This window comes from Knoellia flava TL1 (assembly GCF_000768675.1).
In the GTDB taxonomy this organism is placed as follows: Bacteria; Actinomycetota; Actinomycetes; order Actinomycetales; family Dermatophilaceae; genus Knoellia; species Knoellia flava.
Genome location: NZ_AVPI01000030.1, coordinates 1 through 48,036, shown reverse-complemented (window position 1 = coordinate 48,036; position 48,036 = coordinate 1). Strand labels below are relative to the sequence as shown.

General features: G+C 71.4%; 52 protein-coding genes and 1 tRNA gene. 35 read left to right on the top strand and 18 right to left on the bottom strand.

What is annotated here, in order from left to right:
- Positions 1–80: 80 nt before the first annotated feature.
- From N798_RS10865 to N798_RS10855, 3 genes are read left to right on the top strand one after another with little or no spacing between them, the layout of a single operon-like run.
- Complete coding sequence (locus N798_RS10865) at positions 81–869, top strand: sulfite exporter TauE/SafE family protein (RefSeq protein ID WP_035948392.1); 789 nt, start codon at positions 81–83, stop codon at positions 867–869.
- On the top strand, positions 866–1,588 hold the full coding sequence (locus N798_RS10860; RefSeq protein WP_035948389.1) for a sulfite exporter TauE/SafE family protein: 723 nt from the start codon (positions 866–868) through the stop codon (positions 1,586–1,588). The genes N798_RS10865 and N798_RS10860 overlap by 4 nt, the downstream gene beginning before the upstream one ends.
- Positions 1,589–1,597: 9 nt before the next feature.
- Positions 1,598–2,410 carry a TrmH family RNA methyltransferase gene (locus tag N798_RS10855; protein ID WP_035948387.1) on the top strand — a complete coding sequence of 271 codons (813 nt, stop codon included), beginning with the start codon at positions 1,598–1,600 and terminating at the stop codon, positions 2,408–2,410.
- On the opposite strand, the gene N798_RS10850 is transcribed toward N798_RS10855, so the two are convergent.
- Genes N798_RS10850 through N798_RS10835 form a run of 4 tightly spaced genes read right to left on the bottom strand, consistent with a single transcriptional unit; the run spans position 2,355 to position 4,624 of the window.
- On the bottom strand, positions 2,355–2,927 hold the full coding sequence (locus N798_RS10850) for a hypothetical protein (RefSeq protein ID WP_035948384.1): 573 nt from the start codon (positions 2,925–2,927) through the stop codon (positions 2,355–2,357). The two genes, N798_RS10855 and N798_RS10850, sit on opposite strands and share 56 nt — an antisense overlap.
- Positions 2,924–3,469, bottom strand: a complete 546-nt coding sequence (locus N798_RS10845; protein ID WP_035948382.1) for a pyridoxamine 5'-phosphate oxidase family protein — start codon at positions 3,467–3,469, stop codon at positions 2,924–2,926. Before N798_RS10845 ends, N798_RS10850 begins: the two co-directional genes overlap by 4 nt.
- Before the next feature lie 13 nt (positions 3,470–3,482).
- The gene (locus tag N798_RS10840; protein WP_035948380.1) at positions 3,483–3,863 is read right to left on the bottom strand and encodes a DUF3037 domain-containing protein; all 381 of its coding nucleotides are present in this window, start codon (positions 3,861–3,863) and stop codon (positions 3,483–3,485) included.
- Positions 3,860–4,624 (bottom strand): HipA family kinase, encoded by a 765-nt coding sequence (locus N798_RS10835; protein ID WP_035948378.1) that lies wholly within the window; start codon positions 4,622–4,624, stop codon positions 3,860–3,862. The genes N798_RS10840 and N798_RS10835 overlap by 4 nt, the downstream gene beginning before the upstream one ends.
- Positions 4,625–4,680: 56 nt before the next feature.
- Here N798_RS10835 and N798_RS17400 point away from each other — a divergent pair, with 56 nt between their 5' ends.
- Together N798_RS17400 and N798_RS10825 are read left to right on the top strand one after the other, a co-directional pair.
- Entirely contained in the window at positions 4,681–6,192 is a 1,512-nt protein-coding gene (locus N798_RS17400) for a serine/threonine-protein kinase (RefSeq protein WP_188450332.1), read from the top strand.
- Between the two features lie 30 nt (positions 6,193–6,222).
- Entirely contained in the window at positions 6,223–7,119 is an 897-nt protein-coding gene (locus N798_RS10825) for a bile acid:sodium symporter family protein (RefSeq protein WP_035948376.1), read from the top strand.
- 39 nt (positions 7,120–7,158) lie between these two features.
- Here N798_RS10825 and N798_RS10820 read toward each other — a convergent pair whose 3' ends face one another.
- Positions 7,159–7,974, bottom strand: coding sequence for a lysyl oxidase family protein (locus N798_RS10820; protein ID WP_084100529.1), 816 nt, complete (start codon positions 7,972–7,974; stop codon positions 7,159–7,161).
- Between the two features lie 175 nt (positions 7,975–8,149).
- A tRNA-Leu gene (locus N798_RS10815) sits at positions 8,150–8,237 on the bottom strand.
- A 103-nt stretch (positions 8,238–8,340) separates the two neighbouring features.
- Here N798_RS10815 and N798_RS10810 point away from each other — a divergent pair.
- Positions 8,341–9,669: a M20/M25/M40 family metallo-hydrolase gene (locus N798_RS10810; RefSeq protein ID WP_035948373.1), complete on the top strand. Its 1,329-nt coding sequence runs from the start codon at positions 8,341–8,343 to the stop codon at positions 9,667–9,669.
- Positions 9,670–9,699: 30 nt separating this feature from the next.
- Here the strand turns inward: N798_RS10810 and N798_RS10805 are convergent, their stop codons facing one another.
- Positions 9,700–9,885, bottom strand: a complete 186-nt coding sequence (locus N798_RS10805; protein ID WP_035948400.1) for a DUF5703 family protein — start codon at positions 9,883–9,885, stop codon at positions 9,700–9,702.
- A 39-nt stretch (positions 9,886–9,924) separates the two neighbouring features.
- Here N798_RS10805 and N798_RS10800 point away from each other — a divergent pair, with 39 nt between their 5' ends.
- The 3 genes from N798_RS10800 to N798_RS10790 all read left to right on the top strand — a co-directional run bounded on the left by N798_RS10800 (position 9,925) and on the right by N798_RS10790 (position 12,310).
- Positions 9,925–10,296 carry a hypothetical protein gene (locus tag N798_RS10800; protein WP_035948370.1) on the top strand — a complete coding sequence of 124 codons (372 nt, stop codon included), beginning with the start codon at positions 9,925–9,927 and terminating at the stop codon, positions 10,294–10,296.
- 65 nt (positions 10,297–10,361) lie between these two features.
- Positions 10,362–11,435 carry an LLM class F420-dependent oxidoreductase gene (locus N798_RS10795; protein ID WP_035948368.1) on the top strand — a complete coding sequence of 358 codons (1,074 nt, stop codon included), beginning with the start codon at positions 10,362–10,364 and terminating at the stop codon, positions 11,433–11,435.
- Positions 11,432–12,310: an undecaprenyl-diphosphate phosphatase gene (locus tag N798_RS10790; RefSeq protein WP_084100526.1), complete on the top strand. Its 879-nt coding sequence runs from the start codon at positions 11,432–11,434 to the stop codon at positions 12,308–12,310. Before N798_RS10795 ends, N798_RS10790 begins: the two co-directional genes overlap by 4 nt.
- Here the strand turns inward: N798_RS10790 and corA are convergent.
- Positions 12,307–13,290, bottom strand: coding sequence for a magnesium/cobalt transporter CorA (corA, locus tag N798_RS10785; protein ID WP_035948366.1), 984 nt, complete (start codon positions 13,288–13,290; stop codon positions 12,307–12,309). The genes N798_RS10790 and corA overlap by 4 nt on opposite strands.
- A gap of 29 nt (positions 13,291–13,319) precedes the next feature.
- On the opposite strand from corA, the gene N798_RS10780 reads away from it, so the two are divergent.
- The 8 genes from N798_RS10780 to mshC are packed head-to-tail and all read left to right on the top strand — an operon-like array spanning position 13,320 to position 19,141.
- Positions 13,320–14,012, top strand: a complete 693-nt coding sequence (locus tag N798_RS10780) for an MSMEG_4193 family putative phosphomutase (RefSeq protein ID WP_035948396.1) — start codon at positions 13,320–13,322, stop codon at positions 14,010–14,012.
- 40 nt (positions 14,013–14,052) lie between these two features.
- Positions 14,053–14,745 (top strand): energy-coupling factor ABC transporter permease, encoded by a 693-nt coding sequence (locus N798_RS10775; RefSeq protein WP_035948364.1) that lies wholly within the window; start codon positions 14,053–14,055, stop codon positions 14,743–14,745.
- Positions 14,742–15,068, top strand: coding sequence for a PDGLE domain-containing protein (locus N798_RS10770; protein ID WP_035948360.1), 327 nt, complete (start codon positions 14,742–14,744; stop codon positions 15,066–15,068). The genes N798_RS10775 and N798_RS10770 overlap by 4 nt, the downstream gene beginning before the upstream one ends.
- A 1-nt stretch (position 15,069) precedes the next feature.
- Entirely contained in the window at positions 15,070–15,831 is a 762-nt protein-coding gene (gene cbiQ, locus N798_RS10765; RefSeq protein ID WP_035948358.1) for a cobalt ECF transporter T component CbiQ, read from the top strand.
- Positions 15,828–16,559 (top strand): energy-coupling factor ABC transporter ATP-binding protein, encoded by a 732-nt coding sequence (locus N798_RS10760; protein ID WP_035948356.1) that lies wholly within the window; start codon positions 15,828–15,830, stop codon positions 16,557–16,559. The genes cbiQ and N798_RS10760 overlap by 4 nt, the downstream gene beginning before the upstream one ends.
- A 9-nt stretch (positions 16,560–16,568) precedes the next feature.
- Positions 16,569–17,078, top strand: coding sequence for a DUF3090 domain-containing protein (locus N798_RS10755; RefSeq protein ID WP_035948354.1), 510 nt, complete (start codon positions 16,569–16,571; stop codon positions 17,076–17,078).
- A 4-nt stretch (positions 17,079–17,082) separates the two neighbouring features.
- The gene (locus N798_RS10750) at positions 17,083–17,874 is read left to right on the top strand and encodes an SCO1664 family protein (protein ID WP_035948352.1); all 792 of its coding nucleotides are present in this window, start codon (positions 17,083–17,085) and stop codon (positions 17,872–17,874) included.
- 22 nt (positions 17,875–17,896) lie between these two features.
- Entirely contained in the window at positions 17,897–19,141 is a 1,245-nt protein-coding gene (gene mshC, locus N798_RS10745) for a cysteine--1-D-myo-inosityl 2-amino-2-deoxy-alpha-D-glucopyranoside ligase (RefSeq protein WP_035948350.1), read from the top strand.
- A gap of 39 nt (positions 19,142–19,180) precedes the next feature.
- On the opposite strand, the gene N798_RS10740 is transcribed toward mshC, so the two are convergent.
- On the bottom strand, positions 19,181–20,026 hold the full coding sequence (locus N798_RS10740; RefSeq protein ID WP_035948347.1) for a PAC2 family protein: 846 nt from the start codon (positions 20,024–20,026) through the stop codon (positions 19,181–19,183).
- A gap of 48 nt (positions 20,027–20,074) precedes the next feature.
- Between N798_RS10740 and N798_RS10735 the strand changes: the two genes are divergently transcribed.
- Entirely contained in the window at positions 20,075–20,782 is a 708-nt protein-coding gene (locus N798_RS10735; RefSeq protein WP_035948345.1) for an HAD family hydrolase, read from the top strand.
- Here N798_RS10735 and N798_RS10730 read toward each other — a convergent pair.
- On the bottom strand, positions 20,711–21,556 hold the full coding sequence (locus N798_RS10730) for a RecB family exonuclease (protein WP_035948344.1): 846 nt from the start codon (positions 21,554–21,556) through the stop codon (positions 20,711–20,713). The genes N798_RS10735 and N798_RS10730 overlap by 72 nt on opposite strands.
- Before the next feature lie 275 nt (positions 21,557–21,831).
- The gene (locus N798_RS10725; RefSeq protein WP_035948342.1) at positions 21,832–23,091 is read right to left on the bottom strand and encodes an MFS transporter; all 1,260 of its coding nucleotides are present in this window, start codon (positions 23,089–23,091) and stop codon (positions 21,832–21,834) included.
- 151 nt (positions 23,092–23,242) lie between these two features.
- Here N798_RS10725 and N798_RS10720 point away from each other — a divergent pair, with 151 nt between their 5' ends.
- Positions 23,243–23,752 carry a MarR family winged helix-turn-helix transcriptional regulator gene (locus N798_RS10720; protein WP_035948340.1) on the top strand — a complete coding sequence of 170 codons (510 nt, stop codon included), beginning with the start codon at positions 23,243–23,245 and terminating at the stop codon, positions 23,750–23,752.
- Positions 23,753–23,828: 76 nt separating this feature from the next.
- Here N798_RS10720 and metH read toward each other — a convergent pair whose 3' ends face one another.
- A complete protein-coding gene (gene metH / locus N798_RS10715; protein ID WP_229708429.1) occupies positions 23,829–27,575 on the bottom strand; it encodes a methionine synthase in 3,747 nt (1,248 codons plus the stop codon).
- Between the two features lie 116 nt (positions 27,576–27,691).
- Here metH and N798_RS10710 point away from each other — a divergent pair, with 116 nt between their 5' ends.
- From N798_RS10710 to arc, 3 genes are read left to right on the top strand one after another with little or no spacing between them, the layout of a single operon-like run.
- Positions 27,692–28,792: a site-2 protease family protein gene (locus N798_RS10710; RefSeq protein WP_035948339.1), complete on the top strand. Its 1,101-nt coding sequence runs from the start codon at positions 27,692–27,694 to the stop codon at positions 28,790–28,792.
- A gap of 11 nt (positions 28,793–28,803) precedes the next feature.
- Positions 28,804–29,805, top strand: a complete 1,002-nt coding sequence (locus tag N798_RS10705; protein WP_035948337.1) for a tRNA (adenine-N1)-methyltransferase — start codon at positions 28,804–28,806, stop codon at positions 29,803–29,805.
- Positions 29,806–29,838: 33 nt separating this feature from the next.
- Positions 29,839–31,503, top strand: coding sequence for a proteasome ATPase (gene arc / locus N798_RS10700; protein WP_035948334.1), 1,665 nt, complete (start codon positions 29,839–29,841; stop codon positions 31,501–31,503).
- 130 nt (positions 31,504–31,633) lie between these two features.
- Here the strand turns inward: arc and N798_RS10695 are convergent, their stop codons facing one another.
- From N798_RS10695 to N798_RS10685, 3 genes are read right to left on the bottom strand one after another with little or no spacing between them, the layout of a single operon-like run.
- Positions 31,634–31,981 carry a DUF3054 domain-containing protein gene (locus tag N798_RS10695; RefSeq protein ID WP_035948331.1) on the bottom strand — a complete coding sequence of 116 codons (348 nt, stop codon included), beginning with the start codon at positions 31,979–31,981 and terminating at the stop codon, positions 31,634–31,636.
- A 1-nt stretch (position 31,982) separates the two neighbouring features.
- Complete coding sequence (locus tag N798_RS10690; protein ID WP_035948329.1) at positions 31,983–32,972, bottom strand: ribose-phosphate diphosphokinase; 990 nt, start codon at positions 32,970–32,972, stop codon at positions 31,983–31,985.
- Positions 32,973–32,993: 21 nt separating this feature from the next.
- Positions 32,994–33,962 (bottom strand): alpha/beta hydrolase, encoded by a 969-nt coding sequence (locus tag N798_RS10685; protein WP_035948327.1) that lies wholly within the window; start codon positions 33,960–33,962, stop codon positions 32,994–32,996.
- A 68-nt stretch (positions 33,963–34,030) separates the two neighbouring features.
- Here N798_RS10685 and dop point away from each other — a divergent pair, with 68 nt between their 5' ends.
- Genes dop through prcA form a run of 4 tightly spaced genes read left to right on the top strand, consistent with a single transcriptional unit; the run spans position 34,031 to position 37,443 of the window.
- Entirely contained in the window at positions 34,031–35,557 is a 1,527-nt protein-coding gene (gene dop / locus N798_RS10680; RefSeq protein WP_035948325.1) for a depupylase/deamidase Dop, read from the top strand.
- Positions 35,558–35,609: 52 nt separating this feature from the next.
- Entirely contained in the window at positions 35,610–35,798 is a 189-nt protein-coding gene (locus N798_RS10675) for a ubiquitin-like protein Pup (RefSeq protein WP_035948323.1), read from the top strand.
- Complete coding sequence (gene prcB / locus N798_RS10670; protein WP_035948322.1) at positions 35,795–36,637, top strand: proteasome subunit beta; 843 nt, start codon at positions 35,795–35,797, stop codon at positions 36,635–36,637. Before N798_RS10675 ends, prcB begins: the two co-directional genes overlap by 4 nt.
- Positions 36,634–37,443, top strand: a complete 810-nt coding sequence (gene prcA / locus N798_RS10665; RefSeq protein ID WP_035948320.1) for a proteasome subunit alpha — start codon at positions 36,634–36,636, stop codon at positions 37,441–37,443. Before prcB ends, prcA begins: the two co-directional genes overlap by 4 nt.
- A gap of 68 nt (positions 37,444–37,511) precedes the next feature.
- Here prcA and N798_RS10660 read toward each other — a convergent pair whose 3' ends face one another.
- Positions 37,512–38,216 carry a dienelactone hydrolase family protein gene (locus tag N798_RS10660; RefSeq protein WP_035948318.1) on the bottom strand — a complete coding sequence of 235 codons (705 nt, stop codon included), beginning with the start codon at positions 38,214–38,216 and terminating at the stop codon, positions 37,512–37,514.
- Between the two features lie 131 nt (positions 38,217–38,347).
- Positions 38,348–38,983: a peroxiredoxin gene (locus N798_RS10655; RefSeq protein WP_035948315.1), complete on the bottom strand. Its 636-nt coding sequence runs from the start codon at positions 38,981–38,983 to the stop codon at positions 38,348–38,350.
- Positions 38,984–39,129: 146 nt separating this feature from the next.
- Here N798_RS10655 and pafA point away from each other — a divergent pair, with 146 nt between their 5' ends.
- From pafA to N798_RS10640, 3 genes are all read left to right on the top strand, one after another.
- Positions 39,130–40,491, top strand: a complete 1,362-nt coding sequence (pafA, locus tag N798_RS10650; RefSeq protein WP_035948313.1) for a Pup--protein ligase — start codon at positions 39,130–39,132, stop codon at positions 40,489–40,491.
- 59 nt (positions 40,492–40,550) lie between these two features.
- Entirely contained in the window at positions 40,551–41,498 is a 948-nt protein-coding gene (locus tag N798_RS10645; RefSeq protein ID WP_035948311.1) for an FKBP-type peptidyl-prolyl cis-trans isomerase, read from the top strand.
- Between the two features lie 75 nt (positions 41,499–41,573).
- Entirely contained in the window at positions 41,574–41,960 is a 387-nt protein-coding gene (locus N798_RS10640) for an FKBP-type peptidyl-prolyl cis-trans isomerase (protein ID WP_035948310.1), read from the top strand.
- Here N798_RS10640 and N798_RS10635 read toward each other — a convergent pair.
- On the bottom strand, positions 41,947–43,050 hold the full coding sequence (locus tag N798_RS10635; RefSeq protein WP_371870439.1) for a DUF3866 family protein: 1,104 nt from the start codon (positions 43,048–43,050) through the stop codon (positions 41,947–41,949). The genes N798_RS10640 and N798_RS10635 overlap by 14 nt on opposite strands.
- Before the next feature lie 32 nt (positions 43,051–43,082).
- Here N798_RS10635 and N798_RS10630 point away from each other — a divergent pair, with 32 nt between their 5' ends.
- The 6 genes from N798_RS10630 to N798_RS10605 form a co-directional block, all read left to right on the top strand.
- Positions 43,083–44,072: a helix-turn-helix transcriptional regulator gene (locus N798_RS10630; RefSeq protein WP_035948308.1), complete on the top strand. Its 990-nt coding sequence runs from the start codon at positions 43,083–43,085 to the stop codon at positions 44,070–44,072.
- Positions 44,072–45,040: a helix-turn-helix transcriptional regulator gene (locus N798_RS10625; protein WP_035948307.1), complete on the top strand. Its 969-nt coding sequence runs from the start codon at positions 44,072–44,074 to the stop codon at positions 45,038–45,040. Before N798_RS10630 ends, N798_RS10625 begins: the two co-directional genes overlap by 1 nt.
- A 29-nt stretch (positions 45,041–45,069) precedes the next feature.
- The gene (gene tatA, locus N798_RS10620) at positions 45,070–45,369 is read left to right on the top strand and encodes a Sec-independent protein translocase subunit TatA (protein WP_035948306.1); all 300 of its coding nucleotides are present in this window, start codon (positions 45,070–45,072) and stop codon (positions 45,367–45,369) included.
- A gap of 83 nt (positions 45,370–45,452) precedes the next feature.
- Positions 45,453–46,226: a twin-arginine translocase subunit TatC gene (gene tatC / locus N798_RS10615; protein ID WP_035948304.1), complete on the top strand. Its 774-nt coding sequence runs from the start codon at positions 45,453–45,455 to the stop codon at positions 46,224–46,226.
- Positions 46,223–47,119 (top strand): diacylglycerol/lipid kinase family protein, encoded by an 897-nt coding sequence (locus N798_RS10610; RefSeq protein ID WP_035948303.1) that lies wholly within the window; start codon positions 46,223–46,225, stop codon positions 47,117–47,119. The genes tatC and N798_RS10610 overlap by 4 nt, the downstream gene beginning before the upstream one ends.
- A gap of 9 nt (positions 47,120–47,128) precedes the next feature.
- Positions 47,129–48,036: DEAD/DEAH box helicase (locus tag N798_RS10605; RefSeq protein ID WP_035948301.1), on the top strand; the 908-nt coding region annotated here is incomplete at its 3' end.

Here is a 48,036-nt window from a genome sequence, read left to right as displayed (position 1 = left end):
GGACCACGCCACGCCGCCGGCCCGCCAGCAGCCGCCGCTGACGCCGCCGGCCGACGCGGTCCCGCCGCGCGAGAGCTGAGGTGGGCCTCGCCGAGGCCGCGCTCATCCTCCTCGCCGGCGTCGCCGCCGGCACGATCAACACGGTCGTGGGGTCGGGCACGCTCGTGACCTTCCCGACGCTGCTGTTCTTCGGCTACGCGCCGGTCACCGCCAACGTCTCCAACACCGTCGGGCTCATCGCCGGCGGCCTCACGGGCTCGTGGGGCTACCGGCACGAGCTCGGAGGCATGCGGCCGACACTCCTGCGGTGGATGCCGATGTCCCTGCTCGGCGGGGTCACCGGCGCCCTCCTGCTCCTCGTCCTCGACCCGGACGCCTTCAGGGCGATCGTGCCCGTCCTCATCGGGCTGGGCGTGCTCCTCGTCGCGCTCGGGCCGCGCATCACGGCGTGGAGCGCAGCCCGGCGGGGCGAGGAGGCCTCGACCGCGCTCGGCGAGCACTCGCGGCGGCGGGCGCTGGTCCTGTCGTTCCTCGTCCTCGCGACCGCGGTCTACGGCGGCTACTTCGGCGCCGCCCAGGGCGTCATCCTCATGGGCGTGCTCACGACCCTCACGAGCGAGTCGCTGCAGAGCCTCAACGCCATCAAGAACGTGCTCTCGACGATCGTCAACGCGGTCGCGGCCCTGACGTTCGTGCTCGTCGCCCCCGAGCAGGTCGACTGGCGCGTGGCCGGGCTCATCGCGGTCGGCTCGCTCGTCGGAGGGGTCGTCGGCAGCCGCGTCGGGCGCCGGCTGCCGCCGAACGTCCTGCGCGCGGTCATCATCGTCATCGGCGTCGTCGCGATCGCCCGCATGGTCCTCGCCCCGTGATCTCCTGGTGGGTCCTGCTGGGCCTCGGCCTGGCGGTCTTCGTCGGTGCGCTCGTCCAGTCGATGATCGGGTTCGGCATGGCCGTCGTCGCCGTGCCCTTCATCGTCGTCGCGGCGCCCGACCTCATGCCCGGCGCGGTCCTCGTCACGAGCTTCACCCTCCCGGTCGTTCAGCTCGCCCACGCGCCACTCGACATCGCCTGGCGTGAGCTGGGCTGGGCCCTCCTCGCCCGGCTGGTGACGACACCCCTGGGCGTCGTGGCCGTGGCGCTGCTGTCGACACGGGTCATCTCGGTCGCTGTCGCGGTGCTCATCCTCGTCACGGTCGCGACATCGCTCACGACCATCGAGGTCCGGATGAACGCCCGCAACGCGGTCGCCGCGGGCGCCATCGCCGGGGTGTCCGGCACGGCGACGAGCATCGGCGGGCCCTTCCTCGCGCTCGTTCTCCAGCACGAGCGGCCGGAGCGGATCCGGTCCACGCTCGCCGTCTTCTTCCTCCTCGGCGCCGTCATGGCAATCGGCTCGCTCGGGCTCGCGGGGGAGTTCACCCGTGAGCAGCTCGTCGCCGGGCTCGTGTGGCTCCCCTTCATCGGAGCCGGGTATGCCGTCGCGTCACCCCTGCGGCACCGTCTCGACGGCGAGCGGCTCCGGCGGTGGGTCCTCACCTTCTGCGTCGTCGCGGGAGTCAGCCTCCTCGTCCGCGCCCTCGTCTTCTAGCCTCTCAGGGTGCCGACCCGGATCACTGACCCCGACGACCCTCGAGTCCACGACTACGTCGGGCTCACCGACGTCGCGCTCCGGAGGCGGAGCGAGCCCGAGAGGGGGCTCTACATCGCCGAGTCCGAGAAGGTCATCCGCCGGGCGTTCGCCGCCGGTCACCGGCCCCGCTCCCTCCTCATGGCCGAGAGGTGGCTCACCGACCTCGGTGACCTCGTCTCGCAGGCGGAGGCGGACGGCATACCGGTCCTCGTCGCGGACCACGAGGTCATCGAGGGGTTCACGGGGTTCCACCTCCACCGGGGCGCGCTGGCGTCGATGCAGCGCCCGGAGCTGCGTCCGGTCGCCGAGGTCGTCGCCGATGCGCGGCGGGTGCTCGTCATCGAGGACGTCGTCGACCACACGAACGTCGGTGCCGTCTTCCGCAGCGCCGCCGCCCTCGGCATGGACGCCGTGCTCGTCACGCCGAGGTGTGCCGACCCGCTCTACCGACGGGCGATCCGGGTGTCGATGGGCACGGTGTTCCAGGTGCCGTGGACACGCATCGACCCCTGGCCCGGCGGGATGGACACGTTGCGGGAGAGCGGCTTCACCGTCGCGGCGCTGGCCCTGTCGGACGACGCGGTGGGCCTCGAGGAGCTCGCCGCCGACCCGCCTGAGCGGCTGGCCCTCGTCCTCGGCACCGAGGGTGACGGGCTGGGCCGGCGCACGGTCGAGGGTGCCGACGTCGTCGTCACGATCCCCATGGCCGGGGGAGTGGACTCGCTCAACGTGGCTGCGGCCGGCGCCGTCGCCGCCTGGGCACTGCGTCATCCTCGGTGACCGGAGCTCGAGGGATATTCGCGAGCCAGAAGCGGACGATGGTCGCCAACCGGTCGTCGGCGGGAGGCCACTCGCTGAACACCTGGCGACCCAGGTTGCCGACCGCGGACGCGGGCAGTTGTTCCCAGTCGCCGGCTCTCAGCATCGGCTTGTTCCGGTCGAGGTACCGAGGGTGCGGGTCGGTCGCCACCTCCCACGTAGCCGCGGGAACGGCAGTGGTGACGACGCCGATCACGTAGGAGATGACGCCATCCAGGAGCTGGAGCGATGCCTCGTCGAGTCTCTCGTGCTCCCCGACACCCAGCCTCGACCACGAGGGCTGCCGTCCGCTGGGTCCGAGCCGGAGCCTCGCCTTGACCCAGGCCCACAGGGGCTCGAGGCTCTCGACCGACCCGTCGAGGTCGACGGCGTCGTTCACGGTGGCCTGGAGGTGCTGCAGAGCCGGGGACCGCTCGCGCAGGAACTCCTCGAGGGCGGCTGCCGCCTGCTGCTCGTCGGGGTCGGCATACGTGGTCATGTCTGATGGATGGGCGAGGCGCCCTCCGCCAGCGGTCGCCAGGTCTGTCGTGGGCAGAAGCCGCTGCGGCGCAGCCAGTGCTCCGTGTAGAGCATGCGGTGCGGGGTGATGATCGTGAGCGGGTCCGTGGGAGGCGCGTCGAGACCGAGCCCACGCTCGACGTGGTCGGACTGCCAGCGCATCGCCTCCCAGTAGTCCCCGGCCTGGGGGTCGTCGCGCTCGAGTGTGCGTGCGGTCCCGAACACCTGCAGTCCGCGGCTGCTCGCCTGCCCGACGAGTGGAGCCACGATGCCGGCCGAGACGCGTGGGTCGCGTCGCAGGTTGCGCGACTTCGCCGACGCGTTCCAGCTCGTCCAGAAGATCTCGAAGCCGAGGCTGGAGTAGCGCACCGGTGTCGCGGCCGGACTCCCGTCAGGCATCACGGTGGCGACGACGGCAAGGTTGTGGCTCGACAGCAGGTTGAGGATGCGCTCCTCCAGCTGCTCCCGCGGCAGGACGGCATCCGGGGCAGGGCCGGTCAGCCACGGGTTCGTCAACGGCATACGACGTCGGTGGTCAGCGGACGAGTCGGTCGAGCAGGGCCTGCAGCTCGGCCTCGGGGTCCTCGGCGGTGCCACCGTGCACACCCGACGGCTGGATCACGGTGCTGCGCGGAGCGGTGAGCCACCCGAAGCGCCTCCCGGGCGTCGACAGTGTCGGACGCCCACCTCCGCCAGTGCCGGCACACACGTCGTCGACGACGGCGAGCGACGCCCGGACCGCCTCGACGTCCACGCCCGGGGCGAAGGCGAGGAGCCGGTCCTCGTCGACGTGGCACGCGGCCCGGAGGAAGCCGGCCGACTGCGAGTAGAGGACGACGCCGACGTTGAGGCACTCACCGCGGTCGACGCGAGGGACACAGCGCAGCACGACGTACTGGTAGGGGTGACCGCTCATGCCCCTGCCTCCCACCAGGCACCGGCGTTCTCGAGCCGTCGGGTGAGGTGCTCCACGTAGGCCGCGCGCACCGCGTCCGCGTCGTCGAGTCCCGGAGCGGTCTCGAGCCACTCCTCGGGGACGAGCCCGACGACGTCGGCGATCGCCTCCGGCGTCAGGGCGGCGACAGCCCTCGAGTGTGCTGCACCCGCGTCGCCGGCGACGTCGCCGAGCACGTGCTGCGACGCGTCGAACGGCTGCGCGGCGAAGCGTGCGGCGTCAGCGCCGCGGCTGGGCCACGAGTGGTGGAACCAGATCGCCGCGCCGTGGTCGATCGCCCAGACCTGCCGGTGCCACACGAGGAGGTTGGGGTTGGACCACGTGCGGTCGACGTTGGCGGTGAAGGCGTCGAGCCAGACGATGTCGGCGGCCTCCTCGGCGGACGGCGGGCGGGAGCCGTCGTAGCCGAAGGAGCCGGGCAGGAAGTCGACCGCGAGGTTCGTTCCGGGGCTCGCGTTCAGGAGATCCTGGACCTCCTCGTCGGCCTCGTAGCGCGCGATCGCCGTCGGCATGTCGATGACCGCCATCTCCGGGACGCGGATGCCGAGGCGCCGGGCGAGCTCGCCGACGACCACCTCGGCGACGAGGACCTTGAGCCCCTGGCCCGCGCCGCGGAACTTGACGACGTAGGTGCCGTCGTCCGAGCCCTCGACGATGCCGGGGAGGGACCCGCCCTCGCGCAGCGGGGTGACGAACCGCGTCGCGGTGATGTGGGGCAGCACGGACCCAGCCTATGGGAGGCACTAGTGTCGACGGAGCGCCCCACGCGAGGAGAAGGATGACCCAGACGCAGGGACGGCTGCTCGGCGGCCGTTATCGACTCGGAGCCCCTCTGGGGAGGGGTGGCATGGCCGTCGTCTGGCGTGCCCAGGACGAGATGCTCGGCCGCGAGGTCGCGGTGAAGACGCTCGACCTCACCGGTCCCGACAGCGACAACGCGGGGGAGCGGTTCCGCCGAGAGGCCCGGGCCACGGCCGCGCTCAACCACCCCCACATCGTCACGGTCTACGACACCGGGGTCGAGGAGCACACGGCATACCTCGTCATGGAGCTCCTGCCGGGGCCGACCCTCGCCGAGCAGGTGCGCGACTCCGGGCCCTTCGCGGTCGAGGAGGTCCGGATCATCGGCGAGGAGGTCGCGAGTGCGCTCCAGGCCGCCCACGACGCGGGCATCGTCCACCGCGACATCAAGCCGGGCAACATCGCCTACGCCGCCGACGGCACCGCCAAGGTTCTCGACTTCGGCATCACCCAGCTCGTCGACGAGGCGCTCGGCCACGGCCACCAGCTGACGATGACCGACACGATCGTCGGCACCGCCGAGTACCTCGCGCCCGAGCAGGCCACCGGCCAGCGGGTCGACGCCCGGGCCGACCTCTATGCCCTCGGCTGCGTCCTCACGACGCTGCTCACCGGCACGCCGCCGTTCTCGGCGCCGACGCCCGTCGCCATCCTCATGAAGCACGCCCACGAGGTCCCACCCGACGTGCGCGACCTGCGTCCCGACGCACCCCCGGATCTCGCCGGGCTCATCGCGGGCCTGCTCGCCAAGGACCCCGCCCACCGGCCCCAGTCCGGCCGGGAGGTGGCCGAGCTGCTGCGTGCCCACCGGGCGCCGGCGCTCACCGAGGTGCTCCCGGCGGCCGCCGGCGGCGTTGCGCCCCCGACCGTCGCGCCACCACCGGAGCCGACTGAGGAGAGGTGGGTCGAGCCGGCATACAGGCGGGACCTCGAGCCCGAGCGACGCGAGTCGCGAGCGTGGGTCTGGCTGCTGCTGCTCGCCCTCGCACTCGCTGCCACCGGCCTGTGGTACCTCCTGCAGGGCAGGGACGACGGCGGCGCCGAGACGCCCTCGACGACGCCGACCGTGTCCCAGACCTCCGAGGCACCGTCGGAGACGCCGACGCCGACGCCCACGCCCGAGACGCAGACCCCCAACCCGACGGTGACGATCACGACGACGCCCACGCCGTCCGCCACCCCCACGACTCCGGCCGACACGGGCGCGGCCGTGAGTGCTGCGGTCGCCGACTTCCAGTCGAGCCTGCGCGACGCGCGGCAGAGCGGCGACATCGAGGCGGACGTGGCCGGGACCATCTCGGACAAGCTGCGCGACATCGACGCCAAGGTGCGCGACGAGGACGCTCCTGCGGTGTCCTCGCTCGTGGACGACATCGAGAAGGAGCTGAGCCAGGCGGCGGAGGACGGCAAGCTCACCCAGCCGGGCGCCGCGGCCCTCGCCGAACCGTTCGACAGACTGCGCCAGGCGGCTGACGCGTACCAGCCCTGACCCGAAGCGCCGGGCGGTACCCTCCGGCGCATGGATTCCGCGCTTCTCACGATCGGGCTGCCGATCCCGCTCGCCGTCATCATGTTCGGGCTCGGCCTCTCGCTCACCACCGCCGACTTCCGGCGCGTCAAGCAGAATCCCCGGGCCGTGACGACGACGCTCGTCTGCCAGCTGCTCGTGCTCCCCGTCATCGCGTTCGGCCTCGTCGAGCTCTTCGGCCTCGCGCCGCTGCTCGCGGTCGGCTTCATGATCCTCGCGGCGTCGCCCGGCGGCACCACCGCCAACCTCTACAGCTACCTCTTCCGCGGCGACGTGGCGCTCAACATCACGCTCACCGCGATCAACTCGATCATCGCCGTCGTCTCACTCCCGCTCGTCACCAACTGGGCGATCGGCCACTTCGTCGACGAGGGGGAGCGGGTCGGCCTGCAGCTCGACAAGCTGCTGCAGGTCTTCGCGATCGTCCTGGTCCCCGTCGTCATCGGCATGCTCGTCCGCCGACGCTCACCCGAGTTCGCCGACCGCATGGACCGGCCGGTCCGCACCGCGTCGGCAGTCATGCTCGTCCTCGTCGTCCTCGCCGCCATGTGGACCGAGCGCGAGAACATCTCGGACTACCTCGCCGAGGTCGGACTCATCGCGGCGATCTTCTGCATCCTGTCGCTGTCGATCGGCTATGCCGTCCCGCGCCGCCTCGGTCTTTCCGAGGACCAGGCCGTGGCGAGCGGCTTCGAGATCGGGATCCACAACAGCACGCTCGCCATCGCCATGGCCATCACGGTCCTCGGCAACGCGCAGATGTCGATCCCGGCCGCGGTCTACGGCGTCCTCATGTTCCCGATCGCGGGCATCTTCGGGATGATCGTGCGCAACCGGAAGGTCCTCGTCGCGGAGCGGTCCCGGGATCGCGCGTCCGAGCGCGGCTGAGCGCGGCTGAGCGCGGCTGAGCGCGGCCGGACAGGGTCGTCAGGGGTTGCCGCCGAAGCCGCAGATGACCTGTGGGACGCACGGTGAGGAGTCGAGCACCGTGACCTCGGGGTTGGCTCCCTTGCGGGAGAGGCGGAACCGCACCCAAGTGAAGTTGTTGTCCTCGTTGCTCTCGAGCCAGTGGTCGTCGGGGTCGGCGAGGTGCGTGAGGTAGTACGTGCCGGCCGGCAGGCCGGTGACGTCGAGCTCCTGGAGTGGAGTCGACTGGTGGTAGCTGTCGGCCCAGCCCGAGGCCAGGCCCTGGAGGTCGCCGTTGCACTCCCAGTAGGTCCGCGGCTGCTCCTTCTTGAGCGAGCCCGTCGCGCCGGTGAACTCCACGTCGACGAAGCAGAAGGTGATCTTGGCGCCGTCGACGAGGCTCGGCCCGTCGAGGGCCGAGCGCACGGCGAACTCGGCCACGGTCGACTGGTGCCAGTGGTTGTGCTCCGGGTGGAACACGGCGACGCCGGCCGGTCGGGTCTGCACGACGTCACCCTGCGCGTCGAGGATCTCCTGCGTGGCGACGGTGCACTGCGGGTAGCTCTCGCCGTCGATCTCGCACGGCTCGACCTGGCCGCCGCCGCGGACTTGCAGGTTGCCCACGCCGATGTTGATGTGCACGGTCGTGAAACGAAGCCACTCTCGCTGCTGGGTGTTCTGGACCTGGAGGTGCGAGGGCACCTCCTCGACGACGTCGGGAAGGAGCCCGACTCCCGTCGCACCCGGTCCGTCGGCTGCGGCACCACCCGGCACACCGAGAAGAACGGCGGTCGCCGCGGCTGCCGCGGTCACCGCCAGGAGTGCTCGTCGCGCCATGGCTCCTCCTCACGGGCGGCCCCGGTCGGCAGCGACCCGGTTCGGACTCTCCCGCCGGGTGTGGTGGACGGTCAATGACCCGAACGGGCCCCGGCTCGGCGACCACAGCCGACGATGGCGACCTGCGGAACGAGGAACGCCCCGAGCTCCTGACCTGCAGGAACTCGGGGCGTCGTGGTGTCCGAGGGGGGACTTGAACCCCCACCCTCTATACGAGGACTAGCACCTCAAGCTAGCGCGTCTGCCAATTCCGCCACCCGGACGAGGTGTCTGCAAGCCCCGGTGGGGCGGTGCCTGCAACGAGCGGGAACTTTACACGGCATACCGGCCCGAGCGAAATCGACCCCTCGGCCTAGTCTGGAAACCATGACGGAGACGACGAAGAGCCGCCCCGAGGACGAGGTCGTCGGCATCTGCCGCGACCTCATCCGCATCGACACGTCGAACTACGGCGACGGCTCCGGACCGGGGGAGAGGGAGGCCGCCGAGCACGTCGACCGCCTCCTGCGCGAGGTGGGTCTCGACCCCGAGACCGTCGAGTCCCAGCCCGGGCGCACCTCGGTCGTCGTCCGGATCCCGGGTGCCGACCGGACGCGCGGCGCCCTCTGCATCCACGGCCACCTCGACGTCGTGCCGGCCAACGCCGAGGACTGGTCGGTCGACCCCTTCGCGGCCGTCGAGAAGGACGGCTGCATCTGGGGGCGCGGGGCCGTCGACATGAAGGACATGGACGCGATGATCCTCGCGTGCGTGCGCCACATCGCCCGTGAGGGCATCGTGCCGCCGCGCGACCTCGTCGTCGCGTTCTTCGCCGACGAGGAGGCCGGGGGAGTGCACGGCTCGCACCACCTCGTCGAGCACCGACCGGACCTCTTCGAGGGCGTCACCGAGGCGATCAGCGAGGTCGGCGGCTACAGCGTCACCGTCCCCACGGCGGACGGCGGCGAGAAGCGCGCCTACCTGCTCCAGACCGCGGAGAAGGGCATCGCCTGGATCCGGCTCACCGCGCACGGCCGTGCCGGCCACGGCTCGGTGCCCAACGACGAGAACCCGATCGCCCGGCTCGCCGAGGCGCTGAGCCGGCTCGCAGCCCACAAGTGGCCGCGCGAGTTCATCCCGTCGGTCCGCACCCTGCTCGACGGGCTGAGTGAGATCACCGGCGTCGCCTACTCGGACGAGGACATCGACGAGCTGCTCGACCACCTCGGCGGAGCACAGGGGTTCGTGCGAGGCACCCTCCAGGACACGAGCAACGTGACCATGCTCGACGCCGGCTACAAGCACAACGTCATCCCACAGCACGCCCACGCCAACGTCGACTGCCGCTTCCTGCCCGGGCACGAGGACGACCTCATGCGGACGATCCGCGAGCTCGTCGGCGAGCACGTCGAGGTCGAGGTTCTCCACCGCGACATCGCGCTCGACGCGCCCTTCGAGGGAGCCCTGGTCGACGCCATGGTCGAGGCCCTGCGCGCCGAGGACCCCGAGGCCGAAGTGCTGCCGTACTGCCTCTCCGGCGGCACCGACAACAAGGCACTGTCGCTGCTGGGAATCACCGGCTACGGCTTCGCGCCGCTGCGCCTGCCCGCCGACCTCGACTTCGCGCCGATGTTCCACGGCATCGACGAGCGCGTCCCGACCGAGTCGCTGCGCTTCGGCACGCGCGTGCTCCAGCGGCTCATCGAGACCTGCTGAGGGGTTCGACCGACGCCGGCCGGGCGGAGCTCAGGAGGCGCGCGGGACGCGGATGATCTTGCGCCGCAACCAGGTTCGCGTCGTCCCACCCATGTAGATGCGGGTCCGGTGCAGTTCCCAGTGGCCGTACTCGGCCTGCTCGGTGAGGGCGCGACGGATGTCGGCGCGCCTCGTCCCGCGGCCGAAGACGAGGACCCGGTACTCGTACTCCACCATCACCACATTGTGGGGCACGAGTCCGATAGCGTCTGTCACATGAGCGCCGACCCGCGTGCCGCCCTGTCCTCCCTCGTCACCGCCTTCGAGCGGCACCTCGAGGCGTGCTCGGGCCGCCGGGGTGAGGACGACCCCACCGTGGCCGCGGCGTACGACGACCTCCTCGATGCCTTCGAGGTCTACGACAACGCGCTCTACGAGGCCTTCGGCGAGATGACGCCGCTCGACGTCTACACCGGCGACGACACCGACGAGGACGAGGACGCGCGCGACGACCTCGACGACGACGAGGACCTCGACGAGGACGACGACGACGATGACGGCGTCTACGCCGGGCTCGACGACGAGGAGTACGACGAGTCCGACGATGACTCGGACGACGACTCGGACGAGGACGACGACGCCCGCTGACCCTACGGATCTCCACCGTTCCCCTCGGTGACGGCGGACGACCTCGCGCCGACTACGGTTGGCGCATGCGACTCGCGGTGAACCTCGGCTACATGGGGCTGTCCTCGAGCCAGGACATGCTCGCCCTGGCCGCCGAGGCCGATCGGCTGGGCTACGACTCCGCGTGGGTCGCCGAGGCCTACGGCAGCGACGCCGTGACGTTCCTGTCGTGGATCGGCGCCCGCACCGAGCACATCGGGCTCGGCTCCGCGGTCATGCAGATCCCCGCCCGCACCCCGGCGATGACGGCGATGACGGCCGCGACGCTCGACCACCTCTCCGGCGGACGCTTCCGCCTCGGGCTCGGTGTCTCCGGACCACAGGTGAGCGAGGGCTGGCACGGCGTCCGCTTCGGCAAGCCGCTGGCCCGCACGCGCGAGTACGTCGAGATCGTGCGTCGCGCCCTCGCGCGCGAGCGCGTGGAGTATGCCGGGGAGCACTTCACGCTGCCGCTTCCGGACGGTCCCGGCAAGGCCCTCAAGCTGACGATCGCGCCGACCCAGAAGCACGTGCCGGTCTACCTCGCAGCCGTCGGCCCCAAGAACCTCGAGCTCGCCGGCGAGATCGCCGACGGGTGGCTCGCGATCTTCTTCTCGCCCGAGCACTCCGGCGACATCCTCGGGTCGATCGCCACCGGGCGGCGTGCCGCGGGCAAGGGCACCGAGGACGACCCGATGGCCGGGTTCGACATCGTGCCGACCGTGCCGGTCGTCGTCACCGATGACGTCGAGGCGGGCGCGCAGGCCGTCGCGGCCTACTCGGCCCTCTACATCGGCGGCATGGGCTCGCGGGAGAAGAACTTCTACAACCAGCTCGCCTGCCGGATGGGCTTCGAGGAGGAGGCGGCCCGGGTCCAGGAGCTCTTCCTCGCCGGGCAGCACCGCGACGCGGCGGCCGCGGTCCCGGTCGAGTTCATCGACGCCACCGCCCTCATCGGCCCGCCCGAGCGCATCCGCAGCCGCGTCGGCCGCTACGCCGAGGCCGGCGTCACCACCCTGGGCGTCTCGCCCTTCGCCCTCACCGTCGAGGAGCGGCTCTCCACCCTGCGCGTCATGTCCGAGCTCGTCCCGTCCCACGCCGAGGAAGTCCCCACACCGTGATCGTTGCCGACCCCGCCGTCGAGCTCAGCTACTTCCAGTCCGTCGTCCTCGGCATCGTCGAGGGCCTCACCGAGTACCTCCCCGTCTCGTCCACGGGCCACCTCACGATCGCCGAGAAGCTCCTCGGCATGCCGGTCGACGCACCGGCCGTGACGGCATACACGGCACTGATCCAGATCGGGGCCATCCTCGCGACGTTCACGTACTTCGGGAAGAAGATCCTCCGTCTCTTCCTCGCCTGGGTCGCCGGCCTGCGCAGCGCGGAGGCGCGAAGGGAGCACGACTACCAGCTCGCGTGGGCGGTCATCGTCGGGTCGCTGCCCGTCGTCGTCACCGCCCTGCTGCTCAAGGACCTCATCTCGGGCCCGCTGCGCAGCCTCTGGGTCGTCGCGGCCGCGCTCATCCTCTGGAGCGCCGTGATGTGGGTCGCCGAGCGTCGCCACGACGTGCTCGAGGCCGCGGGGGACCAGCGTGGCGAGGACGCACTGACGATCAAGGACGGCCTCGTCATCGGTCTCGTCCAGTGCTTCTCGCTCGTCCCCGGCGTCTCGCGGTCCGGCGCGACGATCTCGGCGGGGCTCATGCGCGGCATCGACCGCGTCACCTCGACCGAGCTCTCCTTCTTCCTCGCGATCCCCGCCCTCACCGGCGCCGGCATCTACGAGACCCTCGACAACGTCGACGCGCTCAAGGCGCTCGGCGTCGGGCCGATCCTCACCGGCATGGTCGTCGCCTTCGTCGTCGCCTACGCCTCGATCGCGTGGCTGCTGAGGTTCGTCCAGAGCAACTCGCTCATCTCGTTCATCGCCTACCGCGTCGTGCTCGGTGCGGTGATGTTCCTCGCGCTCGGCGCGGGCTGGCTCAGCGCGACCTAGAGCCAGCTCACCTTCTTGAAGGTGGCGTAGAGCCCGACGCACACGGTGGCCATGAGGCCGAGCACGAGGAAGTAGCCGTAGTGCCAGTGCAGCTCGGGCATGTTGTCGAAGTTCATGCCGTAGATCCCGGCGATCATCGTCGGCACGGCGGCGATCGCGACCCAGGCCGAGATCCTGCGCATGTCCGCGTTCTGCTGGACCGAGATCTTTGCGAGGTTGGCGCTGAGGACGTCGCTGAGGAGTCGGTCGTAGGACTCGACGCGGTCGGCGACGAAGTGCAGGTGGTCGTCGACGTCGCGGAAGAGCAGTCGCAGCTCGTCGTGGGGGAGCGCCGTGCGCGGGCTGGTGTGGAGCATCCTCAGCGGAGCGATGAGCGGCGTGATCGCGCGGCGGAACTCGAGCACCTCCCGCTTGAGGCGGTAGATGGCATCGGAGGAGACGAGCCCCTCGGAGAAGACCGCCTCCTCGATCTCGTCGATGTCGCGGGCGAGCTCGACGTCGATCTCGCGGTACTGGTCGACGACCCGGTCCATGATCGCGTGCAGCGCCGACATCGGGCCGAGGGCGAGCTTCTCGCGGTCCGCCTCGAGCTCGCGGCGCACACCGGCCAGCGGTGACAGCTCGCCGCGGCGGATCGTGAGGACGAAGTGCTCGCCGACGTGGACCATGAGCTCGCCGGTCTCGACGTCGGAGGTGGCCTCGATGTAGCTGAGGGTCTTGAGCACGACGAACACCGCGCGACCGTAGGACTCGATCTTGGCGCGCTGGCGGCCCTTGACGGCGTCCTCGATGGCGAGAGGGTGCAGTCCGAGCCCGAGCTCCTCGTTGACCTCCTCGAGCTCGTCCATCGTCGGGTCCTTGAGGCCGATCCAGATGAAGTCGGTCTCCGAGCCGGTCTGCCGGATGGCCTCGAGCTCGTCGCTGAGGTCGCCGCACGCGTCACGGCGTCCGCTCCGATAGAGCGCCTTGTCGATGATCACGCGCGCAATTGTTGCCTACAGTGGGCGCCGTGGCTCTGCTCCTGCTCGTCCGACACGGGCACTCGACGGCGAACGCCGACGCCGTCCTCGCCGGCTGGACCGAGGGCGTCGCCCTCACGGACCGAGGACGAGACGACGTCCAGCGCGTCGCCGACCGTCTCGCCGACCTCGACGTGGCCCGGCTCGTCACGAGCCCGCTCCAACGGTGTCGCGAGACCGCCGCGCTGCTCCTGCCCGGGGCGAGGGCCGAGGTCGTCGAGGACCTGGGGGAGTGCCGCTACGGCGCGTGGACGGGACGACGGCTCGCCGACCTCACCTCCGAGCCCCTGTGGCGCACGGTCCAGGACGACCCTGCCTCGGCCCGCTTCCCTGAGAGCGACGCCTACGCCTCGGAGTCGCTCGCCGAGATGGCCGAGCGGACGGTCGCGGCGATCCGGCGGATCGACGACGAGGTCACGCAGGAGCGCGGGCCCGACGCGGTGTGGGTCGCGGTGAGCCACGGCGACCCCATCAAGGCGGTCATCGCCGACGCCGTGGGCGCCGGTCTCGGCGGCCTCCAGCGCGTGCACGTCGACCCCGCGTCGGTGTCGGTGATCCGCCGCACCGGCGACCGGACGATGGTGCTCGCGACGAACTCGTCCGGGGAGGCCATCCGGGGCGCCGCCTCCCGCCCGGCGACCGTGCCCCCGGGCGACGCCACCGTCGGCGGAGGCACCGGCTAGAGTCCTTGTTGCAAACACTTGGCAACAAGGAAGGCGCGACATGCACGTCCCCGACGGGTTCCTCGACGCCCCCACGTCGCTCGCCACGGCCGCCGTGGCCGCGGGTGCCGTGGGCCTGGCGCTCAACCGGGCCCGACGCGAGCTCGACGACCGCACCGCCCCGCTGGCCGGTCTCGTCGCCGTCTTCGTCTTCGCCGCCCAGATGCTCAACTTCCCCGTGGGCGCCGGCACGTCCGGCCACCTCCTCGGCGGCGCCCTCGCCGCGGTCCTCGTGGGTCCGTGGACGGCGACGCTCTGCCTCACCGTCGTGCTCGCCGTCCAGAGCCTTCTCTTCGCCGACGGTGGCATCACCGCGCTCGGCACCAACGTCGTCCTCATGGCGGTGGTCGGGGTCTGGACCGGCTGGCTCGTCTTCGTCGGCCTGCGCCGCCTCGTGCGCCCGACCGGGGTGGGCGTCGTGCCCGCCCTCGCCGGGGTCGCTGCCGTGGTCTCCGTCCCGGTCGCGGCGCTCACGTTCACGGCCCTGTATGCCGTCGGCGGGCACGCGCCGATCCCGCTCGCCGAGCTCACCGCGGCGATGCTGGGCTGGCACACCCTCATCGGCCTCGGAGAGGGAGCGATCACCTGCCTCGCCGTCGGCAGCATCATCGCCACCCGGCCCGACCTCGTGCACGGCGCGCGTGACCTCGCGGCCCGCCACGAGCTCGAGATCCGCACAGGAGCCCCCGCATGAGCACGCCCGCCCCCCGCGCCCGCGTGTCGACCGCGCGCCTCGTCGTCGCCGGCCTCGTCGTCTGCGCCCTCCTCGCCGGTGTGGTCTCGGCCTGGGCCTCGGGTCACCCCGACGGCCTCGAGCACGTCGCCGAGACCCTGGGCTTTCTCGACTCGGCCACCGAGCACGGCACCGCCGGATCGCCCTTCGCCGACTACGGCACCTCCGGCGTCGAGAGCCCACGACTGTCGGGCGGGCTCGCCGGGCTCGTCGGCGTCGTCGTCGTGGCGGTCATCGCCTTCGGGCTCATGCACCTGTTGCGTCGCCGCGGTTCCGACGACTGACGTGGGCTCCGGTCACGGGTCGCACCTCCACGTCGAGGGCGACTCGCCAGTGCACCGGCTCCCGGCGCACACCAAGCTCGTCGGCCTCGTCGTCTTCGTCCTCCTCGTCGTCGCGCTGCCGCGCGAGGCGCACCTGTTGCGCCTGACGATGCTCCTGGTGGCGCTCGGGGTCGTCGCCGCGACCCGCGTCCCGGCGCGTCACGTCCTCGGCCGGCTCGTCGTCGAGGTGCCCTTCGTCGTCTTCGCCCTGCTGCTGCCGTTCATCGCCACCGGCCCACGTCGGACGCTCGGCCCCCTCACCGTCTCGCGGGACGGCCTCGACGCCGGCCTGGCCCTGCTCGTCACGGCCACGACGAGTGTGCTCATGGCCATCGCCTTCGCGACGACGACGTCGAGCCGGGACCTCGTCCGCGCCCTCCAGCACCTGCGCGTGCCGGACCGCCTCGTCCAGATCCTCGCCTTCATGGTCAGATACCTCGGTGTCGTCGGATCGCAGGCCCAGCGGATGAAGGTCGCCCGGGACTCGCGCGCCTTCCGCCCCCGTTCCCTCGGCTCGTGGCCGGTCCTCGCGTCGAGCGCCGGATCGCTCTTCATCCGCAGCTACGAGCGCGGCGAACGCGTCCACCTCGCGATGCTGTCGCGCGGCTACTCCGGTCGCATGCCGGTGACGGACCCCCTGCGCGCCGACGCCGCCGACTGGGCGCGTGCGCTCCTGCCCGCCGTGGTCGCGACCGTTACCCTCGTCGTCGGGTATGCCGGATGAGCACCCCCGTCCTCGACGTCCGGGGCCTCGCGTTCGCCTACCCTGACGGCCACCAGGCCCTCTTCGGCGTCGACCTCCACGTGCACCGCGGGGAGCGGGTCGCCCTGCTCGGACCCAACGGTGCCGGCAAGACGACGCTCGTCCTCCACCTCAACGGCATCCTCGAGGCGGGCGCCGGCTCGGTGTCGGTGTCCGGCCTGCCCGTCAGGCGCGAGAACCTCCTCGAGGTCCGCCGTCGGGTCGGCATCGTCTTCCAGGACCCGGACGACCAGCTCTTCATGCCGACGGTGCGCGACGACGTCGCCTTCGGTCCCGCCAACCTCGGCCTGCGCGGTGACGAGCTCGACGCCCGGGTCGACCGCGCGCTGGTCGCCGTGGGGATGCAGGACCTCGCCGGACGCGCCCCGCACCACCTCTCCTTCGGACAGCGGCGGCGCGTGGCCATCGCCACGGTCCTCGCGATGGAGCCAGAGATCCTCGTCCTCGACGAACCGTCATCGAACCTCGACCCGGCCTCGCGCCGGGAGCTCGTCGAGCTCGTCGAGTCGCTCGAGGTCACCGTGCTCATGGTCACCCACGACCTGCCCCTCGCCCTGCAGCTCTGCGAGCGTGCCGTCGTGCTCTCCGACGGGGTCGTCGCCGCCGACGGTGGCACCAAGGACCTGCTGGGCGACGCCGACCTGCTGCGGACCCACCGCCTCGAGATGCCCTGGGGCTTCTCGGGTTAGTCTGCGCGCATGGCGTTCAGTGACTTCGACCCGCCGGAGCGGTTCGTCGCCGGCACCGTCGGTCCACCCGGAGGCCGCACCTTCTTCCTCCAGGCGCGTGGCCAGGGCCGGCTCGTGTCCGTGTCCATCGAGAAGGTCCAGGTCGGCATCCTCGCCGACCGCATCGTCGACCTCCTCGACTCCGTCGGCGGCCCGGAGGGCTCGGACGCCGTCGCCGAGCACCACGTCGACACCGAGGCCCTCGAGACGCCCATCGAGGACGAGTTCCGGGTCGACACCGTGAGCCTCGCGTGGGACGAGGACCGCTCGGCCGTCGTCATCGAGTGCCATGACCGCGACCCCGAGGAGGAGTCTCCCTCGGACAGCGTGCGGGTCGTCCTCGACGCCACCACGGCGCGCGCCTTCGCCCGCCGCTGCCAGGCGATCGTCGCCGCCGGTCGACCTCCCTGCCCCTTCTGCGGGCAGCCCCTCGACGCCGAGGGGCACATCTGCCCCCGGGCCAACGGCTACAAGCGCTAGGGCCGTGGCCGCCGACGTCGAGCACCTGCTCGCCGAGGGCGAGGTCGAGCTCCTGGGCCGGATCGTCGACTCGTCCAACGGCGCCGTCCTCGTGCGCGTCAGCCTCGACGGAGAGTCCCGGCTCGCCATCCACAAGCCGGTCGCCCTCGAGCGGCCGCTCTGGGACTACCCCGACGGCACCCTCGCGGGACGGGAGCGGGCGGCATACGTCGTCAGCGAGGCCGGGCGCTTCGGGGTCGTCCCCACGACCGTCCTGCATGACGGGCCCTGGGGGACCGCGTCGACGCAGGAGTGGATGGGCCGACCGGACGTCGCGCCCGACCTCGTCGTCGACGTCCTCGCTCCCGACGCCGTGCCCGATGGCTGGCGCGAGGTGCTGAGGGGGGAGACGCCCGACGGTGAGGAGGTCGTCGTCGCCCACGCAGACGACGCCCGCCTGCGCACGGCAGCGGTCTTCGACGCGCTCATCAACAACTCCGACCGCAAGGGCGGCCACCTGCTCGTCGTCGGGGGCGGGCTGTGGGGCGTCGACCACGGTGTGAGTCTCGGGGTCGAACCGAAGCTGCGCACGGTCCTGTGGGGCTGGGCTGGGGAGCCGTGCGACCCCGCGGACCTCGAGCGGGTGGAGCGCGTGCGGGAGGCCCTCGCCGAGGGCACCCTGCGTGCCGAGCTCACCGAGCACCTCACCGCCGACGAGGTCGACGCGCTGCGGCGGCGGGCCGAGCGACTGCTCGCCACCGGGCTCCACCCGCTGCCGACCCCGGGCTGGCCGGCCATCCCGTGGCCGGCGATGTGAGCGGCCGCCGTAGGCTTCCCCCGTGATCTCGTGGCCCACCCCGTTCCTGCCCGCCATTCCCGGACACGGAGAGCCGCTCCGGCTCCACGACACGAGCTCGGGGGAGCTGCGCGAGGTCACTCCCGGGCCGGTGGCCCGCCTCTACGTCTGCGGCATCACCCCCTACGACGCCACCCACCTGGGCCACGCCGCGACCTATGTCGCCTTCGACCTCGTCGGCCGGGTCCTGCGCGACAACGGACACGACGTGCACTACACGCAGAACGTCACCGACGTCGACGACCCGCTGCTCGAGCGGGCCGAGCGTGACGGCATCGACTGGCGCGACCTCGCGGCCGCCGAGGGCGACCTCTTCCGCGAGGACATGACCGCCCTCCAGGTCATCCCGCCGCAGGACTACGTCGGCGTCGTCGAGGCGATGCCGACCATCGCGGCCCTCGTGCGGCGCACGGTCGAGAGCGGGACGGCATACGAGGTGGCGTCCGACGAGGCGACCGGACCGGACCTCTACGTCGACCTCGCGCAGGTGCGCGACTTCGGCTCGGTCTCCGGCTGGACGAGGGAGCAGATGCTCGAGGTCTTCGCCGAGCGCGGCGGCGACCCCGACCGCCCGGGCAAGCGCGACGCGCTCGACCCGCTGCTCTGGCGCGCGGCCCGCGAGGGCGAGCCGTCGTGGGAGTTCGAGGGGCTGCCCGCGGGGCGCCCGGGCTGGCACGTCGAGTGCACGGCCATCGCGCTCGACCGCCTCGGTGTGCCGATGGACGTCAACGGCGGCGGGTCGGACCTCATCTTCCCGCACCACGAGATGACGGTGGCGCAGGCGAGCGCGGTCGGTGTCCACGACTACGCCGCCATCCACGCCCACGCCGGCATGGTCGGGCTCGACGGGCACAAGATGAGCAAGTCCCGCGGCAACCTCGTGCTCGTCTCCCGGCTGCGGGAGGACGGCGTGGACCCGATGGCGATCCGGCTCGTCCTCCTCGCCCAGCACTACCGCAGCGACTGGGACTACACCGACGAGCTGCTGCGCGCCGCGCAGGCCCGGCTCGCACGCTGGCGTGAGGCCCTCTCGGTCAACGCCGCCGGGTCGTCCGACCACGCCGTGGCGGCAGTGCGGGCGGCGCTGGCCGACGACCTCGACGCGCCGGCCGCCCTCGCCGCGGTCGACGCGTGGGTCGACCACACCCTGACCTTGGGGGGTGACGACGCCGGGGCGCCGGGCGTGCTCGCGCGCGCCCTCGACGCCCTCCTCGGCGTCCGCGTCTGAGGCCGTGCCGGCAGCTCGGCCGGCAGCTCGGCCGGCGGCTCAGTCCTCGGTGCCGCGCTTGCGGAGGTAGCGCTCGAACTCCTTGGCGATGGCGTCGCCGCTCGCCTCGGGGAGCTCGGCGGTGTCCTGCGCGTCCTCGAGCGACTCGACGTACTCGGCCACCTCGGCGTCCTCGGACGCGAGTGCGTCGAGCCCGTTCTCCCAGGCGCGGGCGTCCTCGTCGAGGCTGCCGTGCTGGATCGGCGCGTCGAGCAGGTCCTCGAGGCACGACACGATGGCGCGGGTCGCCTTGGGGGAGGGCGTGTGGTGGGCGTAGTGCGGCACGGCGGCCCAGATCGAGATCGAGCTGACCCCGACCTGCACCGCGGCGTCGGCGAGGACGCCGACGATGCCGGTGGGGCCCTCATACGTGCTCGACTCGATGTCGTGACGGTGGCGCGTGTCCTCGTTGTCGGACGTGGCCGTCACCTGGATCGGCCGGGTGTGCGCAACGTCGGCGAGCAGGGCGCCCAGCGTGATGACGGTCGTGACGTCGGTGGCCTGAGCGAGCTCCATGAGCTCGATCGCGAAGGCGCGCCAGCGGAAGGACGGCTCGACGCCCTGGACGAGGACGACGTCGCGGCCGATGGGCGTGTCGGTCGCGACGAGGACGCGCGTCGTCCGCCAGCTGATCCGCCGGCGGCCGTTCTCGACGACGACCCGCGGCCGGTTGACCTGGAAGTCGTAGTAGTCCTCGGGGTCGAGCGCGGCGACCGGCTCGGCACCCCACAGCTCGGCGAGGTGCTCGATGACACCGGTCGCCGCCTCGCCGGCGTCGTTCCAGCCCTCGAAGGCCGCAATCATCACGGCGTTCTCCAGGTCGGGCAGGTCGTCGAGCTCGATCAACGCATCCTCCTCGTGGGTACGCCTCCACCCTATTCGTAGACTCCACGCATGACGTTGCCTGCCGCAGTTCTCTGGGACATGGACGGGACCCTCGTCGACACCGAGCCCTACTGGATCGCGGCCGAGCACGCCATCGTCGAGGAGCACGGGGGCGTGTGGTCCGACGAGTTCGCCCACCAGCTCGTCGGCAACGACCTCATGGTGAGCGCCGAGTTCATCCGCGACAACTCCCCGATCACGTGGGAGCCGGAGCGGATCATCGAGGAGCTCCTCGTCAGGGTGACCGCGCAGGTCCGCGAGCACGTCCCGTGGCGTCCGGGTGCTCGTGAGCTCCTCGCCGCGCTGCTCGAGGCGGGCGTGCCGAACGCACTCGTGACGATGTCGTGGCGCTCGCTCGCGGGTGCGGTCGTCGAGGCACTGCCGGATGACACGTTCGCCGCGGTCGTCACCGGCGACGAGGTCGAGCACGGCAAGCCGCACCCGGAGCCCTATCACGCGGCCGCGAGGATGCTCGGGGTCGACGCCCGCGACTGCATCGCGATCGAGGACTCGCCGACAGGCGTCCGCTCGGCCGTCGCCGCGGGTGTCCCGACGATCGCCGTGCCGCACGTCGTGCCGGTGCCGGTCACGCGCGGGGCGGTCCAGCTGCCGAGCCTGCGTGGGCTGGCCCCGGACGACCTCGTGTCAGTCGTCGCCGACGAGCGCCTCGCCCGTGACGCTCGGGTCGAGGACGAGACGTCCGGCGTCGGCGGGTAGCGGCGGGGGAGTGCCGCCCCACTCGGGGCACAGCTCCTTGAAGTCGCACCAGTCGCACAGCCGGGACGTGCGCGGGCGCCAGTCGCCGGTCTCGCTGGCGCGGACGATCGCCTCCCACACGGCGCGGACGTTGCGCTCGAGACCGAGAAGGTCGTGCTCGTCGGGCTCGTAGCGGACGATCTCGCCGTTGCCGAGGTAGACGAGCTGGAGCTGCTTGGGGATGACCCCACGCTGGCGCCAGAGCACGAGCGCGTAGAACTTCATCTGGAAGAGCGCCTTGCCCTCGAACGCCTCGCGCGGCGAACGCCCGGTCTTGTAGTCGACGACCCGCATCGCGCCGTCGGGAGCGATGTCGAGACGGTCGACGTAGCCACGCAGCGTCAGGCCCTCCACCTCGGTCTCGACGTAGAGCTCGCGCTCGGCGGGCTCCAACCACTGCGGGTTCTCGAGGGTGAACCAGCGCTCGACGAGCGCGCCGGCGGCGGCGAACCAGCCGTCCTCGTCGAGCGTCTCGTCGTCCTCGATCATCGTCGCGAGCTCGGGGCGCTCCTCGACGAGGCTGGCCCACCGGGGCTGCAGCAGCGAGAGGGCGGCCTCGGGCGTGCGCTCCGCAGCCGGCAGCTCGAAGAGGTGCTCGAGCACCTCGTGGACCAGGGTCCCGCGGGCCGCGGCGGGCGAGGGGGGCCCGTCGAGCTTGTCGATCGTCCGGAACCGGAAGAGCAGCGGGCACTGCTTGAAGTCCGCTGCGCGGCTCGGGGACAGGGCGGGAACCATGGACCACACCGTATGCCGTCCCGCCGACACCCCGACGCACCTCACCGGCCGTGCGCCCTTGCGTCCGGCAGGATGCCGGCCTGGCCACCACAGTGGCGGACACAAGCGTTGGTGAGCGGACGGCATACCCCTTGCGTCCGGCAGGATGCCGGCCTGGCCACCACAGTTGCGGACACAAGCGTTGGTGAGCGGACGGCATACCCCTTGCGTCCGGCAGGATGCCGACCTGGCCACCAGAGTGGCGGACGCAAGCGGCCGTATGCCGTCCGGTCGCCTCAGGCTGCGAGGACCGCCTCGTCGGAACCGGACCGCGCACCGGGGGCCGCCGGCGTGGATGCTCGCCGCATGGCCCCGCGCAGGCGCCACGCGGCATACACGGCGAGGAGGCTGATCGCGAGGTGCAGCCCGAGGAAGCCGTTCGCGAAGCCGGCGCCGAGAAGGGCACCCGCGACGAGCGGGCCGACGGCCGAGAAGGTCGTCTGGAGGGCGCCGAAGATGCCCAGCGTCTGGCCGACCATGCCGGCCGGGGCCAGCGACGCGGTGAGCGGGTTGAGGACGGGGCTGTACATCGTCTCGCCGACGGCGAAGATGCCGAAGGTCGTGACGAACATCGCCGAGGCGACGCCGGGCGCGAACTGGGCCGACGACAGGACGAGCCAGGACAGCACCCAGATCGCGCCGACGGCCATGAGCAGCGTGGGCGCGCTGCGGTGGGCGGTGAGCCGGACGACGAGGACCTGCAGCGCGACGACGACGACCGCGTTGACGGCCGCGGCGGTGCCGATGGCGGCCGTGTCGATGTCGAGCACGGTGAGGCCGTAGGCCGGGAGACCGGACTCGAACTGCGCGTAGAACCCGAGCGCGAGGGTCACGGTGACGACGGCGGTCCAGCGCAGCGCCGGGTTCGCGAAGATGAGGCGCAGCGACTCCCGCGGGCTCGACGGCGCGTGCACGTCGGTGACGAGGTCGGCACCCGGGTGGATGCCCGCACCACGTCCGGCGAGGCCGATGAGGAGCGAGGAGATGACGAACCCGGCGGAGGCCGTGAGGAAGCCGAAGTCGAGACCCTGCGGCTGGCGCAGGTCGACGAGGTGCCCGGCGATGTAGGCGCCGGCCGCCATGCCGAGGGCCTCACCGGTGAACTTGTAGGCGAAGACCTTGCGTCGGTCCGCGCTGTCGACCCAGCGGAGCACGAGGACCTGCTTGGCCGGGACGGCGGCGGTGAGGCCGAGCCCGAAGACGAACATCCCCGCGAGGAAGGCCGAGGGGGAGTCGGCGAGGACGAGGGCGCCCACACCCAGCGCGCCGAGGAGCTGCGCCAGCACGGCGACCGCCACCGGGTCGAACCGGTCGCTCAGCCGTCCCGCGACCGGGGCCGCCACGAGCGCCCCGACCGAGAACAGCGACGATGCGGCGGCCGCGGCCAACGCCCCCCACCCTCGGGTGTCTGCGGCATAGGCGTACTGGAAGGGCAGGACGGCACCCCACCCGAGCATGCCGATGGACGAGGCGAGGACGAGCAGCTTGGCGCGCACGACGAAGTTCCACCTTTCCGGTGTGTGGCAGGAGACAGACCCCGACCGCACCGGACCGGGACCTTCCATCGGCTTCGATGCCGAAGAGTTCGAACCCGAACGTTCGATTTCGAAAGGTTAGCATTCGAAGAACGCGTGCGACAATCGGGATATGCCCCGACGACCGAGGTCCGCAGCGCAGCAGCACCGGGACGCCGTCGCGGCCTACGTCGCCGCTGGTGGCGAGGAGTCCGTGCAGCGCGTCATCACCGCGCTCTACGGCGTGACGAAGAAGCTCGACCAGTGGTACGCCCGCCAGCTCGCCGACCTCGACCTCACCCAGGGGGAGTGGGCCGTCGTCGCCTCGCTCGCCCGTGCCGGGGAGGACTGCCTCACCCCGAGCCAGCTCGCCGAGCTGACGAGCGTCGCGCCCTCGTCGATGACCCACCGTCTCGACAAGATGGTGCAGCGCGGCCTCGTCGCCCGCCGACCGGATGCCGACAACCGCACCCGCACCCTCGTCTCGCTCACCGCCGACGGCTGGGAGCTCTTCACCTCGTCGATCCGTGAGTCAGACGTCGTCGAGAGCGACGTGCTGCGCGGTCTCGACGCCGAGGAGCGCGGTGAGCTCGCCCGCCTCCTCGAGGAGGTCATCGCGCAGCTGGACGACGTCGACGCCTGAGCGCTGACGCAGCCGAGACCCGCACGGACCCCGAGCCGCCCCGGCGAGGTGCCGGGACGGCATACGAGCGCCTGTGTCAGTCCTCGGGCTGGTAGCCGAGGTTCGGCGCGAGCCAGCGCTCTGCCTCGGCCAGGCTCCAGCCCTTGCGCTCGGCGTAGTCCTCGACCTGGTCGCGACCGAGGCGGCCGACGACGAAGTACTGGCTCTGCGGGTGGGCGAAGTACCAGCCGCTCACCGAGGCGCCCGGCGTCATCGCCATCGACTCGGTGAGGTCCATGCCGACCCGTTCGCGCGCCTGGAGCAGCGAGAAGATCGTCTCCTTCTCGGTGTGGTCCGGGCAGGCGGGGTAGCCGGGGGCGGGACGGATGCCGGTGTACTTCTCGGCGATGAGCTCCTCGTTGGTGAGGTGCTCGGCGCCCGCGTGGCCCCAGAGCTCACGGCGGACCCGCTCGTGCATCCGCTCGGCGAACGCCTCGGCGAGCCGGTCGGCGAGCGCCTCGAGGAGGATCGCGCTGTAGTCGTCGAGCTCCTCCTTGAACGCCATGATGCGGTCGTGGGCGCCGAGGCCGGCCGTGACGGCGAAGGCGCCGACGTGGTCGCGGATGCCGGTCTCCTTGGGCGCGACGAAGTCGGACAGGCACCGGTTGGGCACGCCCTCGCGGTGCTGGCCCTGCTGGCGCAGACCGTAGATCGTCGTGAGCACGGTCTCGCGCGACTCGTCGGCGTAGACCTCGATGTCGTCGCCGACGGCGTTGGCCGGGAAGAGGCCGACGACCCCGCTGGCGGTGAGCCACCTGCCCTCGATGATCCGGTCGAGCATCGCGTTGGCGTCGTCGAAGAGACGGCGGGCGGCCTCACCGGTGGCCGGGTTCGACAGGATGTCGGGGTAGCGCCCCTTCATCTCCCACGTCTGGAAGAACGGCGTCCAGTCGATGTAGCGACGCAGCTCCTCGATCGAGTAGTCGGCGAAGACGCGCGTGAACTGCGCCGCCGCCCGGTGCCAGTGCGTGTCGGTGCGGCCCGACCACACGTCCTTGCTCTGCTGCGCCAGGAGGTGGGGTCGGAACGGCCGGTATGCCGTCCAGTCGACGGGGGTGCGCGCCTTGCGGGCGGCGTCGATGGAGACGAGGGGACGCTCCGTGCCCTTGGCCGCGTGCCGCGCCCGCATCGAGTCGTAGTCGGCCTTGACGGTGGCCAGGTAGGGCTCGCGCTGGGCGTCGGAGAGCAGCTGGCTCACGACGGTCACCGAGCGTGAGGCGTCCTTGACCCACACGACGGGCCCGGCGTACTGGCCGTCCACCTTGACCGCGGTGTGCGCACGCGACGTCGTGGCGCCGCCGATGAGCAGCGGGATGTCGAACCCCTGGCGCTCCATCTCACCGGCCACGCGCACCATCTCGTCGAGCGAGGGGGTGATGAGCCCGGAGAGGCCGATGACGTCGGCGCCCTTCTCCTTGGCCGTGTCGAGGATCTTCTGGGCCGGGACCATGACGCCGAGGTCGATGACGTCGTAGTTGTTGCACTGGAGGACGACCCCGACGATGTTCTTGCCGATGTCGTGGACGTCGCCCTTCACGGTGGCCATGACGATGAGGCCCTTGCTGTTCTGCGTGGCGACGCCGGACTTCTGCTTCTCCGCCTCGATGTAGGGGATGAGGTGGGCGACGGCCTTCTTCATGACGCGGGCCGACTTCACGACCTGCGGGAGGAACATCTTGCCGGCGCCGAAGAGGTCGCCGACGACACCCATCCCGTCCATGAGCGGACCCTCGATGACCTCGATGGGCTTGCCGCCTGCGGCCTCGATCTCCTGCCGGAGCTCCTCGGTGTCGTCGACGACGAAGTCGTCGATGCCCTTGACGAGGGAGTGCGTGATCCGGTCGCGCACCGGCTGGCCCCGCCACTCCGACTGGGCCACCTCAGGAGCGGCCTCGCCGGCGGTGTTGAACCGGTCGGCGATCTCGAGGAGCCGCTCGGTGGAGTCGGGTCGGCGGTTGAGGACGACGTCCTCGATCCGCTCGCGCAGCTCGGGGTCGACCTCGTCGAGGACGACGAGCGCCCCCGCGTTGACGATCCCCATGTCCATGCCGGCGGCGATGGCGTGGTAGAGGAAGACGGCGTGGATCGCCTCGCGGACAGGGTTGTTGCCGCGGAAGGAGAACGACACGTTGGACACGCCACCGGAGACGAGCGCGCCCGGCAGGTTCTGCTTGATCCACCGGGTCGCCTCGATGAAGTCGGTGCCGTATGCCGCGTGCTCCTCGATGCCCGTCGCCACCGCGAAGATGTTGGGGTCGAAGATGATGTCGTGCGGGTCCATGCCGACCTCCTGGGTCAGCAGGTCGTAGGCGCGCTGGCAGATCTCCTTGCGGCGCTCGAGCGAGTCGGCCTGACCCTCCTCGTCGAAGGCCATGACGACGACGGCCGCGCCGTACTTGCGGCAGAGGCGGGCCTGCTCGAGGAAGGGCTCGACGCCCTCCTTCATCGAGATCGAGTTGACGATCGCCTTGCCCTGCGAGCACTTGAGGCCGGTCTCGATGACCTCCCACTTGCTCGAGTCGATCATGAGCGGCACGCGGCAGATGTCGGGCTCGCTCGCGACGAGCTTGACGAAGCGGTCCATCGCGGCGACGCCGTCGATCATCCCCTCGTCCATGTTGATGTCGATGACCTGGGCGCCGGCCTCGACCTGCTGGCGGGCGACGGACAGGGCGGTGGGGTAGTCCTCCTCCTTGATGAGGCGGCGGAACCGTGCCGAGCCGGTGATGTTGGTGCGCTCGCCGACGTTGACGAAGAGCGAGTCCTCCTCGACGGTGAGCGGCTCGAGGCCGCTCAGCCGCAGCGCACCGGGCACCTCGGCGGGGGTGCGGGGCGTGCCCTTGGAGGCCGCGTCGGCGATGGCGCCGATGTGCTCGGGCGTCGTGCCGCAGCAGCCACCGAGGATGTTGACGAGGCCGCTCGACGCGAACTCGCCGACCACGGAGGACATCTGGTCGGGGGTCTCGTCGTACTCACCGAACGCGTTGGGCAGGCCGGCGTTGGGGTAGGCCGACACGAAGCAGTCGGCGATCCGAGACAGCTCGGCGATGTAGGGGCGCAGCTCGTCGGCGCCCAGGGCGCAGTTGAGCCCGACGACGAGCGGCCGGGCGTGGCGCACCGAGTTCCAGAACGCCTCGGTGACCTGGCCGGAGAGGGTGCGGCCCGACGCGTCGGTGATCGTGCCGGAGATGAGGACCGGCCAGCGACGGCCCAGCTCGTCGAAGAGGGTCTCGAGGGCGAAGATCGCCGCCTTGGCGTTGAGGGTGTCGAAGATCGTCTCGACGAGCAGGGCGTCGGCGCCGCCGTCGACGAGTCCGCGTGCCTGCTCGAGGTAGGCCTCGACGAGCTCGTCGAAGGTGATGTTGCGGGCGCCCGGGTCGTTGACGTCGGGCGAGATCGACGCGGTGCGCGTCGTCGGGCCGAGCGCGCCCATGACCCAGCGCGGACGGCCGGTCTCCTCGGCGACGGCGTCACAGGCCCGGCGAGCCAGGCGCGCCGCCGCGACGTTGATCTCGTAGGCGAGGTCGGCCATGTCGTAGTCCGCCAGCGAGATGCGCTGGGCGTTGAAGGTGTTCGTCTCGACGAGGTCGGCCCCGGCGTCGAGGTAGGCGCGGTGGATGCCCTCGATGATGCCGGGGTTGGTGAGGCTCAGCAGGTCGTTGTTGCCCCGGAGGTCGCTGGGCCAGTCGGCGAACCGCTCACCCCGGTAGTCCTCCTCGGACAGTCCCTCACGCTGGATCATCGTGCCCATCGCGCCGTCGAGGACGAGCACGCGCTCCTTCATCGCCGCCGAGAGGTCCGCCGTCGCGTCAGGACGGTGGTCGGTCGCGGTGTCGGAGGAAGTCGTCACGGAGGTGCTCACCCGGTCGAGTATGCCGCCGCACGTATAGGGTCGCGCCCATGGCCGCCCCCCGTGAGACACGTTCCTCGGGTCTGGTCATCGCCCGGGTGGGTGGCGTTCCCGTCGAGATCGGCGCCAGCTGGCTCCTCCTCGCCGCCTTCATCACCTTCCTCGTCGGCTCCGGGGCCCCTGAGCTGGGCGCCCTCGCCTACGTCGTCGGCATCGCGTATGCCGTCTCGCTCCTCGTCTCCGTGCTCGTCCACGAGGGCGCGCACGCGGCGACGGCGGTGGCCGTGGGGCTGCCGGTCCACCGGGTGAAGGCGGACCTCTGGGGTGGGCACACGGCATACGACCCTCGCCTGTCGACACCCGGGAAGGCGGCGCTCATCGCGGTCGTCGGACCGCTCGCCAACCTCGCGCTCGGCGCGGTGGCGTGGGTCGCGTCGCTCGCGATGACGTCCGAGGTGCCGGAGCGCGTGCTCTTCGGGGTCGCGTTCGTCAACGTGCTGCTCGCGGTCTTCAACCTGCTGCCGGGGCTGCCGCTCGACGGCGGACAGCTCGTCGACGCCCTCGTGTGGCGGCTCACCGGTCGCCGGGAGAAGGGCCTCATCGCGGCCGGGTGGACCGGGCGCGCCGTCACCGTGGGTGTGGTGCTGTGGTTCGTCGTGCGGCCGCTGCTCGCGGGGCAGCAGCCGTCGTTCACGCAGGTCGTGTGGATGGCGCTCATCGGCTTCTTCATGTGGCAAGGGGCCACGGCCGCGATCCGCACGGGTCAGGCCCGGCAGATGCTCGCGCGCGGCACCGTCGCGCAGGTCGTCATGGCGCTGCCGGTGCTGCGCCCCGAGGACCCGCTCGCCGCGGCAGCCGCGACCGCCGGCCAGGCCGTCGTCGTCGACGCGACCGGACGCCCGACGGCCCTCGTGTGGGCACAGGACGCGGCGTCGGTGCCGCGCGAGCGGTGGTCGACGACACCCGTGTCGGCGCTCGCGAGGGTGCAGCCCGAGGGCTGGGTCGCGCACACCCGGAGCGGCGACGACCTCACGGCCGTCGTCACCGCGATCCAGGAGGCACAGAGCACGGTCGTCGTCGCGGTCGAGGACGGACGGGTGCTCGGCGTCGTCAGCGTCGAGGCGGTCAACCGGGTCATCGAGGGCAACTAGACTCCCGCCTCATGAGTGCGACCGGTGCCGACCTTCGACGTGGACCCTTTGCCGAAGGTGAGCGGGTGCAGCTCACGGACGCCAAGGGCCGCCTCCACACCATCACCCTCGCGCCGGGCAAGCAGTTCCACACCCACCGCGGCTACCTCCAGCACGACGACCTCATCGGCGCCCCCGACGGCTCGACGGTGACGAACACGGCCGGGTTCGAGTACCTCGCGCTGCGGCCACTGCTCGCCGACTACGTCATGTCGATGCCGCGCGGTGCCGCGGTCGTCTACCCCAAGGACGCGGGCCAGATCGTCACCATGGCCGACATCTTCCCGGGGGCCGTCGTGGTCGAGGCCGGCGTGGGCTCGGGCGCCCTGTCGATGTCGCTGCTGCGCGCGGTGGGTGAGACGGGGCGGGTGCACTCGTTCGAGCGGCGCGAGGACTTCGCCGACATCGCCAGGGCCAACGCCCGCGCCTACTTCGGCGAGGACCACCCCGCGTGGACCGTCACCGTCGGCGACCTCGTCGAGGCGCTGCCCGAGCACGTCGAGCCCGGCACCGTCGACCGCGTCGTCCTCGACATGCTCGCGCCGTGGGACTGCCTCGAGGTCGTCGGCCGTGCGCTCGCCCCCGGTGGCGTGCTCATCTGCTACGTCGCGACCGCCACCCAGCTGTCCAAGGTCGCCGAGGCCATGCGCGACGCAGGGGAGTGGACCGAGCCGTCGGCGTGGGAGTCGCTCGTGCGCGGCTGGCACCTCGAGGGCCTCGCCGTCCGCCCCCAGCACCGCATGCACGGCCACACGGGCTTCCTCATCACGACCCGTCGACTGGCACCGGGCGTCACCCCGCCCCTGCGCAAGCGCCGGCCCGGCAAGGGCTACGAGGGGTCCGAGGACGCCGACGGCACGACGACCGAGACCATCCCCGGCGCGACCGCCGAGGAGTGGACGCCCGAGGCCATCGGAGAACGTGTCCCGTCCGACAAGCGAGTCAGGAAGGTTCGGCGCAGCGTCACGGGTTAGCGTGGAGGTGCACGCCGAGCCGAGGAGGCCACGATGACCGAGTTCACCCCTCCGTCCGACCGCGACGCCACGCGCCGCCTCGAGGGACAGGTCGCCGACCTGCGCTCCCAGGTCAACACCGTCTCGGCCCAGAACGAACGCCTCGTCCGCACGCTGCGTGACGCCCGCGAGCAGATCGTCACCCTCAAGTCCGAGGTCGACCGGCTCGGCCAGCCCCCGTCGGGCTACGGCGTCGTCGTCGAGACCTTCGACGACAAGACCGTCGACGTCCTCACCGGCGGACGCAAGATGCACGTGGCCGTGAGCCCCACCATCGAGCCCGGCGAGATCGAGGTCGGCCGCGAGGTCATGCTCAACGAGGCGATGAACGTCGTCGCCGTGCACGGCTACGAGCGCGCCGGCGAGGTCGTCCTGCTCAAGGAGATCCTCGACGACGACCGTGTCCTCGTCCTGTCGCGTGCCGACGAGGAGCGGGTATGCCGGGTGGCCGCCTCCCTGGGCGACGTCAAGCTCCGCGTCGGTGACGCGCTGCTCCTCGAGCCGCGCAGTGCCTTCGTCTACGAGCAGATCCCCAAGGCCGAGGTCGCCGACCTCGTCCTCGAGGAGGTGCCCGACATCGCCTACGACGACATCGGCGGCCTGGGCAGCCAGATCGAGCTCATCCGCGACGCCGTCGAGCTGCCCTACCTGCACCCGGACCTCTTCACCGAGCACCACCTCAAGCCGCCGAAGGGCGTGCTCCTCTATGGCCCTCCCGGCTGTGGCAAGACGATGATCGCCAAGGCGGTCGCCGCGTCGCTGTCGCGCAAGATCGCCGAGAAGGAGGGTCGCGACCCCGGCGCGAGCTACTTCCTCAACATCAAGGGCCCGGAGCTGCTCAACAAGTACGTCGGCGAGACCGAGCGTCACATCCGCGTCATCTTCCAACGGGCGCGGGAGAAGTCGTCCGAGGGCTTCCCGGTCGTCGTCTTCTTCGACGAGATGGACTCGTTGTTCCGGACCCGTGGGTCCGGCGTCTCGAGCGACGTCGAGACGACGATCGTCCCCCAGCTGCTCAGCGAGATCGACGGCGTCGAGGGGCTCGAGAACGTCATCGTCATCGGCGCGAGCAACCGCGAGGACATGATCGACCCGGCGATCCTGCGACCCGGCCGGCTCGACGTGAAGATCAAGATCGAGCGGCCCGACGCGCAGAGCGCGACCGAGATCTTCAGCAAGTACCTCACCGCCGACCTGCCGCTGCACGCCGACGACCTCGCCGAGAACGGCGGCTCCCCGGAGGCGACCGTCGAGGCGATGACCCACGCCGTCGTCACGCGGATGTACACCGAGGACGAGGAGAACGAGTTCCTCGAGGTGACGTACGCCGGCGGCGACAAGGAGGTCCTCTACTTCAAGGACTTCAACAGCGGCGCGATGATCCAGAACATCGTCGACCGGGCCAAGAAGATGGCCATCAAGGACTTCCTCACGACCGGTCAGCGCGGCCTGCGGGTCGACCACCTCCTCCAGAGCGTCGTCGACGAGTTCAAGGAGAACGAGGACCTGCCCAACACGACGAACCCGGACGACTGGGCGCGCATCTCCGGCAAGAAGGGGGAGCGGATCGTCTACATCCGCACCCTCATCAAGACCAAGGAGGGCAACGAGCCCGGCCGCTCCATCTCCACCATCGCCAACACCGGCCAGTACCTCTAGGCAGGCCGCCCGCACCAGCGGCGCCGCCCGCACCTCCACCGCTCAGGTGGAGGATCGCCGGGGTCATGGTCCCTGCGATCCTCCACTCGAGCGTGGGCGCGACCGCATGGCGCGTGTTGAGCTCCTCGGTCTAGGCGAGCCAGCGGGTGAGGAGGCGCCAGCCGATGATCGTCGCGGTGAGGAAGAGGGTGGCGACGACGACGAACGACGGCGCGGTGCCCGCCGCGGCGAGCCTGCGCAGCAGCATCCCGATGACGACGGTTGCGGCGACGACGATCGCGCCGAACTGCCACGAGCGCGGCGAGGCGTCGAGGGCGAGCGAGGCGAGCAGCCAGCCCGCCGCCGTGCCGCAGAGGAACGGCGCCGCGGTCTCGAGCACGCCACCGAGCGTGATGCCGGAAGCGTGCGAGCGACGCCCGACGAGCGCGAAGACGAGGACGGCGAGCAGGTCGAGCAGGGGTGCGACCAGACGCGACACGTCAGCTCCCGACCCGGTCGAAGAGCGAGCCCTGCGGAGGTGCGTGCGTCGGGTCGACGCCGTCGAAGAGGATGCTCACGGACTCGCCCTCGTGGATCCGGGTGATCGCCTCGGCGAAGAGGCCGGAGACGGTGCGCACCTGGAGCTCGGGCCAGCCGCCGGGGGCGGGCACGGTGTCCGTGGTGACGACTTGGCTCACCATCGGGTGGTTGCGCAGCCGCTCGACGGCACGACCGGCGAAGAGCCCGTGCGTGCACGCCACCGCCGCCTCGGTCACTCCGAAGTCGGCCAGCCGGTCGAGCAGCTCGACGATGGACCCGCCCGTGGCGATCTCGTCGTCGAGCACGATGGCCCGCTTGCCACGGACGTCGCCGACGATCGAGTCGATGACGACCTTGTCGTCGCTCTCGCGCTTCTTGCTGCCGGCGGCGACAGGGAGGCCGAGCAGCCGCGAGAACTGGGTCGCCTCCTTGGCGTTGCCGAGGTCGGGGGAGACGACGACCGAGTCGGTGAGGTCGGTGCCGCGGAAGTGGTCGGCGAGCACCCCGAGCGCGGTGAGGTGGTCGACCGGCACCGAGAAGAAGCCGTGGACCTGGGGCGCGTGGAGGTTCATCGTCAGCACCCGGTGGGCGCCGGCGGTCGAGATGAGGTCGGCGACGAGCCGGCCACCGAGCGAGATGCGCGAGGCATCCTTCTTGTCCGACCGGGCGTAGGCGAAGTGCGGGATGACCGCCGTGATCTGGGCCGCCGATGCACCCCGGGCCGCGTCGATCATGAGGAGCAGCTCCATGAGGTGCTCCTGCGTGGGCGGCACGAGCGGCTGGACGATGTAGACGTCGCGCTGGCGGCAGTTCGCGAGGAGCTGCGCCTGGAGGCAGTCGTTGCTGAACCGCTTGATGTCGCTGGGCGAGAGTGGCACCCCGAGCTGGTCGCAGATCGCCGAGGCGAGGGCCGGGTGCGCGCTACCGGAGAAGACGACGATCTCTCGCATGGTGCGACCCTAGGCCACAGGTCAGGTCAGGTGGCGCCGCAGTTCGCTGACGAGCTCCCAACGGTGCTGGGCACCCGCCGCAGCGGCCCCAGGGAAGCTCGCGAACCCGTGCGGGACCCGCAGGTAGTTCGTGAGACGCACGTCCACGCCCGCGTCACGCAGCGCGACGGCATACCGGGTCCCGTCGTCCCGGATCGGGTCGAGGTCCGCGGTCTGGATGAGCGCGGGCGGGAGGCCCTCGAGAGGACCGAAGAGCGGTGACAGCAGCGGGTTCTCGTAGTCACCGCCGGGGCAGTAGTGGTCGCGGAACGCGAGGATGGAGTCACGGGTGAGGATGGGAGCGTTCGCGTGCTCGTCGATCGACGGCGACGCCATCGTGAGGTCTGTCGCCGGATAGAGCAGAGCCTGGTGCCGGATCCACTCGGCACCGCTGGAGGAGACGACCTGCGCGACGACGGCCGCGAGGTTGCCGCCCGCCGAGTCGCCGGCGACGGCGAGCCGGTGCGCGTCGGCCCGGAGCACGTCGGACTGGGCGGCCACCCACGTCGTCGCGTCGACGGCGTCGTGCACCGCCGTCGGCGCCGGGTGCTCGGGGGCGAGGCGGTAGTCGACGCTGACGACGACGGCGCCGACCTCGGACGCGAGGTGGGTGCAGATCGGGTCGTAGTTGACGACGTTGCCGAGCACCCAGCCACCGCCGTGGAACCACACGATGACGGGCACGTCGTCCTGGGCGTCGCGGATCGCGCGGGGCCGGTAGATCCGCAGCGGGATCTCGTAGCCGTCGCGCGCCGGCGCCGTCCCGAAGGTGATCCCGACGGCCGGGTCGGCGACGCCGGTCACCCACGAGTGCGGGGGCTTCGTCGGGTAGGTCGCGCCGCGTGCCTCGTGGCGCTGCTCCTCGGTCATCTCCTCGACGGGCACCCGCATCCGGTCGATGAGGGCGACTGTCGCGGTGGTGAGCGGGGACATCCCGCGGTACGAGCGCATGCCGGGAGTATGCCGTGGTCATGGTTGGCTTGGCTCATGTCGAGATCCGGTGTCGCTGGGATGGGTTCATGACGGTCCGACGGGTCATGGGCATCGAGACCGAGTACGGCATCTCCGTCCCCGGTGCACCCGGCGCCAACCCGATGGTTCTCTCCGGCGACGTCGTGACGACGTATGCCGCGAGCCGGGGCATCCGCCCCGCGCAGGCCTCGTGGGACTACGCGGACGAGGCGCCGCTGCGCGACGCCCGCGGGTTCGACATGGGACGCGGGGCGGCGCACCCGAGCCAGCTCACCGACGTCGAGGACCCGACGATGGCCAACGTCGTCCTCACCAACGGCGCCCGCCTCTACGTCGACCACGCCCACCCGGAGTACTCCTCGCCCGAGGTGACGACACCGCGCGACGCCGTCGTCTGGGACAAGGCCGGCGAGCTCGTCATGCGCGAGGCCGTGCAGCGGCTCGCCACGGTCCCGCCCGGGGTCAACCTCTACAAGAACAACACCGACGGCAAGGGTGCGTCCTACGGCACCCACGAGAACTACCTCATGTCGCGGCGCACGCCGTTCGCGCGGATCATCTCCCAGCTCACGCCGTTCTTCGTCGTGCGCCAGGTGATGTGCGGCTCGGGGCGCGTCGGCATCGGCGTCGACTCGCGGACGCCCGGCTACCAGCTCGCCCAGCGCAGCGACTTCTTCGAGACCGAGGTCGGGCTCGAGACGACGCTCAAGCGGCCCATCATCAACACCCGCGACGAGCCGCACGCCGTCGCCGACCTCTACCGCCGCCTCCACGTCATCCTCGGCGACGCCAACCACTGCGACGTCGCCAACCTGCTCAAGATGGGCTCGACCTCGCTCGTGCTCGCGATGATCGAGGACGACGCCTTCACCCAGGACCTGTCGGTGCTCGCCCCGGTGCGCACGCTCCAGGCGGTGAGCCATGACCCGACGCTGCAGTCGACGATCGACCTCGCCGACGGGCGCTCGATCCGGCCCGTCGAGCTGCTCCGGACCTACTTCGAGCTCACCTCCGCCTATGTCGAGCAGAAGTGGGGGAGCGACGTCGACGCCGAGACCACCGAGGTCCTCACGTGGTGGGACCGCGTCCTCACGGCGCTCGAGGGCGACCCGATGGATGCCCGCCGGTGGGTCGACTGGGTCGCCAAGCTGGCGGTCCTCGAGGGCTACCGGGAGCGCGACTCGCTGGGCTGGGGCGACCCTCGCCTCCGGGCCGTCGACATCCAGTGGTCCGACGTGCGCGCCGACCGCGGCCTCGCGCACCGGCTCGCCGCCACCGGCCGGGTCGAGGTGCTCGTCCCCGAGGAGGAGGCCGCCGCCGCCATGGACCGCGCACCCGAGGACACGCGCGCCTGGTTCCGGGGCGAGTGCCTGCGCCGGTTCCCGGACTCGGTCGTGGCAGCGTCGTGGGACTCGGTCGTCGTCGAGGTCCCGGGGGAGCGGTCGCTGCAGCGGATCCCCATCCTCGAGCCCCTGCGTGGGACGCGCGCCGCGGTGGGCGACCTCATCGAGGGAGCGCCCGACATCCGGTCACTGCTCGCGTCGCTCGCCGTCGCCGACGGACCCTCCGACTAGGCTCGGAGGCACAGGCACCCGCGAGGTGCGGCGGCGACACGAGGAGGACCCGATGGCCGGCCAGGAACAGATCAAGCCCGGGCGACGCGACGACGGTCCGGACGACGCCCCCGAGCCCGCGGCCCCGCAGGCCCAGGTCGCCGACACCGACATCGACGACATCCTCGACGAGATCGACGGCGTGCTCGAGACCAACGCCGAGGAGTTCGTGCGCGGGTTCGTCCAGAAGGGCGGCCAGTGACCCCGGTGCCCGACGGCGGCCGTCTCCCCGCGGCATACCTCCGCACCGGTTCGTCGTCGTTCACGGACTTCGTCGCCGAGCACGAGCCGAGCCTCATCCCCTCACGGCGCGGCCTGCCGCCGGGAGCGACGATCGACGCGCCCCACGGGACGACGATCGTCACGCTGACCTTCGACGGCGGCGTGCTCATGGCCGGTGACCGCCGGGCGACGATGGGCAACATCATCGCCAACCGCGACATGGAGAAGGTCTTCGCGACCGACGAGTTCTCGGTCGTCGGCATCGCCGGCACGGCGGGGCTCGCGATCGAGCTCGTCCGCCTCTTCCAGGTCGAGCTCGAGCACTACGAGAAGATCGAGGGCACGCTCATGTCCCTCGAGGGCAAGGCCAACCGGCTCGCCTCGATGATCCGGGGCAACCTCGGGATGGCGATGCAGGGGCTCAGCGTCGTGCCGGTCTTCGCCGGCTACGACCATCAGTCGTCGCTGGGCCGGATCTTCAGCTACGACGTCACGGGCGGCTGCTACGAGGAGCACGACCACCACAGCGTCGGCTCGGGCTCGCTCTTCGCCCGCGGCGCGATGAAGAAGCTCTACCGCCCCGGTATGGGCCCCGACGAGGCGCTTCGCGTGGCGGTCGAGGCCCTGTGGGACGCGGCGGACGACGACTCCGCCACGGGCGGCCCCGACGTCGGCAGGCGCATCTGGCCGACGGTCGCGCTCGTCACCGCCGAGGGCGCGCGCTTCGTCGCCGACGACGCGGTCGCTCCCGTCGTCGACGCGATCATCGAGCACCGCCGGGGCAACGCCGGCGGCCGCCGCGACGGGAGTGCGTCATGACAGCCGGTATGCCGTTCTACGTCTCGCCCGAGCAGCTCATGAAGGACCGGGCGGACTTCGCTCGCAAGGGCATCGCTCGCGGCCGCTCGGTTCTCGTCCTCGGCTACGACCACGGCATCGCCTTCGTCGCCGAGAACCCCTCGCGCAGCCTGCACAAGATCGGCGAGATCTACGACCGCATCGCCTTCGCGGCGGTCGGCAAGTACAACGAGTTCGAGAACCTTCGGGTCGCCGGCGTCCGCTACGCCGACCTGCGCGGCTACTCCTACGACCGCAGCGACGTCACCGCCCGGGGTCTCGCCAACGCCTACGCGCAGACGCTCGGCACGGTCTTCACCCAGGAGTCCAAGCCCTACGAGGTCGAGATCGTCGTGGCCGAGGTCGGCCGTGACGCGGAGAGCGACCAGATCTACCGCCTCACCTACGACGGCTCGGTCGCCGACGAGCACGGGCTCGTCGCGATGGGCGGTGCGTCGGACCAGATCGAGGAGCGGCTCACCGAGCAGTGGCAGCCCGGTCTCACACTCGCCGAGGCGCTCCGGCTCGCCGTCGACGGGCTCGCGCACGACCCGGCGGGCGGGCCCGACCGCGAGCTCGGCCCCGACCAGCTCGAGGTCGCCGTGCTCGACCGCACGCGCACCCGCCGGACCTTCCGCAGGATCAACGGCGACCTGCTCGGCCAGCTGCTCTCCGACGACGACCCCACCGACGACGTGCCACCGGTCGACCACGACACCCCGCGGCAGGCCGCGAGCAACCCGCAGACCCAGCGCCACGGGGACGAGCCCACGCCCGACGCCGACTGACCCGACGCCGACTGACGAAACGCCGATAGCCCCGACGCCGACTGAACCGTCGGCGTCGGGGCTCCGGGTCAGCGCCTGGTCGCGGGGGCCTCCACGGGCAGGTGCGACTCCAACCAGCGGGTCGTCTCCTCCCACGCCGTCGCCGAGGCCTCGGCGTGGTGGAACATCGGCGACGGGTTGTCGAACGCGTGGTCGCCGCCCGGGTGCACACGCACCGTCACGTCGTCGTGCCCCTCGGTGACGGCGCGCTCGATGTCGCGGACCGTGGCGAGCGGCAGGTAGGCGTCGCTGTCGCCGAAGTGGTGCAGGCTCGGCGTCGTGACGTCCGGCGCCAGCCCCAGGAGGTTGGGCAGCGCCGAGCCGTAGTAGCTCACGAGCGCGTCGGGCGCGGGCCGGGCCACCGCGGCGACGTTGAAGGCCATCCCGCCGCCGAAGCAGAAGCCAAGGACGCCCACCCCGCCCTCGACGGACGGGTGCTCGCGCAGCGCGGCGACGGCTGCGACTCCGTCCTCGACCGCCTGCTGCCAGTCGAGCTCCTCGAGCAGCGCCATCGCGCGGGGCAGACCGTCACCGCCCTCCTCGACGACCGGGTCGCCGAGCCGTCCGTAGAGGTGCGGGACGAGGACGACGTAGCCGAGGTCGGCGAGGTCCTGCGCCCGCGAGCGGATGTAGTCGGTGACGCCGAAGATCTCCTGGAAGAGCACGATGCCCGGTCCGGTGCCGGACTCGGGCAGGAGCAGGTCTGCGGGGACGTCGAGGCTGATGTCGTTCATGGACACCAACGTATGCCGTGTGGTCCCGTCCACCGGGACCACACGGCATACGTCTCTGTTGCTCGACTTCTGGCCCGGATGCGCCAGCTCGCTGGCGCTCGCTGTCGCATCCGGGCAAGAAGTCGAGGGCTTCAGGCGGAGGGTGCGGCGGCGTAGCGGAGGTAGGGCTTGACCTCCTCGACGTCCGCGAACCGCTCACGGGCCTCGACCGTGGAGACGGTCGGGGCGACGATGACGCGCTCACCCTGCTTCCAGTCGGCCGGCGTCGAGAAGGGTCCGGCGTCGTTGACCTGCAGGGCGTCCAGTGCGCGGAGCACCTCGTCGAAGTTGCGGCCGGCGCTCTTCGGGTAGGTGAGGGTGAGCCGGACCTTGCCCTTGGGGTCGATGAGGAAGACCGAGCGGACGCTCGAGGTGTCGCCCTCGCCCGGGTGGATCATGTCGTAGAGCTCGGCCACCTTGCGGTCCTTGTCGGCGACGATGGGGTAGGTCACGGCCGAGCCACCGACCTCCTCGATGTCCTTCTTCCACGCCTCGTGGTCGTCGATGGCGTCGACCGAGACGGCGAGCACCTTGGCGTTGCGGTCGGCCCACTCGTCCTTGAGCGCGGCGACGCGGCCGAGCTCGGTCGTGCACACGGGCGTGAAGTCGGCCGGGTGGCTGAAGAGGACGGCCCAGCCGTCGCCCTTCCAGTCGTGGAAGCTGATCTCCCCCTCGGTCGTCTCGGCGGTGAAGTCCGGGGCGGTGTCGCCGAGTCGCAGCGTGGCCATGTGGGGTCCTCTCATCGATAACACAGCGTTGTCGAAAATCAAACATGCCGTTAGGGGCCGAATGCTGGTACCGCCGTCCCGGATGCTGGACCGGACACGGCGCCGACCCGCCTTCGCACGAGACCCGCCGAGACTAGGGTGACGTCATGGAGCGACGGATCTTCGGGATCGAGAACGAGTACGGCATCACCGCCTCGTCCGAGGGCCAGCGCACACTCACGCCCGACGAGGTCGCCCGTTACCTCTTCCGCAAGGTCGTCGCCTGGGGTCGCTCGAGCAACGTCTTCCTCGCCAACGGCTCGCGGCTCTACCTCGACGTCGGCAGCCACCCGGAGTACGCCACCGCCGAGTGCGACTCGCTGCGCCAGCTCGTCGCGCACGACCGGGCGGGGGAGCGGGTCGTCGAGGGGCTCGTCGCCGACGCCCAGGCCCGGCTGCGCGAGGACGGCGTCACCGGCGAGATCTACGTCTTCAAGAACAACACCGACTCCGCCGGCAACTCCTACGGCTGCCACGAGAACTACCTCGTCGGGCGCGGCGGCGACTTCCAGGTGTTCTCCGACACCCTGCTGCCGTTCCTCATCAGCCGCCAGATTACGTGCGGCGCAGGCAAGCTCGTACGCACCTCGAAGGGCGTGGAGTATGCCGTGAGCCAGCGGGCGGACCACATCTGGGAGGGCGTCTCGTCGGCGACGACGCGCAGCCGGCCGATCATCAACACCCGCGACGAGCCGCACGCCGACGCCGAGCAGTACCGGCGCCTCCACGTCATCGTCGGCGACTCCAACATGAGCGAGACGACGACGATGCTCAAGGTCGGGTCGTGCGACCTCGTGCTCCGGATGATCGAGGACGGCGTCGTCATGCGCGACCTCACCCTCGAGAACCCCATCCGGGCGATCCGCGAGATCAGCCACGACATGACGGGGCGGCGGCTCGTCCGTCTCGCCAACGGCCGGGAGCTCAGCGCCCTCGACCTGCAGCGCGAGTACCTCGCCGCCGCGACGGCATACGTCGAGCGCGAGGGCGCACGCGACCCCGACCACAAGACGGTCCTCGACCTGTGGGAGCGCACGCTGGACGCCATCGAGACCGGCAACCACGCGGCCGTCGACACCGAGATCGACTGGATGATCAAGTACCGCCTGCTCGACGACTACGCCACGAGGCACGGCCTCGACCTCGAGCACCCGCGGCTCGCACAGATCGACCTCGCCTACCACGACATCACCCGACACCGCGGGCTCTTCTACCTGCTCCAGGCGCGGGGGAGGGCGGCTCGCGCCGTCACCGACCCCGAGGTCTTCGAGGCCAAGGTCCGGCCACCGCAGACGACCCGGGCCAAGCTGCGTGGCGACTTCATCCGCGCGGCGCAGGAGCACCGGCGCGACTTCACCGTCGACTGGGTCCACCTCAAGCTCAACGACCAGGCCCAGCGCACCGTCCTGTGCAAGGACCCGTTCCGCAACGAGGACCCCCGGGTGGAGCGGCTCATCTCAGGGATGTGACAGGTCGTGTGGTTATGGTGGGGCGATCCCACCCCCTGTTCGATCCGAGGTACTTCGCTGTGTCCCGCGCACGCTTCACCCCCTTCGTCGCTGCCCTGACCCTGGGCGCCGTCGCCCTCGTCGGCTGCGGCGAGTCCACCGGCTCCGGCGACTCCGAGGCCGGGTCCGGCCCGCTCGCCCAGGTCAAGGTCGAGGGCTCCGACCCTGCCAAGGAGCCGACCGTCACGATCGCCCCCAAGCCGCTCAAGCTCACCGGTGAGACCAAGCGCGTCGTCACCGAGGGCCAGGGCCAGGCCGCAGCGAAGACCGACATGGTCTCGATCAAGGCCCAGATCGTCAACGGCACCGACGGCAAGGTCGTCACGAGCACGTGGAAGGAGGGGCAGACGCTCGGCATCGACCTCACCGACCAGCAGATGCTGCCGCTCTTCACCACCCAGCTCCCCGGCTCCAAGCCCGGTTCGCGCCTGCTCATCGGCGCCCCGACCTCGGACGTCTACGGCCCGCAGGGCAACACCAACCTCGGCCTCAAGGCCGAGGACCCGATCCTCTTCGTCGTCGACGTCGTCAAGGTGTCGACGCCCCTCAAGGAGGCCGAGGGCGCGGCCGTCGCGCCCAAGGCCGGCCTGCCGACCGTGAAGATGAACCCGGGCAAGGCCGCCACGATCACGATGCCCAAGACCACCCCACCGACGGCACTGGTCAACCAGCCACTCGTCACCGGCAAGGGCGACAAGGTGGCCAAGGGCCAGACGATCAAGGTCGCCTATACCGGCGCCCTGTGGCGCGACGGCAAGGTCTTCGACTCCAACGCGACGGGCTACCCGACCGCCATCGGCGTCGGCGCCGTCGTCCCCGGCTGGGACAAGGCCATCGTCGGCCAGACCGTCGGCAGCCGCCTGCTCCTCGTCGTCCCGCCCGCCGACGGCTACGGCGCCCAGGGCCAGGGCGAGATCAAGGGCACCGACACCATGGTCTTCGTCGTCGACATCCTCGGCGCCGTCTGACCCGCTGCACCGCACCACCGCTGCACCGCACCACCGCTGCACCCATCCGAGCCACCCTTCGCGAAAGGACCCCTCATGGGCTTCGACCCCAACACCACCAAGCCGGAGATCGACTTCCCGGGCGACGAGGCTCCCACCGAGCTCGTCATCGAGGACATCACCGTCGGTGACGGCGCCGAGGCCACGGTCGGCTCGACCGTCTCGGCCCACTACGTCGGTGTCGCCCACTCGACCGGCGAGGAGTTCGACGCCTCGTGGAACCGCGGCGAGCCGCTCGACTTCCGCCTCGGCGTCGGTCAGGTCATCCGTGGCTGGGACGAGGGCATCGTCGGGATGAAGGAGGGCGGCCGTCGCCGCCTGCTCATCCCGAGCGACCTCGCCTACGGCGAGCGCGGCGCCGGCGCCGTCATCAAGCCCGGCGAGAGCCTCATCTTCGTCGTGGACCTCGTCAGCGTGCGCTGACCCGCTGCGCCGCGCACACCCCGGCGACGGCGCTGACGACGAAGGCGGCGAGGTCCTCCTCGAGGCCCCGACCCATCGTCGACAGCCGGACCGGGGACGAGCGCAGCGCCTCCAGCAGGCCCTCCGTGCCGACCTCGACGACCTCGAGGTCGGCACGGCTGCGTTCGGCGAGCGTCGCCGCCTGCGAGCGCACGAGCGCGGCCAGCTCGCCCCCGCCTGCCGGGACCGGCACGACCGCCGGGGAGAAGAGCGCATCCCCGTATGCCGTCGTGCTGTGGTGCGAGATCCCGCGGTGCCTCGGTCTTGGGTCGGCTCCCGAGACGCGGAGTGCGGCGACGGGAGTGCCCCCGAGGGCCGTCGTCGCGTGGAGCGCGTCTGCGGCGGCGACACCGGAGTAGCCCCAGCGCGTGCCGGTGCCGACGTTGCCCGGCCCCTGGGTGACGACCGTGACGTCGGCGCCCGCGACGTGCTTGGCGGCGAGCAGCCCGCTGTGCAGCGAGACCGCCTCGTGGTCACCGCCGAAGGCCTGCCCGACGGTGATCGTCGAGGTGAGCCACCCCGCCTCCTTGAGCCCGGCGACCGCGCGCGAGAAGGCGAGGGGGAGGGCACCACCGTCGGTCATGACGTAGGCGACCCTCGCGTCGGGGTCGACCGTGCGCACGCCTGCGATGACGGCGGGCAGGGACGAGTGGAGATCCGCGACGACGACGGGCATGCCCTCGACCGACTCGGCGTCACGCAGGACGTGGTGGTGCGGGCTGTCCTGCTCGTCGACGGCGAGGAACATCTGCTGCTGTGGGGTGTAGCGGGCCTTGACGATGTGGCCGGGGGAGTCGGGGGCGTCGGCCGGCAGCCGGTCGGGCACGGCGACGACGAAGGCGAGCCCACCGGTACCGAGCCCCTTGAGCAGCGCCGAGGCGTTGAGGACGACTCGGTCGCCCACCTCGGGCCGGCCCACCATCGCCGTGTAGGCGAGGGCGCGCACCTCGGTCGGTGCGTCGGCGGCGGGAGCGAGCGTCACGGCATACTCGACGGCTCCGGGCCACTCACGGATCTGTCGGACGACCACGCCCTCGCGCCACTGCATCACGGGAGGCAGGGTATCGACTACCGTCGGACATCATGAGTGCAGCGCAGGGGCCCGCGGCCAAGACCGAGCGGCTGCTCAACCTCGTGCTCGTCCTCCTCTACACGCGACGCCCGCTCGCCAAGGCCCAGATCCGTGGCCTCGTGCCGCAGTACGGCGAGACCGCGTCGACCGAGGCCTTCGACCGGATGTTCGAGCGCGACAAGGACGAGCTCCGAGCGCTGGGCGTCCCGCTCGTCACCGAGGAGATCGACGTCCTGCACGAGGACGAGCCGGGCTACCGCATCCACCAGCGCGACTACGCCCTGCCCGACATCGAGTTCGAGCCCGACGAGCTCGCGGTCCTCGGTCTCGCGAGCCGGAGCTGGGCGCAGGCCTCGATGGCCGGCCCCGCGGCCCAGGCGCTGCGCAAGCTGCGCGCCGCCGGTGTCGAGCGCGACGACGCCGCCCTCATCGGCATCGAGCCGCGCCTGCGCACGACCGAGCCGGCCTTCGACGCCGTCAAGGACGCCGTGCTCAGCCGGACTCCGATCACCTTCGGCTACCGGCGACCCGAGCGGGCGGAGGCGCAGGTGCGCACCGTCCAGCCGTGGTCCCTCGTCCAGTGGCACGGTCGCTGGTATCTCGCCGGCCACGACCTCGACCGCGACGACACCCGGGTCTTCCGACTCTCGCGCATCGACGGCACGGTCCGCACCGCGGGCCGTGCGGGTTCGTTCGACGTCCCCGACGGCTTCGAGGCCCGGGTCCTCGTCGAGAGCTCGGCGCCGCGCGGCGACGCCCGAGTGGCGCGCCTGCTCGTGCGCCCCGGCGCGGGCCACAGCCTGCGTCGCCGCGCGACGTCGACGACCGAGACCGACGGCGGCTGGTCCGAGCTCACCCTCGACTTCCACGACGTCGACGGCTTCGCCGCCGAGGTGACCGGCCACGGCGACGACGTCCAGGTCGTCGAGCCGGAGGAGCTCGCCGAGCGCGTACGCAGCCAGCTGCGGGCCGTGCTCGCCGTCCACGAGGCAGGTGCGTGATGGCAGCGGAGACGGCGACCAACCGGCTCACCCGGCTCCTCACGATGGTGCCGTGGCTCGTCAACCGCCAGGGCATCGAGCTCGAGGAGGCGGCGGCCGGGCTCGGCGTGAGCGTCGAGCAGCTCGAGTCCGACCTCAACCTGCTCTTCCTCTGCGGCTACGGCCAGATGCCGGACGAGCTCATCGAGGCCGACTGGGAGGGCGGCCGGGTCTTCGTCGGCAACGCCGACACGATCTCGCGCCCGTTGCGGCTCGGGGTGGACGAGGCGGTGACCCTCATCGTCGGTCTGCGCACCCTCCTCGACGTGCCCGGCCTCACCGAGCGCGACGCGATCGAGCGGGCCCTGGCCAAGCTCGAGGCCGCGGCGGGCGCTGCCGCCGAGCCCGCGTCGCGGGTCTCGGTCGACCTCACCGACGCCGTGGACGCGGGCGTGCTGGCGCGCGCCCGCGAGGGGGTCGAAAGGCACCGCCGCCTCCACCTCACCTACCACGTGCCCGGACGCGACGAGTCGACCGAGCGCGACGTCGACCCGATGCGGGTCATCGCCGCCGAGGGCCACTGGTACCTCGAGGGCTGGTGCCACCGTGCCGTCGGCGTCCGGATGTTCCGGCTCGACCGGGTCGAGGCCCTCGACCTCCTCGACGAGGACGGCACGCCGCCCGAGGGCGCGGCCCCGCGCGAGCTCGGCGAGAGCATCTTCAGCCCCACCGAGTCCGACCTCCTCGTCTCCCTGCGCCTCCAGCCGGGCGCGTTGTGGGTGAGCGACTACTACCCCGTCGAGTCCGCGACCGACGAGCCCGACGGCTCGCGCACGATCACGTTGCGCACCGCCGACACGGCCTGGCTCGAGCGGCTCGTCCTCCGCATGGGCGGCCACGTGCTCGTCACCTCACCGGAGGATCTCAGGGAGCGCATCGCCGCGAGGGCCTCGGCAGCCCTGGCTCCACAGACCCACGACGTAGACTGACAGCGACCCTCACCGGAAGAAGGCAACTCATGTTTGGTGGCCGACTCGGCGCCCCCGAGATCATCATCATCGCGGTCCTGCTCATCGTGATCTTCGGCTGGAAGCGCCTGCCCGACGCGGCGCGCAGCCTCGGACGCTCGGCCCGCGTCTTCAAGTCCGAGGTCGACGAGATGAAGAACGACGGCAAGGACAAGAAGTCCGAGACCGTCCCCGGCGAGACCGTGCACCGCGAGGCCGATGTCGACGCGGCGCGGCGCACCTCCGCCGTGGACGAGAACGCGCCGCGGACCGACAACACGTCCGGGCCCACCTCCGGCACCACCGCCTGACCCGCCCACCCCACATGGCCCGAGTTGCAAGACCCGGTCGCCCTCGGCTGCCCCGACGGCGCCGGCGCGACCCCGAGGGCAGGATGTCGCTGGGCGACCACCTGCGCGAGTTCCGGCGACGGCTCTTCATCGCCGCCGCGGCCCTCATCGCATGCTCGGTCGTCGGGTGGTACCTCTTCGACATCATCTACGAGCACCTCACCCGCCCCATCGCGACGATTGCCGAGCAGCGGGGTGAGGGGTCGCTCATCGACCTCAACTACGCCGGACTCACGGCCGCCTTCTCGCAGCGCCTCAGCCTGGCCATCTGGGCGGGGACGATCATGTCGGCGCCCATGTGGCTCTGGCAGGCGTGGGCCTTCATCGTCCCCGGGCTGACGAAGAAGGAGAAGCGGATCTCGCTGATGTTCATCGCGGCGATCGTCCCGCTCTTCCTCGGCGGCTGCTGGTTCGGCTACGTCACCCTGCCCAAGGCGGTCGAGATCCTCCTCGGGTTCACGCCCGAGGGAGCGGCCAACCTGCCCGAGGCGGCGCTCTACTTCTCCTTCGTCACACGCTTCATCCTCGTCTTCGGGATCGCCTTCCTCTTCCCGGTCGTCCTCGTCGCGCTCAACGTCGCCAAGGTCCTGCCCTCACACGTCATGCTCAAGGGCTGGCGCCCGGCGGTGGTGCTCATCGTGCTCTTCGCCGCGATCGCGACGCCGACGCCTGACCCCTACACGATGCTCCTGCTGGCGACCCCGCTCGTCGTCCTCTACTTCGTCGCCTACGGCATCGCGCGCCTGCTCGACCGGCGCCGTGAGCAGGAGCGGCCCGACTGGCTGCAGACGTCGGACGACGAGGCCTCGACGCTGTGAGCGCGCACCTGCGCGTCGGCCTCGTCATCAACCCGACGGCCGGCAAGAACACCGGCGCCCGGATCGGGAGGGAGGCCGCGTCGCTGCTCGCCGCCGCCGGTCACGAGGTCGTCGACCTCTCGGCCATGGACGGCGCGCACGCCGTCGAGCGTGCCCGGGCCGCCATCGAGGCCCGGTCGGTCGACGTCCTCGTCGTGGCCGGTGGCGACGGCATGGTCCACCTGGGCGTCAACCTCGTCGCCGGCACGGACGTGCCGCTGGGCATCATCGCCGCGGGCACGGGCAACGACAACGCCCGTGAGCTGGGACTGCCGGTGCGGGACGCCGCCAAGGCGGTCGAGCGGATCACCCGCGGCGCGACCAGGCGCATCGACGCGGTCCGCGTCCTCGACCCGCACGGCAACCCGCGCTGGTTCGTGGGCGTCCTCGCCGCCGGCTTCGACGCCGTCGTCAACGAGCGGGCCAACGGGTGGCGCTGGCCCAAGGGCCAGATGCGCTACAACCTCGCCATCGCGCGCGAGCTCGGCGTCTTCAGGCCGATTCCCTACGTCGTCGAGATCGACGGCACCCGGCACGAGACCAAGGCGATGCTGGTCGCGGTCGCCAACGGGCCGGCATACGGAGGGGGCATGAAGGTCGTCCCGAGCGCGTCCTACGACGACGGGATGATCGACGTCCTCATCCTCCACGAGGTGTCGATCCCCACGCTGCTCAAGGTCTTCCCCAAGGTCTTCAAGGGCGCGCACGTCGACCATCCGGCCGTCGAGATCCTGACCGGCCGTCATGTGCGGCTCGAGGCGAAGGGCATCGTCTCCTACGCCGACGGCGAGCGGTTCGAACCGCTGCCGATCGAGTGCGAGGTCGTCCCCGGAGCAGTGACCGTCCTGACGTAGCCTGACCGCATGAGCGAGCCCACTGCGGAGCCGTCCTCGCACCTCGCGACCTTCGTCGCCTCCCAGGGCTTCGACCTCGACGAGTTCCAGCTCGAGGGGTGTCGTGCCGTCGAGGCAGGACAGGGGGTCCTCGTCGCGGCACCGACGGGGGCCGGCAAGACGATCGTCGGCGAGTTCGCCGTCCACCTCGCGCTGGCGACGGGACGCAAGGCGTTCTACACGACGCCCATCAAGGCGCTGTCGAACCAGAAGTACCACGACCTCGTCGCCGTCCACGGACCCGACAAGGTCGGCCTCCTCACGGGCGACGCGTCGGTCAACGGTGAGGCTCCCGTCGTCGTCATGACGACCGAGGTGCTCCGCAACATGGTGTATGCCGGCTCGTCCACCCTCCGAGGACTCGGCTTCGTCGTCATGGACGAGGTTCACTACCTCGCGGACCGCTTCCGCGGCGCCGTCTGGGAGGAGGTCATCATCCACCTGCCCGAGTCGGTGCAGGTCGTCTCGCTGTCGGCGACGGTGAGCAACGCCGAGGAGTTCGGCGACTGGCTCGCCGAGGTGCGCGGCAACCATGCGGTGGTCGTCTCGGAGCACCGGCCGGTGCCGCTCTGGCAGCACATGCTCGTCGGCACCTCGATGTTCGACCTCTTCGTCGACGAGACCGCCGAGCCTCGCGAGGACGGGTCGACGCCACGGGTCAACCCCGAGCTCGTCCAGGCGATCCGCGGCGCCGAGCAGCGCCGCGCCGACGACGGCTGGGTGCGGGGGAGCACCCGCCACCTCGACAGCGGCCGTGGGGACGTCGGGCGGGAGCGTGGCCGCGGTCCCGGGCGAGGACCCGGCGGTCAGGGACGCGGGAGGTCCGGACGCGACCAGGGGCGTCGGGGCGGATCCGGCGGGTTCGCGGGGCACGGTGG

Bases quoted from the DNA above. Each gene is read 5' to 3' on its own strand.
- N798_RS10850 (WP_035948384.1), bottom strand. From the start codon at position 2,927: ATGACCACGTATGCCGACCCCGACGAGCAGCAGGCGGCAGCCGCCCTC.
- N798_RS10845 (WP_035948382.1), bottom strand. From the start codon at position 3,469: ATGCCGTTGACGAACCCGTGGCTGACCGGCCCTGCCCCGGATGCCGTC.
- N798_RS10840 (WP_035948380.1), bottom strand. From the start codon at position 3,863: ATGAGCGGTCACCCCTACCAGTACGTCGTGCTGCGCTGTGTCCCTCGC.
- N798_RS17400 (WP_188450332.1), top strand. From the start codon at position 4,681: ATGACCCAGACGCAGGGACGGCTGCTCGGCGGCCGTTATCGACTCGGA.
- N798_RS10825 (WP_035948376.1), top strand. From the start codon at position 6,223: ATGGATTCCGCGCTTCTCACGATCGGGCTGCCGATCCCGCTCGCCGTC.
- N798_RS10820 (WP_084100529.1), bottom strand. From the start codon at position 7,974: ATGGCGCGACGAGCACTCCTGGCGGTGACCGCGGCAGCCGCGGCGACC.
- N798_RS10810 (WP_035948373.1), top strand. From the start codon at position 8,341: ATGACGGAGACGACGAAGAGCCGCCCCGAGGACGAGGTCGTCGGCATC.
- N798_RS10805 (WP_035948400.1), bottom strand. From the start codon at position 9,885: ATGGTGGAGTACGAGTACCGGGTCCTCGTCTTCGGCCGCGGGACGAGG.
- N798_RS10800 (WP_035948370.1), top strand. From the start codon at position 9,925: ATGAGCGCCGACCCGCGTGCCGCCCTGTCCTCCCTCGTCACCGCCTTC.
- N798_RS10795 (WP_035948368.1), top strand. From the start codon at position 10,362: ATGCGACTCGCGGTGAACCTCGGCTACATGGGGCTGTCCTCGAGCCAG.
- N798_RS10775 (WP_035948364.1), top strand. From the start codon at position 14,053: ATGCACGTCCCCGACGGGTTCCTCGACGCCCCCACGTCGCTCGCCACG.
- N798_RS10770 (WP_035948360.1), top strand. From the start codon at position 14,742: ATGAGCACGCCCGCCCCCCGCGCCCGCGTGTCGACCGCGCGCCTCGTC.
- N798_RS10760 (WP_035948356.1), top strand. From the start codon at position 15,828: ATGAGCACCCCCGTCCTCGACGTCCGGGGCCTCGCGTTCGCCTACCCT.
- N798_RS10755 (WP_035948354.1), top strand. From the start codon at position 16,569: ATGGCGTTCAGTGACTTCGACCCGCCGGAGCGGTTCGTCGCCGGCACC.
- N798_RS10735 (WP_035948345.1), top strand. From the start codon at position 20,075: ATGACGTTGCCTGCCGCAGTTCTCTGGGACATGGACGGGACCCTCGTC.
- N798_RS10730 (WP_035948344.1), bottom strand. From the start codon at position 21,556: ATGGTTCCCGCCCTGTCCCCGAGCCGCGCAGCGGACTTCAAGCAGTGC.
- N798_RS10720 (WP_035948340.1), top strand. From the start codon at position 23,243: ATGCCCCGACGACCGAGGTCCGCAGCGCAGCAGCACCGGGACGCCGTC.
- metH (WP_229708429.1), bottom strand. From the start codon at position 27,575: ATGAAGGAGCGCGTGCTCGTCCTCGACGGCGCGATGGGCACGATGATC.
- N798_RS10710 (WP_035948339.1), top strand. From the start codon at position 27,692: ATGGCCGCCCCCCGTGAGACACGTTCCTCGGGTCTGGTCATCGCCCGG.
- N798_RS10705 (WP_035948337.1), top strand. From the start codon at position 28,804: ATGAGTGCGACCGGTGCCGACCTTCGACGTGGACCCTTTGCCGAAGGT.
- arc (WP_035948334.1), top strand. From the start codon at position 29,839: ATGACCGAGTTCACCCCTCCGTCCGACCGCGACGCCACGCGCCGCCTC.
- N798_RS10690 (WP_035948329.1), bottom strand. From the start codon at position 32,972: ATGCGAGAGATCGTCGTCTTCTCCGGTAGCGCGCACCCGGCCCTCGCC.
- N798_RS10685 (WP_035948327.1), bottom strand. From the start codon at position 33,962: ATGCGCTCGTACCGCGGGATGTCCCCGCTCACCACCGCGACAGTCGCC.
- dop (WP_035948325.1), top strand. From the start codon at position 34,031: ATGACGGTCCGACGGGTCATGGGCATCGAGACCGAGTACGGCATCTCC.
- N798_RS10675 (WP_035948323.1), top strand. From the start codon at position 35,610: ATGGCCGGCCAGGAACAGATCAAGCCCGGGCGACGCGACGACGGTCCG.
- prcA (WP_035948320.1), top strand. From the start codon at position 36,634: ATGACAGCCGGTATGCCGTTCTACGTCTCGCCCGAGCAGCTCATGAAG.
- N798_RS10660 (WP_035948318.1), bottom strand. From the start codon at position 38,216: ATGAACGACATCAGCCTCGACGTCCCCGCAGACCTGCTCCTGCCCGAG.
- N798_RS10655 (WP_035948315.1), bottom strand. From the start codon at position 38,983: ATGGCCACGCTGCGACTCGGCGACACCGCCCCGGACTTCACCGCCGAG.
- pafA (WP_035948313.1), top strand. From the start codon at position 39,130: ATGGAGCGACGGATCTTCGGGATCGAGAACGAGTACGGCATCACCGCC.
- N798_RS10640 (WP_035948310.1), top strand. From the start codon at position 41,574: ATGGGCTTCGACCCCAACACCACCAAGCCGGAGATCGACTTCCCGGGC.
- N798_RS10630 (WP_035948308.1), top strand. From the start codon at position 43,083: ATGAGTGCAGCGCAGGGGCCCGCGGCCAAGACCGAGCGGCTGCTCAAC.
- N798_RS10625 (WP_035948307.1), top strand. From the start codon at position 44,072: ATGGCAGCGGAGACGGCGACCAACCGGCTCACCCGGCTCCTCACGATG.
- tatA (WP_035948306.1), top strand. From the start codon at position 45,070: ATGTTTGGTGGCCGACTCGGCGCCCCCGAGATCATCATCATCGCGGTC.
- tatC (WP_035948304.1), top strand. From the start codon at position 45,453: ATGTCGCTGGGCGACCACCTGCGCGAGTTCCGGCGACGGCTCTTCATC.